45 protein-coding genes and 2 tRNA genes (1 of these 47 running past the window's edge) are annotated in these 57,671 nt (G+C 41.6%); 23 read left to right on the plus strand and 24 right to left on the minus strand.

Features of this window, described 5'->3' with window-relative positions; translation table 11 throughout:
* Positions 1 to 279: 279 nt before the first annotated feature.
* Positions 280 to 4,476: a response regulator gene (locus V5804_RS09700; RefSeq protein ID WP_369591195.1), complete on the minus strand. Its 4,197-nt coding sequence runs from the start codon at positions 4,474 to 4,476 to the stop codon at positions 280 to 282.
* Between the two features lie 983 nt (positions 4,477 to 5,459).
* Here V5804_RS09700 and V5804_RS09705 point away from each other — a divergent pair.
* From V5804_RS09705 to fucP, 8 genes are all read left to right on the plus strand, one after another.
* On the plus strand, positions 5,460 to 8,696 hold the full coding sequence (locus tag V5804_RS09705) for a SusC/RagA family TonB-linked outer membrane protein (protein WP_369591196.1): 3,237 nt from the start codon (positions 5,460 to 5,462) through the stop codon (positions 8,694 to 8,696).
* Between the two features lie 11 nt (positions 8,697 to 8,707).
* The gene (locus V5804_RS09710; protein WP_369591197.1) at positions 8,708 to 10,402 is read left to right on the plus strand and encodes a RagB/SusD family nutrient uptake outer membrane protein; all 1,695 of its coding nucleotides are present in this window, start codon (positions 8,708 to 8,710) and stop codon (positions 10,400 to 10,402) included.
* A gap of 509 nt (positions 10,403 to 10,911) precedes the next feature.
* Entirely contained in the window at positions 10,912 to 14,283 is a 3,372-nt protein-coding gene (locus V5804_RS09715; protein ID WP_369591198.1) for a VCBS repeat-containing protein, read from the plus strand.
* A 392-nt stretch (positions 14,284 to 14,675) separates the two neighbouring features.
* Positions 14,676 to 16,010: a vanadium-dependent haloperoxidase gene (locus V5804_RS09720; protein ID WP_369591199.1), complete on the plus strand. Its 1,335-nt coding sequence runs from the start codon at positions 14,676 to 14,678 to the stop codon at positions 16,008 to 16,010.
* Positions 16,011 to 16,714: 704 nt separating this feature from the next.
* Entirely contained in the window at positions 16,715 to 19,921 is a 3,207-nt protein-coding gene (locus V5804_RS09725; RefSeq protein WP_369591200.1) for a glycoside hydrolase family 2 TIM barrel-domain containing protein, read from the plus strand.
* Positions 19,922 to 20,240: 319 nt separating this feature from the next.
* Positions 20,241 to 20,930 carry an SGNH/GDSL hydrolase family protein gene (locus V5804_RS09730; RefSeq protein WP_369591201.1) on the plus strand — a complete coding sequence of 230 codons (690 nt, stop codon included), beginning with the start codon at positions 20,241 to 20,243 and terminating at the stop codon, positions 20,928 to 20,930.
* Between the two features lie 184 nt (positions 20,931 to 21,114).
* The gene (locus tag V5804_RS09735) at positions 21,115 to 22,551 is read left to right on the plus strand and encodes a sialate O-acetylesterase (RefSeq protein ID WP_369591202.1); all 1,437 of its coding nucleotides are present in this window, start codon (positions 21,115 to 21,117) and stop codon (positions 22,549 to 22,551) included.
* Positions 22,552 to 22,669: 118 nt separating this feature from the next.
* Positions 22,670 to 23,908 carry an L-fucose:H+ symporter permease gene (gene fucP / locus V5804_RS09740; protein ID WP_369591203.1) on the plus strand — a complete coding sequence of 413 codons (1,239 nt, stop codon included), beginning with the start codon at positions 22,670 to 22,672 and terminating at the stop codon, positions 23,906 to 23,908.
* Between the two features lie 339 nt (positions 23,909 to 24,247).
* Here fucP and V5804_RS09745 read toward each other — a convergent pair whose 3' ends face one another.
* The 3 genes from V5804_RS09745 to V5804_RS09755 form a co-directional block, all read right to left on the minus strand.
* Entirely contained in the window at positions 24,248 to 25,081 is an 834-nt protein-coding gene (locus V5804_RS09745; RefSeq protein WP_369591204.1) for a hypothetical protein, read from the minus strand.
* Positions 25,062 to 26,069 (minus strand): type IV toxin-antitoxin system AbiEi family antitoxin, encoded by a 1,008-nt coding sequence (locus V5804_RS09750; protein ID WP_369591205.1) that lies wholly within the window; start codon positions 26,067 to 26,069, stop codon positions 25,062 to 25,064. Before V5804_RS09750 ends, V5804_RS09745 begins: the two co-directional genes overlap by 20 nt.
* A gap of 400 nt (positions 26,070 to 26,469) precedes the next feature.
* Positions 26,470 to 26,543, minus strand: a tRNA-Ala gene (locus V5804_RS09755).
* Positions 26,544 to 26,836: 293 nt separating this feature from the next.
* Here V5804_RS09755 and V5804_RS09760 point away from each other — a divergent pair.
* From V5804_RS09760 to V5804_RS09770, 3 genes are all read left to right on the plus strand, one after another.
* A complete protein-coding gene (locus V5804_RS09760) occupies positions 26,837 to 27,010 on the plus strand; it encodes a hypothetical protein (RefSeq protein ID WP_369591206.1) in 174 nt (57 codons plus the stop codon).
* 111 nt (positions 27,011 to 27,121) lie between these two features.
* Entirely contained in the window at positions 27,122 to 28,543 is a 1,422-nt protein-coding gene (locus tag V5804_RS09765; protein WP_369591207.1) for a DNA/RNA non-specific endonuclease, read from the plus strand.
* 147 nt (positions 28,544 to 28,690) lie between these two features.
* A complete protein-coding gene (locus V5804_RS09770) occupies positions 28,691 to 30,217 on the plus strand; it encodes a L,D-transpeptidase family protein (protein WP_369591208.1) in 1,527 nt (508 codons plus the stop codon).
* Positions 30,218 to 30,229: 12 nt separating this feature from the next.
* Here V5804_RS09770 and V5804_RS09775 read toward each other — a convergent pair whose 3' ends face one another.
* Entirely contained in the window at positions 30,230 to 31,045 is an 816-nt protein-coding gene (locus V5804_RS09775; RefSeq protein WP_369591209.1) for a murein L,D-transpeptidase catalytic domain family protein, read from the minus strand.
* A gap of 631 nt (positions 31,046 to 31,676) precedes the next feature.
* On the opposite strand from V5804_RS09775, the gene V5804_RS09780 reads away from it, so the two are divergent.
* Both V5804_RS09780 and V5804_RS09785 read left to right on the plus strand, forming a co-directional pair.
* Positions 31,677 to 31,991 (plus strand): hypothetical protein, encoded by a 315-nt coding sequence (locus tag V5804_RS09780; protein ID WP_369591210.1) that lies wholly within the window; start codon positions 31,677 to 31,679, stop codon positions 31,989 to 31,991.
* A 60-nt stretch (positions 31,992 to 32,051) separates the two neighbouring features.
* The gene (locus V5804_RS09785) at positions 32,052 to 32,141 is read left to right on the plus strand and encodes a S26 family signal peptidase (protein ID WP_369591211.1); all 90 of its coding nucleotides are present in this window, start codon (positions 32,052 to 32,054) and stop codon (positions 32,139 to 32,141) included.
* Positions 32,142 to 32,297: 156 nt separating this feature from the next.
* On the opposite strand, the gene V5804_RS09790 is transcribed toward V5804_RS09785, so the two are convergent.
* The 11 genes from V5804_RS09790 to rpmB form a co-directional block, all read right to left on the minus strand.
* Complete coding sequence (locus tag V5804_RS09790) at positions 32,298 to 34,193, minus strand: ATP-binding protein (protein WP_369591212.1); 1,896 nt, start codon at positions 34,191 to 34,193, stop codon at positions 32,298 to 32,300.
* Complete coding sequence (locus tag V5804_RS09795) at positions 34,193 to 35,257, minus strand: DNA cytosine methyltransferase (RefSeq protein WP_369591213.1); 1,065 nt, start codon at positions 35,255 to 35,257, stop codon at positions 34,193 to 34,195. Before V5804_RS09795 ends, V5804_RS09790 begins: the two co-directional genes overlap by 1 nt.
* Before the next feature lie 59 nt (positions 35,258 to 35,316).
* Positions 35,317 to 35,742, minus strand: a complete 426-nt coding sequence (locus tag V5804_RS09800; RefSeq protein ID WP_369591214.1) for a very short patch repair endonuclease — start codon at positions 35,740 to 35,742, stop codon at positions 35,317 to 35,319.
* Between the two features lie 58 nt (positions 35,743 to 35,800).
* Entirely contained in the window at positions 35,801 to 36,877 is a 1,077-nt protein-coding gene (locus V5804_RS09805) for an Ldh family oxidoreductase (RefSeq protein WP_369591215.1), read from the minus strand.
* Between the two features lie 176 nt (positions 36,878 to 37,053).
* On the minus strand, positions 37,054 to 38,649 hold the full coding sequence (gene bshC, locus V5804_RS09810) for a bacillithiol biosynthesis cysteine-adding enzyme BshC (RefSeq protein ID WP_369591216.1): 1,596 nt from the start codon (positions 38,647 to 38,649) through the stop codon (positions 37,054 to 37,056).
* On the minus strand, positions 38,646 to 40,013 hold the full coding sequence (gene rimO / locus V5804_RS09815) for a 30S ribosomal protein S12 methylthiotransferase RimO (RefSeq protein WP_369591217.1): 1,368 nt from the start codon (positions 40,011 to 40,013) through the stop codon (positions 38,646 to 38,648). The genes bshC and rimO overlap by 4 nt, the downstream gene beginning before the upstream one ends.
* Positions 40,014 to 40,089: 76 nt before the next feature.
* A complete protein-coding gene (locus V5804_RS09820; RefSeq protein ID WP_369591218.1) occupies positions 40,090 to 40,455 on the minus strand; it encodes a GxxExxY protein in 366 nt (121 codons plus the stop codon).
* Between the two features lie 74 nt (positions 40,456 to 40,529).
* Positions 40,530 to 41,498, minus strand: a complete 969-nt coding sequence (gene ftsY, locus V5804_RS09825) for a signal recognition particle-docking protein FtsY (RefSeq protein ID WP_369591219.1) — start codon at positions 41,496 to 41,498, stop codon at positions 40,530 to 40,532.
* 114 nt (positions 41,499 to 41,612) lie between these two features.
* The gene (locus tag V5804_RS09830) at positions 41,613 to 41,783 is read right to left on the minus strand and encodes a DUF4295 domain-containing protein (RefSeq protein WP_157567067.1); all 171 of its coding nucleotides are present in this window, start codon (positions 41,781 to 41,783) and stop codon (positions 41,613 to 41,615) included.
* Positions 41,784 to 41,873: 90 nt separating this feature from the next.
* A complete protein-coding gene (rpmG, locus tag V5804_RS09835) occupies positions 41,874 to 42,056 on the minus strand; it encodes a 50S ribosomal protein L33 (protein WP_157567070.1) in 183 nt (60 codons plus the stop codon).
* A gap of 86 nt (positions 42,057 to 42,142) precedes the next feature.
* Positions 42,143 to 42,376 carry a 50S ribosomal protein L28 gene (gene rpmB, locus V5804_RS09840; protein WP_157567072.1) on the minus strand — a complete coding sequence of 78 codons (234 nt, stop codon included), beginning with the start codon at positions 42,374 to 42,376 and terminating at the stop codon, positions 42,143 to 42,145.
* Positions 42,377 to 42,603: 227 nt separating this feature from the next.
* Here rpmB and V5804_RS09845 point away from each other — a divergent pair, with 227 nt between their 5' ends.
* The 5 genes from V5804_RS09845 (at position 42,604) to V5804_RS09865 (ending at position 46,642) form a co-directional block, all read left to right on the plus strand.
* Complete coding sequence (locus tag V5804_RS09845; RefSeq protein WP_369591220.1) at positions 42,604 to 43,200, plus strand: acetate uptake transporter; 597 nt, start codon at positions 42,604 to 42,606, stop codon at positions 43,198 to 43,200.
* A 180-nt stretch (positions 43,201 to 43,380) separates the two neighbouring features.
* Entirely contained in the window at positions 43,381 to 45,294 is a 1,914-nt protein-coding gene (gene acs, locus V5804_RS09850) for an acetate--CoA ligase (protein WP_369591221.1), read from the plus strand.
* 227 nt (positions 45,295 to 45,521) lie between these two features.
* Entirely contained in the window at positions 45,522 to 45,788 is a 267-nt protein-coding gene (locus tag V5804_RS09855) for a hypothetical protein (protein ID WP_369591222.1), read from the plus strand.
* Between the two features lie 500 nt (positions 45,789 to 46,288).
* A tRNA-Val gene (locus tag V5804_RS09860) sits at positions 46,289 to 46,363 on the plus strand.
* 33 nt (positions 46,364 to 46,396) lie between these two features.
* Positions 46,397 to 46,642: a GIY-YIG nuclease family protein gene (locus V5804_RS09865; protein ID WP_369591223.1), complete on the plus strand. Its 246-nt coding sequence runs from the start codon at positions 46,397 to 46,399 to the stop codon at positions 46,640 to 46,642.
* Between the two features lie 340 nt (positions 46,643 to 46,982).
* Here the strand turns inward: V5804_RS09865 and V5804_RS09870 are convergent, their stop codons facing one another.
* The 3 genes from V5804_RS09870 to V5804_RS09880 all read right to left on the minus strand — a co-directional run bounded on the left by V5804_RS09870 (position 46,983) and on the right by V5804_RS09880 (position 48,678).
* Positions 46,983 to 47,603 carry an HAD family hydrolase gene (locus tag V5804_RS09870; RefSeq protein ID WP_369591224.1) on the minus strand — a complete coding sequence of 207 codons (621 nt, stop codon included), beginning with the start codon at positions 47,601 to 47,603 and terminating at the stop codon, positions 46,983 to 46,985.
* Between the two features lie 375 nt (positions 47,604 to 47,978).
* Positions 47,979 to 48,242 carry a hypothetical protein gene (locus V5804_RS09875; protein ID WP_369591225.1) on the minus strand — a complete coding sequence of 88 codons (264 nt, stop codon included), beginning with the start codon at positions 48,240 to 48,242 and terminating at the stop codon, positions 47,979 to 47,981.
* Between the two features lie 220 nt (positions 48,243 to 48,462).
* Complete coding sequence (locus V5804_RS09880; RefSeq protein ID WP_369591226.1) at positions 48,463 to 48,678, minus strand: hypothetical protein; 216 nt, start codon at positions 48,676 to 48,678, stop codon at positions 48,463 to 48,465.
* A gap of 102 nt (positions 48,679 to 48,780) precedes the next feature.
* On the opposite strand from V5804_RS09880, the gene V5804_RS09885 reads away from it, so the two are divergent.
* The gene (locus V5804_RS09885; RefSeq protein WP_369591227.1) at positions 48,781 to 48,939 is read left to right on the plus strand and encodes a hypothetical protein; all 159 of its coding nucleotides are present in this window, start codon (positions 48,781 to 48,783) and stop codon (positions 48,937 to 48,939) included.
* Between the two features lie 193 nt (positions 48,940 to 49,132).
* Here the strand turns inward: V5804_RS09885 and V5804_RS09890 are convergent, their stop codons facing one another.
* The 3 genes from V5804_RS09890 to V5804_RS09900 all read right to left on the minus strand — a co-directional run bounded on the left by V5804_RS09890 (position 49,133) and on the right by V5804_RS09900 (position 54,036).
* The gene (locus tag V5804_RS09890) at positions 49,133 to 51,745 is read right to left on the minus strand and encodes a glucosidase (protein WP_369591228.1); all 2,613 of its coding nucleotides are present in this window, start codon (positions 51,743 to 51,745) and stop codon (positions 49,133 to 49,135) included.
* Positions 51,746 to 51,954: 209 nt separating this feature from the next.
* The gene (locus tag V5804_RS09895; protein ID WP_369591229.1) at positions 51,955 to 52,368 is read right to left on the minus strand and encodes a hypothetical protein; all 414 of its coding nucleotides are present in this window, start codon (positions 52,366 to 52,368) and stop codon (positions 51,955 to 51,957) included.
* Positions 52,369 to 52,575: 207 nt separating this feature from the next.
* A complete protein-coding gene (locus V5804_RS09900; protein ID WP_369591230.1) occupies positions 52,576 to 54,036 on the minus strand; it encodes a phytoene desaturase family protein in 1,461 nt (486 codons plus the stop codon).
* A gap of 384 nt (positions 54,037 to 54,420) precedes the next feature.
* On the opposite strand from V5804_RS09900, the gene V5804_RS09905 reads away from it, so the two are divergent.
* A complete protein-coding gene (locus tag V5804_RS09905) occupies positions 54,421 to 54,771 on the plus strand; it encodes a hypothetical protein (RefSeq protein WP_369591231.1) in 351 nt (116 codons plus the stop codon).
* 26 nt (positions 54,772 to 54,797) lie between these two features.
* Here the strand turns inward: V5804_RS09905 and V5804_RS09910 are convergent, their stop codons facing one another.
* Together V5804_RS09910 and V5804_RS09915 are read right to left on the minus strand one after the other, a co-directional pair.
* The gene (locus tag V5804_RS09910) at positions 54,798 to 55,415 is read right to left on the minus strand and encodes a hypothetical protein (RefSeq protein ID WP_369591232.1); all 618 of its coding nucleotides are present in this window, start codon (positions 55,413 to 55,415) and stop codon (positions 54,798 to 54,800) included.
* Between the two features lie 101 nt (positions 55,416 to 55,516).
* The gene (locus tag V5804_RS09915) at positions 55,517 to 56,137 is read right to left on the minus strand and encodes an NUDIX hydrolase N-terminal domain-containing protein (RefSeq protein ID WP_369591233.1); all 621 of its coding nucleotides are present in this window, start codon (positions 56,135 to 56,137) and stop codon (positions 55,517 to 55,519) included.
* Between the two features lie 133 nt (positions 56,138 to 56,270).
* Between V5804_RS09915 and V5804_RS09920 the strand changes: the two genes are divergently transcribed.
* From V5804_RS09920 to V5804_RS09930, 3 genes are all read left to right on the plus strand, one after another.
* Positions 56,271 to 56,924, plus strand: a complete 654-nt coding sequence (locus tag V5804_RS09920) for a YceH family protein (RefSeq protein WP_369591234.1) — start codon at positions 56,271 to 56,273, stop codon at positions 56,922 to 56,924.
* A gap of 57 nt (positions 56,925 to 56,981) precedes the next feature.
* Positions 56,982 to 57,200: a DUF2683 family protein gene (locus V5804_RS09925; RefSeq protein ID WP_369591235.1), complete on the plus strand. Its 219-nt coding sequence runs from the start codon at positions 56,982 to 56,984 to the stop codon at positions 57,198 to 57,200.
* A 108-nt stretch (positions 57,201 to 57,308) separates the two neighbouring features.
* Positions 57,309 to 57,671: the 5' portion of a DUF3891 family protein gene (locus V5804_RS09930; RefSeq protein WP_369591236.1), read on the plus strand. It continues 372 nt past the right edge of the window; the window shows 363 of its 735 coding nt (coding positions 1-363); it begins with the start codon at positions 57,309 to 57,311; its stop codon lies off the right edge, out of view.

Raw genomic sequence — 57,671 nt, forward strand, 5'->3', positions numbered from 1 at the left:
AGGAACATGGCCATTAATATATTCAGGAGGAACAGTTACCAAAACCTGGCACAGGCACAAAGGCTGGTTGCAGGCGACATTAAAACATTAAAACAATTGATAACTTAAAACAGAATGCAACAGCCCTGCTCTCGAGAGGGGAAGTACAGTTTGCTATCTTTCTGATGTTTGGAAAGGTGTCGTTGGCAGGTTCCCCTCTCGAGAGAGGGGCAAGGGGTGTGCCCTTTGATTTTTAGGTGGTAAAAGAAGCATCGGCCAAAAAAGATGCCGGAAAAAAGTTTAAGCAGTGCTGTTTCTTTTCAAAGTTTGCATAAACTCAGATGGCGACTTGCCGAACTCTTTTTTAAACACCCGCGAAAAATAAGCATGACTTTGAAGTCCGATCCGGAACGCTACTTCATTAAAAGCTACATCTTCATGGGTCATGATCTGTATGGCTTTTTTTAGGCGGATAGTTTTGATGAAATCCCCGATAGACTGGTCTGAAATACTTTTAATCTTTTGATAAAGCTTGGTGCGGCTAATGTTCAACTGGTTGCACAAAAAGTCAACATCAAGGTCTGGGTTTTGGATGTTGTCTTCAATGTTTTTCAGAAGCTTGTTCATAAATTCCTTGTCTTTTTCAGAATGCACCAGTTCGGTTGCATCGGCAAGGTAGTCCTTTGTGTATTTAAGTTTAAGTTTCTCGCCTTGCTGTAGGATGTTGTGGATGGTCAACAGCAACAAATCAATACTCAAAGGTTTTGCAAAATAATAATCTGCCCCGGATTCCATTCCTTCAAGCTTCGTGTCCAACGCGTCTTTTGCGGATAGTATCACGAACGGGATGTGGCTTGTTTCAAATTTTTCTTTTAGCAACCGGCATAACTCAATACCGTTCATTCCCGGCATCATCACATCGCTGATAATCAGATCCGGGATTTTATTGGTCGCTATTGCCAGGGCAGATTCCCCGTTCTCGGCTTCATCAATACAATAAAACTTTTCTAAGGATTGCCTTAAAAAGATGCGCAGCTCCTGGTTATCGTCAACTAATAATATATGTTTGGAGGTTTTTTCCGGCACGGGCTGCCCGTCTTCCGCTTTGTAAATGGCCGGAGGTATGATCGCAATATCCGATAGTTCCAATTGCGAGGCATTGGGTTCGCTTTCCGGTGTCAGGGTTTCGTTGGCCGTATAATTTTCTTCTCCCCAGGGAAGCGCAACAAGCAGTTCCGTCCCTTTATTTCGGTCGCTGTAAACCGAAATGTTCCCTTTGTGCAGTTGGGTAAGGCTTTTTACCAATGCCAAGCCAACACCCGAACCCAAATGGTTTTTGCCAATTTGGTAATAACGGTTAAATATGCTGCTGATGGAATCCTTTGAAATGCCGATGCCTGTATCAGAAACCAGGATGTAAATGTATTTATCTGCACGGAATTGTTCATTTGGCAAATGAAATTCATTACTAAAAGATGGTTTAAAATAATTGGGGTCAAAGAACAGTTCCAAGGTTACCTGCCCGCCTGCATTAGTGTATTTTAAGGCATTGTTCAGCAGGTTAAACAATATCTTTTCAAGTATTTGGGCATCAAAGAAGTTTGACATTGATTGGCCGCTGTCCGTTTGGGTATGGTCAATAAACTGAAGTTTAATATCCTTGCGCAAAGCAAAGTTTTGAAATTCCAGGTAGATGTTTTTACAAAATACACTTATTGCCAATTGCTGAACTTGTAGTTTGATTGCACTGTCGGCAACTTTCTTAAAATTCATCAATTCATTTATCAGGTTGATCAGTCTTTTAACATTACGGAACATCAACTGATAAGAATTATCAAGAACGGGGTTTTTATTGCCGTTGATCAGGCTTTCAAGCGGGCCAAGGATTAGCGTAAGGGGCGTACGGAATTCATGGGAAATGTTGGTGAAAAACTGCAACTGTTGCTGATAAAGTTCTTCACGTTGCCTGTGCATTTCTTCCCGCTTTTCTTCTTCCACCCCGCGCACTTCTATTTCCCTTTTAAGGCGGTGCCACCTTGCCTGGTACAAATAGATCAGCAACAGGCCTGCAAAAAACAATAGAAGATAAACGGCCTTGGCCAGGGTAGATTTCCACCAGGGGGCGGTAATTATAATCGTTGTTTCGGCAGTGCTTTTGCCCCACATCCCGTCATTGTTGGTCGCTTCGACTACAAATTTGTAGTTATTGTAGTCCAGGTTACTGTAAGCCGCGCTTGGTTTTTTTCCGTCGGTATATTTCCAGCCTTTATCAAAACCGATCAGTTTATAGCGGTACCTGCATTTTAACGGGTTGGCAAAATGCATGGCAGAAAAAAAGACCACAAAGTTGTTTTGCAGGTAGCTCAGCTTTAATGTTTTGCTATAGTTAAGGGCCTCGTCAATAAAATTTTCCGTTGAATCCGGCTGTCCGTAATGCGGTTTTAGGTTATCAATCAAAATATCGGTCAAAACAGGGCGGGCATCAATACCATTGGCCTTTATCTGGTTGGGATAGAAATAATTTAACCCGTTTATCCCTCCAAAGTAAAGTCTGCCATCTGCGCCTTTATACGAAGCGCCAACTTTAAAACTATTGCCCTGCAGGCCGTCGTTTTTGTCGTACTTGATTAGTTTTTCTGTTCGCGGGTCAAAGTATTCCAGCCCGTTTCCGCCGATCCAGATGTTTCCGGCGTTGTCTAGCTCCATACTTTCCACATCATTAAAAACCCCATAACTACTGGTGTAAGATTTGATACGGTAGGAATTATCTTTTGAACCCAAAACAAGATGGTTTAAACCGCCGCCAATTGTACCGACCCAATAAGTACTGTCATCTTGTTTGCAGATTGGGTAAGTATAATCGGAGCTTAAAGAATTGGGCTTTGAAGATGCCCTGTAATAAAAAGTTTGGCTGATGTTTCCCTGCGCATCAATAATGGCCCGCTTTAACCCATGGGTGCTGGAAATAAACAGTTGGGGCTTGGTTTTATCGGCCAAAATAAAATAGCCTTCGCCATAATACTTTACATGGTAACCATTTAGTTTGTCCTTCCAGATCACGCCAAACTTGTTTGTATGGTTGCCAAACCAGATATTCCCAAAGCAATCTTTTACTAGTGTTTCTATGGCATAAGCAGGAAACAGGTTATAGCCCGGCGGTTTCCATAATTCCTTTCTGCCCGGCTTTAACAGCTCGATACCGGCACTGCTTCCTATCCATAAATTATGGTCATTATCAAACGTTAATGATGTGATCGCATCGTTTTTTAGTTTAACGGGAGAATTGTAAGTGTTAAAGTAAGTAAATTTTTGTGTTTTTAGATTGTATAAGTTTAAGCCGTTGGCAGTAGTGCCGATCCACAAGTTTTCACCATCTTCCAAAACCGAACGGATGTGGTTGCCGGCCAATGAATTTGAAGTTTCAGGGTTATGCTGAAGCGTATAAAACAGTTTTTGGTTCAGGTCGCAATAATTAACGCCGCCGCCAAAAGTGCAGATCCACAAACATTGCGAACGGTCAATAAATACTTTGGACAAAGAATTTGAATTTAAACTGCCCTGCGAGCTTTTATTGTTTACCGTTTGGACAAAGTTCAGGTTACTGTCCAGCTTAAGTAGGTCCGAGCCTGTATTGATCCAGTAGTCAGATTGGTTGCTGGCGGCAATATCTTTTATATAAGGATAGCCAACGCAGGTAAATCGTTTAGCAACAGTTAGATTTGGATTTTTGGTTGAAATTTTTGGCAATTGCTTTTTGTTGATCAAAAACAACGTGTTTCCGGCTGCGGTCAGCAAGTTGTTTTGGTGGTCAAAATATACAAGGGACAGGTTTTGGCCGGTTATATTGGATAGGGAAATTGGTTTAAAATTTCTGTTTTGGTCAATTGTCCAAAGACCTTTGTTGCTCGATAAGTAAAGTACGCCTTTTTGATCGGCCACCATATCCGAAAACTGAACACCCAGCGGAACTTTCAACCGTTGCTCTTCAATTGAGTTCCCCTTAATCAAATACAGCTTTACCTGGCCGCCGGTAAGCCCGTACAATAAGTTTCCGGCCGGCTTAAATAATTTGTCGAAACGAAGGTTTTCTTCTTTTTTAAGATCCTTAAAATCAATGTACTTTTCTAACCTTGAATTAAAGCACTGCAGCCCGTCTTCTGTCCCGAGCCATACCATGCCGGTTTCATCAGGATAAATACAAACGATGCGGTTTTTGAAGGCATTGTTTAGCGGGGCGTTGTTGTTGTAATACTGTTTAATGGTATAACCATCGTACCTGTCTAAGCCAAAATAAGTGGCAACCCAAATAAACCCTTGTTTGTCCTGTGCGATGTCGTTTGCATCCGTGTGCGACAAGCCCTCGTCAACCGTGAGGTAATTAAATTTGTAAGGGAACGACTGGCCATAAACAGTGCCGCTTACGATAAAAATAAACAATACACAAAAAACAAAATTTTTAAAAAAGTTTGATCCGCTCAAACCCTCGTTTTGGTACATAAAACCTGTTTGCAATTGAATTGATTGATAATTGATTTAAAGACAAAGAACACAAAAATCCGCCAAATTATCCGAAAGATAAAGCATAGGAACCTCGAGGCAGGTTTAAATGCTGTTTAAATATTGCAATGCTTCTTTTACCGTATAAAAATCAGTGTTGTTAAAGTTGCTTAAACTTAATTCTCCGGTAAATGCTTCTTTTATGGCATAAAAATAAAGGACACACCCCTGGCCCCTCTCGAGAGGGGAAGCATGGCGCCTACCTTTCTAACGTTTAGAAAGGCGTCGTTTGCAGGTTCCCCTCTCGAGAGGGGCAAGGGGTGTGTTTTTTAGAAAGCATCTATAAATGAACAATGTAATGAAAGAACAAAAGTTTAAACAAATTAATTTACCAATAAACTATTTCAAAGCAAAATTTATGGGCATAAAAGAAGCATGACAAAATTTTTTAAACAGGCCCTTACTAAACGGTTGCTGTATTGAGTTGGTATGGTAAAATTGTTCGAACTTATTTTTTGTCGAAATAAGGCTATCTATCAATGGCAACCAACTCATCCCCCTAACCCATTAAAAGGGGCAATCCTGTCGCCCACCTTTATAAAGTTTAGAAATTCGGAAATAAAACAGCCTGCCTGCACAAATATGCCCTAAAGTACAAGAAATATGTATGATTTTACAAACAGTTCTACCAGGTAATTAAGGTTATTTGTCTTAACCAATTAATTCTTTTTAAGCCTAATTACATCAATTATGCCCTCTAAAGGTACTTTTGTAGCACTTCTTTTACACAGACCGCCTTTTTGTCGGGATTTTTCTATACCTTTTGCGGCAACAAAGAAACCTGTTGACCTGAAATATAAGCACCTATAATAATTTAATCAATAAACTAACCTATTAAACTCAATGTTAAATCAGAAAAGCTAAAAAAATGACAGTTACCACGATCCAACAACAATCCCATCATGCTTAATTAACATCCAATTATGAAAAAGAATTTACCTGAAAAATTTCTTGTTGTTAAACAGCCTCCATTTTATTGGGCGGCTGTTATTTTTTTATTGATTTCCGGTTCCGGCTTTGCCAAAACCACAAACGGAGACCCGGCGAAATCAGCTTACCATTTTAAAGGATCAAGCGAGGCTGCTGCCCCCATTAAAGGAAAAATCACCGACCAAACCACCGGACAAACTATTATCGGTGCAACCGTAAAAGTAAAAGGTACTTTAATTGGTGCGGTAACAGACGTGAACGGTACGTTCACCATAAATGCCCCGGGAGACGCAACCCTGGTTATAAGTTATCTTGGTTATGAAACCCGGGAAGTTGCTGTAAATGGCCGGTCGGTAGTTAACATTACCATCAAAGGTACTTCCAGCAACCTGAATGAAGTTGTTGTACTTGGTTATAACACTCAGAAAAAAACATCGGTAACAGCAGCAGTTTCTACGATTGATGCGGGGGAAGTAGCACAAAAACCAATAGTCAATTTAACCAACGGGCTCGTTGGCCGGGCTTCTGGTATCATTGCAACGCAAGGAAGCGGCGAGCCGGGTCAGGATGGTTCAGGCATATTAATCAGGGGCATATCTACCCCGGGCCGTAGCGACCCTTTGTATATTGTTGATGGTGTGCCCCGCGATTTTAGCCGCTTAGACCCTAATACAATTGCAACTTTTACCGTGCTAAAAGATGCGGCGGCAGTTGCCCCTTATGGTGTGGCCGGTGCAAACGGGGTAATATTGATCACCACAAAATCAGGAAAAACAGGTAAGCCTACCTTAAGTTACAACGGTTATTACGGCATACAAAACCCTACCAAGCTTCCCAAATTTGTTAATTCTTACCAATATGCCCTGCTTAGAAACGAAGCAGCCACAAATGACGGATCAGCACTTTTTGCTACACCCAATGATCTTGCATTATACCAAAACCATCAGGACCCGGACGGACACCCGGATGCACAACCCTTGAGAGACATTATCAAAAAGAACCGCCCAATCCAATATCATAACGTTTCCCTTTCGGGCGGAACGGACAATATCAAGTATTTCGCTGCTATCGGGTACAACCGGCAGGACGGAATGTGGGACCCCACTTATCTCACCAAATACAATGGCTCGTTCAGCTTAACTGTTAATGCCACAAAAACCACAACGGTTAACTTAAAGGTAGATGGTTATGAAGAAGACCAGCATTATCCATCATTTGGTGCAAATAGTATCATCAACCAGGCACAAAGGCAAAACCCAACCTTTCCCGTTCAATATTCTAACGGTTTAGGAGTTGGATATATAGGTCAGTCTTTGTATGGGGAAATTTATAATAGTGGTTATTCTACAAACAACAATACATCCTTGTTGAACCAGTTATCAATTGATCAAAAATTGCCGATAAAAGGTTTGAGCGTAAAAGGGACAGTAAGTTATGACAGCGGCCCGGACCCTTTAAAGTTTAGCCCAAATCAATCATCTGTAAACCGTTTTTATCGTACACCTATCCCTTTTACCAATGCAGTTGCCCCGAACAATGTTTTTGGCCCGGGAGTGGTTTATACCTATCCGATAAGTTTTCAAGGCAGTTCAAAACCGCTTTTTTCGGAGGCATACAACCAGAACCGTATGGCGACCTTTCAAGGTCAGTTAAATTATGCGGGCACTTTTGGCAAAAGTGATATTAGCGGTTCGTTGGTAGCCGAATACCGTCAGGTAAAATGGCAAAATTTTAATGCCAACAGTATAAATTATAACGTAAATATAGATGAATTAAGTTATGGCGGCCCGCTGCCAACGGATGTTACTGTTGGCGGAAGTTCCGGCGGACAAAAGCAACTGGGTTACGTTTACGTTCTGAATTATGCTTACGCAGGGAAATACTTATTTGGCGCTTCAGGACGATATGACGGCAGCTATATATTTGCGCCAGGCCATAGGTTTGGGTTTTTCCCGTCATTTTCGGCAGGATGGCGGATTTCTGAAGAGAAATTTATAAAAGATAATTTTACCTGGGTAGACAACCTAAAATTAAGAGGTTCATACGGGCAATCAGGTAATTATCCAGATATCAGAAATGTTCAACAGCAATATCAATATCTGAGCCAATTTGGAATTTATTCAAATTCTGCCGCAATCGGTGGAAGCGCAACCCAGGGGATTAGCGAGAACCTTCAGGGAAACCCTAATATCACCTGGGAAAGGGCCAATAAAACTGACGTGGGTTTAGACGGCAGTTTCTGGAGAGGGGCATTTGGCTTTGAAGTTGACTATTTTTACGAAAAACGGTCTAATTACCTGGTTAGTATTGGTGCAGTCCTGCCACCGGAATACGGTGTCAGCACCGGCCAGGTTAACGGAGGGATTATCCAAAACCATGGCATTGATTTAACGCTTACCACGTATAAAAACTTTTCTAATGGCCTTCGGCTTGATGTAAAAGGTACTTTTACGTTTGCCAAAAACAAAATACTTCAACAATTCGAAAATGCCTCAACCTATAACAACCCCAACAGAAGGATAACCGGCAGGCCATTGGGCGAACAGTTCGGGCTGAGGGCTTTAGGTTACTATACTGCAAACGATTTTGTAAACCCGACTGTCCAAAACCCAACACTAAAGTCAGGCGTGGCTGTTCCTAATTTCGGTCAGGTTCGTATAGGTGATATCAAATATGCCGATTTAAGTGGCCCTAATGGGGTGCCTGACGGCAAAGTTGACGCAAACGATATTACAGACATAGGCCACCCTTATATACCGCAAATTATATACGGGATCGAGCCGAGATTGACCTTCAAAAACTTCGACCTGGATATTTTAGTTCAGGGGTCCGGGTTAAGCAGCCTTTTGGTTGGGGATTATTTTGTCAATCCTTTCCTGGCCTCAGGCTCGGCCACTGAACTGGTTTATCAGGACCATTGGACCCCGGCTACACCCAATGCCTTATACCCAAGGATTAGTGGTACCCCAACTGCCAACAATACCCAGGCATCAAGTTGGTATATGAGAAATGATTCTTATATCCGTTTAAAAAGTGCGGAATTAGGTTATACTTTTTCAAATAAATTATTAGGCAAGTCAATCCAATCACTACGGATTTACGTAGCTGGACAAAACTTAATCAACTGGCTTCCCAAAGTAAAAGAAGTTCTTGACCCGGAAAACAACGGGAGTAATCAGAATTACTACCAGCAACAAGTATTTACTGCTGGTGTTAACTTGACATTTTAAAATTTAATAACATGAAATATAAAAATTTAAATAACAGGCATCTTTTTTTACTTGCTTTACTAATTATTGGTATTGGCTCCTGTAAAAAAGACGATTTTCTAAGTGTGGCACCTAAAGGGGTGTTAACCAGCGTTTCCACTTTTAGCTCGCAGAGCAACGCGGACCTTTTTGTCAATAATATTTATAACCGTTTGCCTGGTTTACAAGGAAGCGAAGTGCTTGACCAGTGGACAGACAATAGTGAATGCGGTGCCACATGGATGGAAGGGGTCACAAAGATCCGTAATAATGGGCTTAGCTCTGGCAACAGTACTGGTGGCCCCAGTGGTATATATGATTGGGGGACCAATTATACAAGTATAAGGGCCTGTAATTCCTTTCTTACAGATGCTGCCGCTAACAAAAATACCTATTCCGCTACCTGGTATGCACAGCGTGTTGCCGAAGTGAGGTTTTTGCGTGCTTTCTATTATTCCCAACTGTTTGTAGCTTATGGTGGTGTGCCATTGATTACTAAACCTTTAAGCAACCTGGATGGAAGCGATATATTTACGGCCAGAAGTACTGTTGAACAAACATTGGCCTTTATCGAGGCAGATTGTGACGCCGCGGCCGCAGATCTTCCGTTAAACCAGGGAACAGGGGATTTAGGTAGGGCTACGCAGGGCGCAGCATTGGCATTGAAGGGATGGGTTGAGCTTTTTTACGCAAGCCCTTTATTAAATACAAACAATGATGCTGCAAGATGGGCAAAGGCTGCGGCCACCAACCTGTCTGTAATGAATTTGGGTGTTTACAAGTTATTCAATCCTTCCGGATCAAAAACTGCTTTTAAAGATCAGTTTCTCGGCGTAAATAATTTTAACCCGGAGCAAATTTTTGTAAAAACCTACGCGCTGCCAAGTAAGGGCAGCAACAGGGAAGGTACGTTAGGCCCTGTTTTTGTTAACGGCGGACAGCAGGCCTGGGGCAATCTCCAACCAACACAGAGTTTGGTAGATGATTATGAAATGGACAACGGTAAACCAATTTCAGACCCTGCTTCGGGTTATGACCCGCAACAACCTTATGTACACCGCGAATCAAGGTTCTACCAAAGCGTTGTTTATGATGGTTCGGTTTGGCAAAATTTTGTGTGGACATCAAGGATAGGCGGCAATAACCAAATTGATTTAGGTTCAACAAGTGATGTATCCAATACCGGCTATAATGCCCGTAAAACGCTGGACGAGTCCATCCTTGGTCAAACAAGTTTGAGTACTTCACCCAGTATTGCCAATTACCAGTATTTCCGCTATGCCGAAATTTTATTAAGTTATGCTGAAGCACAAAATGAGGCTGTTGGCCCCGACGCATCTGTTTATACTGCTGTTAATTTAGTTAGGGACAGGGTTTTTCTACCGGCACTTCCGCCCGGTTTAAGCCAGGCAGATATGCGGGCGAACATCCGCCGGGAACGACGCCTGGAACTTACTTTTGAAGACAAACGCTGGAACGATATCAGAAGGTGGGACATTACCGTTAAAGGCCCGGCCGTGTTAAACAAACCAGAGTATGGTATGGTGATCACCCCGACTAACGGTACTTTGGTATATAAGCCTACTATCGTATTTCAGAATAGTTTTTCGGAGTATAAAAACTGGCTGCCAATTCCACAGGGTGTTTTACAACAAAATCCAAAACTTACCCAAAACGCTGGCTATTAACCCGGTTGTTTTTTTGGTAAAATCACACTCCTGTATTTAACGGGAGTGTGATTTTTTTTTAAAAGCATTTCCGGGCAAGTGATAAAAACGTTGTTGCAAATAGGCACCTATTTAAATTTTTATTTAATTTAGATGCTTCTTTTATCCCATAAAATTTTGACCTCGAAGTTGTTTAAACTTAATTTTCTTGATAAATGCTGCTTTTATGGCTAAAAAAGATGGAAGGATACACCCCTAACCCCTCTCGAGAGGGGAAATATGGCGCCTACCTTTTTAACGTTAGAAAGGTAGCAAGCTTTGCTTCCCCTCTAGAGGGAGGGGTTAGGGGTGTGTCCTTTATTAATCATTAAATAAATAGAATAAGTAGCACCAAAAGGTTAAACAACTTCCTGCGCAATACTTCTTTTATCCACGTCAATTTTATCGGCATAAAAGAAGTATTGTTAACAATTTTGGGCCCGACAAAAGGTTATATGAAATGTGTTTTAACAAGCTCTGCAAATAGGTTTATGCCCCATATTTTTATTGATCCTTTGGCCAAAGCAAATAGCCGTTCCACCCGAAAATTATTGGCCCTTTTGTCTGTATTGTTGCTGTCCGTGTACGGGTGTCATCGTTCCGGCCCGAACGACAAAGGCGTGGGGCAGGACAATGAGAAAACACTGTTCAGGTTACTCTCTCCCGAGCAAACCCATATTGATTTTGCCAATACCTTAACCGAAGGGTTAAACACCAACGTATTGATTTACCAGTACTTTTACAATGGTGGCGGCGTGGCCACAGGAGATTTGAACGGTGATGGTTTGCAGGACATTTATTTTACCGGCAACATGGCCGATAATAAACTGTACTTGAACCAGGGGCATATGCAGTTTAAGGATGTTACGGCAATTTCAGGTGCAGCGGGGCGGCCGGGGCCATGGAAAACAGGCGTTACCCTGGTTGACTTGAACGGCGATGGCAAGCTGGATATTTATATCTGTTATTCTGGAAAACTGCGCCTTGAAAAAAGGGTAAACCAATTGTTTATCAACCAGGGAAACGATGCCAACGGCATACCCCAGTTTAAGGATATGACGGCCGAATATGGCCTCGATTTCCCTTCTTACAGTACCCAGGCTTATTTTTTTGATTATGACCGAGACGGCGACCTCGATTTATTATTAGTAAACCATAACATTCAACGCCTCAACATCCTGGACGATATTTCTGTAAAACAGTTGTTAAGCCAGCGCGATAACCAATCTGGGATACGGTTGTTAAGGAACGACAAAGGCCATTTTCAGGATGTTTCTACGGAGGCAGGCATTGTAAACACTTCTTTATCTTATGGCCTGGCTGCCGGTATTGCAGATGTGAACGGCGACGGCTGGCCTGATATTTACATTTCCAACGATTACAGTGTGCCGGATCGGTTGTATATCAACAATGGCAAAGGAAAGTTTACCGATAAGCTTCAGCAACAGATTGGGCATACTTCATTTTATTCGATGGGCAATGATATTGCCGACATCAATAATGACGGTGCGCCAGATATTTATACGCTGGATATGCTTCCGGAGGACAATAAGCGCCAGAAATTATTGTTCGGGGCGGATAACTATGAAGCGTTTGATTTGAATATCAAGGTGGGTTTTTATTACCAATACATGCGCAACATGCTGCACCTTAACAATGGCAACAATACTTTTAGCGAGGTTGGGCAACTGGCAGGCATTTCAAATACCGACTGGAGCTGGTCGCCTTTGTTTGCCGATTATGACAACGACGGCTGGAAAGACCTTTTTGTAAGCAACGGTTATACCCGCGATTATACCAACATGGATTTTTTAAAATTTATGGGCGATAATTTGCGCGACAGAAGCGTGATGCGGCAGGACCTGCTGAACATTGTCAACAAAATGGAATCGTCGCAGGTGAAAAGTTATTTTTTTAGAAATAACGGTAATGCCACTTTTACAAACAGTAGTGCAGATTGGGGCATCAGTTTGCCGTCGAACAGTAACGGTGCGGCTTATGCAGATTTGGATAACGACGGCGACCTGGACCTTGTGGTCAACAATACTAATAAGCCAGCCTTTGTTTATGAGAACCAGGCCAACAAACAAAACGGCAACCAAAGTTTAACAGTTAACCTGAAAGGCGCTGATGGAAACACGCAGGGAATAGGCGCGAAAGTAACCATCTATTCGGGCAATAAACAGCAATACCTGGAACAAATGCCTACCCGCGGTTTCCAATCCAGCGTATCGCCGGTTTTGCATTTTGGCCTGGGAAAAGATAAACAGGTAGATTCTTTGCGCATTACCTGGCAGCGCGGCAAATCGCAATTGCTGCAAAACATCAAGGCACAACAAATTACCTTGAATGAAAAAGATGCAACTGCCATCTACACTAAAAAACAACCGGTAAAAACAGTATTCAAAGAAATACAACCGCCAATTGCTTTCAAACAAATTGATAACACCACCAATGATTTTAAGCGGCAGCCATTGATGGTCAACCCCATTTCCTTTTCCGGTTCGTGCCTGGCAAAAGGCGATGTGAACGGCGACGGGCTGGAAGATGTTTATGTTGGCGGCCACGAGGGCAAACCTGGGGAATTGTACTTGCAGCAAAAAAACTCAAAGTTCATTAATAAAACGCTTCCCTGTTTTTATGCCGATAAAAACAGTACCGATGCGGCAACCGTTTTTTTTGATGCCAACGGCGATGGCAAGCCTGACCTTTATGTTTGCTCCGGCGGCTACGCAGATTATCTGCCCAACGACCCGCTTTTGCAGGACCGGCTGTATCTGAACGACGGCAAGGGAAATTTTACCAAATCTACCAATGCGCTGCCAAAAATGTCCGGCAGCAAAAGCTGTGTAAAAGTTGCTGATCTAAACGGAGACGGGTTTCCCGATTTGTTTGTTGGCGGCCGGGTAATTCCTGGAAGGTACCCCGAAACGCCGGAAAGTTATATTTTGATCAATGATGGCAAAGGGCATTTTGCCGATGAAACAACAAAATATAATGCTTCCTTAAAAAACATCGGCATGGTAACGGATGCTGCCTGGGTGGACATGAACGGGGACAAGAAGTTGGACCTGGTGCTTGTGGGCGAATGGATGCCAATTACCGTGTTTGAAAATGCCGGCGGAAAACTAACAGAAGCAACTTACAAATATTTTGATAAAAAGTATGCAGGCTGGTGGAACTGCCTGCAGGTGAATGATATTAACCAGGACGGTCATCCTGATCTGGTTGCCGGAAATTTGGGTCTGAACACGCAATGCAAGGCAACAGACCGGGAGCCGGCAGAAATGTACTATAAAGATTTTGATGACAACGGCTCGATAGACCCGATACTTTGTTTTTACATTCAGCACAAAAGCTACCCGTATGTAACCCGGGACGAGCTGCTCGACCAGATCAGCATGATGCGGACACGTTTCCCGGATTATAAAAGTTATGCAGACGCTACCATTGACAAAGTATTTACACCCGAAGAAATGAAAGGGGCAAAGCAGCTAACCGCAAATTACTTAGCCACCGCTTGTTTTATCAGCAATGCCCAGGGGAAACTGCATCCGGTTTCATTGCCGTTACAAGCGCAATATTCACCCGTATATACCATAACATCATTGGATTATGACCACGACGGAAATGAGGACTTGTTGCTTTGCGGCAACATCAACCACGGACGGCTGCGTTTTGGTAAATACGATGCCAATTATGGCGTATTGCTTAAAGGCGATGGCAAGGGAAATTACCAGTATATCAACCAGGAGCAATCCGGTTTTAATTTGTGGGGAGATGTCAGGAATGTGCTCACAATAAATCATACATTGCTGTTTGGTATGGATGAAGGCCGGTTAAAAGCTTATAAACAACCATAAGGGCCGTTTAATTTATAGCTAAACTTGTTTAAACTTTCATTATTCATTACATCGTTCATGTACATATATTTATTAAAGGACACACCCCTTGCCCCTCTCAAGAGGGGAAGCATCGCTTGCCATCTTTCTAACGTTTGGAAAGGCGCCGTTTGCAGGTTCCCCTCTTGAGAGGGGCAAGGGGTGTGTCCTTTATTTTTATGCCCTAAAAGAAGCATTCGGAATTAAGTTTAAACAATTTCGCCGGAAAAAAACAACATGCTTCTTTTAGCACATAAAAATTGGTGTCAGGAATTCGGTTTCCAAAAAAACACAGAAAGCCATACTGTTTTTTATATGATAAAAGAAGCATTGAAAATAAACCTCAATAAAATTTAAACAAGTCCTGAAGACAGATGAAAAGAAGTTCTTTAAGCATAGTGCTGTTGTTCGTTTTGTTCTTCGTTACAAGTAGCTGCTCCCAAAAAAAACAGCCCGAATTAACAAATCGTGATGTAAGCAAGGTCATCAGCCAAATGAGCGAGCTGATGGTCCATGATGTTACCAACCCGCCTTTGGCTGCAAGGTTTTTTGCATACAGTTGTTTGGCCGGGTATGAAGTGGTATCTGAAAACGACAAGCATATCAAAAGTATGCAGGGCGTATTGAATGAATATCCGGTTATCAAAGTCCCCAAGCAAATATCTGGCTACAATTATCAACTAAGTGCCGTACTTGCCATGATGGAAACCGCCGGGAAATTACAGCCTTCGGGCAGTTTGCTTTTGAAATATGAAGAAAATTATTTGGATTCGTGCAGAAAGATAGGTTTCAGCGACGAGGTAATTGATAGTTCAAAACATTATGCAAAATTCATCAGCAAAAAAATCCTGGCTTATGCAAAAGCGGATAAGTACAGGCAGATCAATAATTATCCCCGTTATAAACTTAAAAAAACGCCCGGTAGTTGGGAGGTTACGCCTCCGGCATACTTAGTGCCGGTTGAACCTTATTTTAATACCATCCGTACTTTAACCCTTAATTCTGCCTCACAATTTGTGCCCGATCCGCCCATCCCTTTTTCTACGGATAAAACATCTGCCTTTTATAAATTCCTACTTTTAAGTTATGCTAAAAGCGGCAATGGCTTATCTCAGGAAGAAAAGAACATTGCCAATTTTTGGGACTGCAACCCGTTTAATGTCCAAAACGAAGGGCACATGCTTTTCGGCTTAAAAAAAATATCGCCCGGTGCACATTGGATGGGCATAACCGGGATTGCCTGCAACCAGGCTAAAACCAGTTTTTCTAAAACTGTGGAGGTAAATACAGTAGTGGCAGTAGGTTTATTGGATTGTTTTATTTGCTGTTGGGAAGACAAGTACCGAACCAACCGGATTCGGCCGGAAACAGCGATCCGCAGGTATATTGATGCCAGTTGGAAACCGTTGTTGCAAACACCGCCATTCCCGGAGTATATAAGCGGGCATTCTGTTGTATCAACCACCTCGGCCGTAATTCTTACCCATTATTTTGGCAATAACTTTAAATACACAGATGATGTTGAGGTAAACTTTGGCATCCCGCCCCGGCATTTTAATTCATTTAACCAGGCTGCAAAAGAAGCTGCCATTTCAAGGTTTTGGGGAGGCATCCATTTTATGGATGCTATTGATAACGGCATTATCCAGGGTACAAAAGTTGGGAACTGGGTTATCAATAAAGTTAATAATGGAGCTAAGAAACCTTGATCAGTAAAAGCATACAGGGGCAAAGGTTATATAAAATTGTAAAAGTTTTTGCTGCTTCTGCGGATAAATTATGAAAGGATTTTTTAGATGATTGATATCGAAGTTCTTTTAACTTATTTCCGGATGCTTCTTTTATGGCATAAAAATTAAGGACACACCCCTGACCCCCTCTCGAGAGGGGAAGCATAATTTGCTACCTTTGTGGCTTTAGCAAGGTAGGCGCCATATTTCCCCTCTCGAGAGGGGGTTAGGGGTGTGTCCTTCAATATTACATTTAAATAAACAGAGTAACCAACACTAAAAGTTTAAACAACTCCGCTTAACCTTTCAATGCTTTTTTAAAAATTTTATTCTCAAATTGTACATATTGACAAGAAATAAGTACAAAAAGACATTTGATAAAGTCGGAATTTATAGTTCTTTGTTCAATATAATTATAACCTTTTTAAATCCGTTCAATTTATCAAATGCTTCTTTTAGCACCTAAAATTCATTGGCTTGGTTTTATCGCCTTGCCGCCGCATTTCTTATCAACAGGGGCGGGGCCAAACCAAATTTATAGGCATAAAAGAAGTATTATAAATTATGAGGACATGGCTTTAAGCAGGATTTAGAAATATAAAACAAGCGGTACAGGCACAAACTAACATAGCAGAAGAAAATATATAATCTCTACAAATTATTTCCTAATGAACATAACATTTATGAGCAAACCCTTTTTTAAAAAACATACTTCCAGGTTTTTACTGGTTTTCTTTTTTGTTTTCATCCACAAAATGAGCCTGGGCTTTCAACAGCAAACAGGAGACGGACTGTCAAAATCAGATACGGCATACGTACCTAAAGAAATACAGGACCCGGAAAACCTTGGCATCAACAAAGAAGCCTACCATGCCACTTTAATGCCTTATGCTTCGTTAAAAGAAGCTTTGGCCGCCAACCGTCATGCCTCTTCTTTTAGCCGCAGTTTGAACGGTATGTGGAAATTCCATTGGGTTGACTGGCCACAAAAACGCCCGGTCAATTTTTATAAAACCTCGTATGATGTTTCCGGCTGGAAAGAGATCAAAGTACCGTCAAGCTGGCAGATCCAGGGTTATGGCGTGCCCATCTACACCAACTTTACGTACCCGTTTAAAAAGGATTTCCCTTTTGTAATGAGCACCCCGCCCGAGAAATACACCGCTTTTAAGGAACGGAACCCGGTGGGCAGTTACCGCCGTGATTTTACCGTTCCTGCCGAATGGAAAGGCCGCCGTACGTTTATCACTTTTGACGGGGTTGATGCCGGTTTCTTTATCTGGGTAAACGGCCGCAAAGTAGGCTACAGTGTAAACAGTCGGAATGCCGCAGAATTTGATTTGACTAAATATATCAAACCGGGCAAAAATACTTTGGCGGTGGAAGTTTACCGCCTTACCACAGGCAGCTACCTGGAAGACCAGGACATGTGGCGGATGAGCGGTATTTTTAGGAACGTTACCTTATGGAGCGCACCGCAGGGACACATCAGGGATTATTTTATCAAAACCAACCTGGACAAACAATACCGCAATGCAGAAGTGGTGGTTGGCGCGAAAGTGAAAAATTACGGCACTACAGCGATCAAAGCCCAGGAAATAAAAGTTTCATTGTACAACGGCACAAGCGCCGTACCCGGAGCTACCGTTAAAAAGGCTGTACCGGCATTAAAGCCCGGCGAAGAGGTAACGGTAAATGCAAGTTTTAACGTAAACAACCCACAAAAGTGGACTGCCGAAACCCCAAAGCTTTACACTTCGGTAATCACCCTAAATGATGGAAACCGTACTGTTGAAACCATGTCTTCACGTACCGGTTTTAGAAATATTGAGATAAAAGGACGGCTATTCCTGGTCAATGGCGTGCCGATCAAACTAAAAGGCGTTAACCGCCATGAGAACTGGCCGGAAGATGGCCACGCAATCACCGAAGATGAAATGATCAAAGATATTGTATTGATCAAACAGGCCAACTGTAACCATGTGCGTACCTGCCACTATTCTGACGACCCGAGATGGTATGAGTTGTGTGATGAGTACGGTATTTACTTAGTTGCCGAAGCCAATTTGGAGTGCCATGGTGCCTGGGACCAGTTTAACGAGGAGCCAAGAATCAAGGCTGCCCTTATTGACCGGAATGTGGCCAACGTGGAGAATTTTAAAAACCACCCATCGGTTATCATCTGGTCGTTAGGCAATGAGTGCGGCAGCGGAGGTTCTAACTTCAGGGCTATATTGGCAGCCATTAAAGCTATTGATGACCGGCCAACACATTATCAGGGTTTTGGTATCGGTGGAAAAAACCCGGCCGATATTGACAGCGAAATGTACACTCAAGTTGGTGAACTGGAAAAAAACGCCAACGACAAAACTTTAACCAAGCCGTTTTATTTGTGTGAATATGCTCATGCCATGTTCAATTCTATGGGTTCGGTAGATATTTATAACGAGTTGTTTGACAAATATCCCCAACTATTGGGCGGTGCAATATGGGAGTGGCAAGATCAGGGCCTCTATAATAACCGTAACCCCCAGCACCCAATCATTGCTTACGGAGGTGGTTTTGGCGATTATCCGAATGACCGTTATTTTATACACAAAGGTGTTGTATTTTCTGACAGATCCCCTAAACCGCATTACCCTGAGCTGAAACATGCTTATCAATGGATCAGTATCCGCGCTAAAGATTTGAAAAATGGCGTGGTTACCATCAAAAACCGGTACCAGTTTATCAACCTAAACGGTTTAAGGGCTAAATGGGAAATCAGTGAAAACGGTGCAGCTATATCTTCCGGTAACCTTGCTTTGGGTGAAATTAAACCGGGCGGGGAACAAGACGTAAAAATACCTTACAAAGTTGCCCCAAAACCGGGTGCCGAGTATTTTTTAAGGGTTTCTTTTGATTTGGCTTCAGATCAAATGTGGGCCAAAAAAGGTTATGAAGTTGCAGCACAGCAATTAGAACTGCCAATGGCTATGCCAGCTTTAAAAACGCCTGTTGCGGCCGGCGGTGTTGCTTTGGCAGACAACAAAGACGCAGTTAAAGTAAACTGTTCAGGTTTCAATATTGAATTTGACAAAGCCAAAGGGACTTTTTCAAAAATGACAGCCAATGGCGATAACCTGTTGCGCGAAAACGGCGGCCCTATGTTGCACTTGTGGCGCGCACCGCATCAAAAAGACGATATGTGGGCATTCGAAAATTGGGACAAATATGGTTTGCAAACGTTAAGCTGGGTAGCCAGCGATGTAAAAAGCAGGCAGGTATCGGCCAATGAAGTTGAAATTTCGGCTAACCTGATAGGAACCGGCAAACAAGGTTTTGTCGTTCATAACCGGGTTACTTATACGATCAACAGCAACGGGCTGATCAACGTGTCCAACAATGTAGATTTTAGTAAACCTGATCTGGTATTGGCCAGACTTGGCGTGCGTATGTTGCTGAGCAAAGACCTCAATAAGTTCGACTACTTTGGTAGGGGCCCGATGGAAAATTATGCAGACAGAAAAAGCGGTTTTGATGTAGGCCACTATTCAAGTTCTGTAAACCAGCAGCTTACCCCATACGAAAAGCCAATGGAAGCAGGCAACCACGAGGATGTGCGCTGGGCCAAGCTTATTTCGGACAAAGGCGACGGGTTAACCGTGAAGCAGGACACCGCTTTGTTACAGGTATCTGCCCTTCCGTACAGCGACGAAGAGATGACACCGGTAGAATATCGAATTGATTTGCCAAAAAGCAGCGGAACGGTTTTATGTGTCAGCCAAAAAACACTTGGTGTTGGTTCAAATGGTTGTGGCCCGCGGCCTTTAGAGCAATACCGCGTTTATGCAAAGCCTGCAACTTTTAGTTACCAAATCCAATTGTCGGGAAAACAGTTACAACCATAATTTAATCCATTAACCGACATTGAAATAATGAAATGATAGGTGGTGCGCCATTACGCTTTGCCTTATTTAAAACGGATAGCCATTAACAGGGCAAAGTGCTTTGTTAGCTAGTCAAATTTGTTATTCAATATTGATTAAAAAGTAAATGCAGGTATTTTATCTGCATTTATTGCAATGCTTCTTTTATGCCCTAAAAATTGGTTTGCATTTGATCTGGATTTTATAGAAATAGTCCTATTTTTAGGCGATAAAAGAAGCATCAGAAACAGGTTGAACAAGATTTAAAATTGAAATTTACAACAGGTTTAAATTATTAATCATGGTTAAAAAACTATTTTCGGCACTTATCGTCCTATTTTTTGCCATTAGTGCTACCAAAGCACAAGACTGGGCCAACATCAAAAAATATCAAGAAGCCAACAGCAAAGTACCGCCGCCTGCCTCCGGGGAAAACCGGGTAGTGTATATGGGTGATTCGATCACTGATTTTTGGATCGGCAACGATTCTACTTTCTTTGCCGGCAAGCCTTATTTTGACCGCGGGATAAGCGGTCAGACAACCGGACAAATGCTGGTGCGTTTCCGCGAAGATGTGATCAACCTGAAACCTAAAGTTGTGGTGATCCTGGCCGGGATAAACGACATTGCCGAGAACAACGGGCCATCAAAACTGGAAGACGTGTTTGGCAACCTTGTATCCATGGCTGAACTGGCAAAAGCCAACAACATCAAAGTGGTGCTGTCGTCAATAACGCCCGCCTTTGCTTTTCCGTGGCGGAAATCTATAGACCCGGTGCCAAAAGTTGCCGCTTTAAACGAAATGATAAAGAATTATTCGGACAAGAACAATATTGTTTACCTGGATTATTTTACAGCCATGGCCGATGCAAGAAGAGGGCTGCCTGCAAATTTGTCGAAAGATGGCGTGCACCCAAACTTGGCAGGTTATAAAATGATGGAACCGCTTGCAGAAAAAGCAATTGAGGCGGCACTGAAAAAAAGAAAATAGTTTCTTTTTGATAAGCGTAATTATTCAGGTTCCAATGCTTCTTTTATCACCTAAAATTCATTGGTTTCTGTTTTGTTCAGGTTGATTCAGGCACCAATTTTATAGGGTAAAAGAAGCATCCTGATTTTTAATATTTATAAGTGTATTTATCAACAGCACAATTGATTTAGCCCTAAAAAAAATAATGAAAACTTTCCTTTGTTTTATGGCCATGGCTTTTAGCCTTTCCGCTTTTTCATCCCCGCCGGGCGAAAAAAAAGCGTTAAAAGTATGCAACTTGTTTTCGGACCATATGGTGCTTCAACAACGGGAAAAAGTAAATTTTTGGGGAAAAGCAGGCCCCGGTGAAAAACTGACCATTTCTGCCAGTTGGGGAAAGAATGCTTCAACCAATGCAGATGCTGCCGGCAATTGGAAAGTAAAACTGCTTGCCCCTAAAGCAGGCGGCCCATACACCATCAATATTAAAACGAAAGACAGCAATATTGCTATTAACGATGTGCTGGTTGGCGAGGTTTGGCTGGCTTCTGGCCAATCAAACATGGACATACCTTTAAAAGGCTGGCCGCCGGGCGATACGATTTTGAATTCAAAGCTGGAAATTAGTAAAGCCAGTTATCCAAACATCAGGTTGCTGAAAGTGCCTTTTGGCATCTCAACAACCCCTTTGGATTCTATCGGCGGAAAATGGAACGCGGCATCGCCGGAAACAGCAGGCGATTTTAGTGCCACCGCTTATTTTTTCGCCCGAAAACTTTACCAGGAACTGCATGTGCCAATTGGGATCATCCAATCTTCCATCGGAGGGACACCGGCAGAAGCCTGGACAAGCAGGGGCTATCTGGAAAAAATAGGGGACTTTGATGCAGCAATAGCCGAACAGGAAAAACCTCAAAACAAAACGGAAAAACCTAAAATCAACAGTAATTCTCCTACGGTACTTTTTAATGCGATGATCAACCCGCTGATCCCTTACACCATCAAAGGTGTGATTTGGTACCAGGGCGAATCAAATGTTGGCCGGGCAGAACAGTATAAAAAACTTTTTCCGAATATGATCGAAGACTGGCGGAACAAATGGGGCAATCAGCTTCCGTTTTATTTTGTACAATTGGCGCCCTATATTTACAAAGACCCAAAACAAACGGAACAGTCCCAAAAGCTGAGGAATGCACAACGTTACGGTTTAAAGCTGCCCAAAACCGGCATGGTATCAACTTTGGATATTGGGTATCTTAAAACCGCGCACCCGCCCAACAAACAAGAAGTGGGCAACCGTTTGGCAAGGTTTGCATTGGCCAATGAGTATGGACAGAATTTGGTCAAATCAGGCCCGTTATACAAAAAAGCGGTTGCATCAGGTAAGGAACTTATCGTTGATTTTGATGATGTAGGAAGCGGCTTGCTTGCATCAGACAAAGGGCTGACGAATTTTGAGATAGCGGGGGCAGATAAAGTTTACGTTCCGGCACAAGCCAAAATAGTTAACAATAAAGTAGTTGTCAGCAGTCCTTCGATTGCCGCACCTGTTTATGTCAGGTATGCCTGGAGCGACAGCAGCGCCGCAACTTTGTTTAATAAGGAAGGGTTGCCTGCTTCAACATTTACTTCTGAAAATTGACGGTTTAGTGGAGGGCTTAATTGCTTTTTTGATACATTGCCTTTAAATGTACGTGTTTCTAATCTGGCTCAGCTAATTACCTTTTATCAACAGCACATTCTCTTTCAATAACCAATAGATGTCTCAAAAAGCAGCATTTACAGAAAAAAGGTTTTTAGTTACCTTCATTTCTGTTACTTCATTATTTTTAATGTGGGGCGTTTTACTCTCCATGAGCGATGTATTGAACAAGCACTTCCAAGACGTGCTGAACTTGTCTAAAGCTAAATCGGGGCTGATACAGCTATCTGTATTTGGGGCTTATTTTGTGATGAGTATTCCCGCAGGCTACTTTCTTAAAAAATTTGGGTACAAGCCCGGCGTGCTTTTAGGCCTGGCTTTATTTGCCATGGGCGTATTTTTATTTGTTCCTGCCGCCAATGCAGCATCCTTTAATTTTTTCAGGATTGCATTGTTTGTCATGGGCTGCGGTATGGCTACGCTCGAAACTGTGGCACATCCCTTTGCTGCCGCTTTGGGCGATCAACGTACCAGTGATCAGCGAATCAATTTTGCACAATCGTTTAACGCTGTGGGTACGATCATTGGCCCGGCAATCGGATCCTATTTTTTACTGCGTGTAGCAAGCAACCACTCAACAGGCCTTGCTTCTGTTAAGACACTTTATATTGCTATTGGTTGTGTCATTGTATTTATCGGTATCGTGTTTTTGTTTTTAAAAATACCGGTACTTACAGACCCGCACAAGCCTGTATCAGATGCAGCGGCAGTAAACGTTGATTTAGCGCCCTCTAAAAAGCTTTACCAGCACAGGCATTTTGTGTGGGCGGTAATAGCGCAGTTTTTTAATGTTGCGGCACAGGCCGGCACATGGGCGTTTTTTATTAATTACGGACATGAGGTAATGGGTTTTAGCAACCAGACAGCAGGCAATTATATGATTGTTTTTATGGCCATGATGGCAATTGGGCGTTTTGTCGGCACTTTTTTGATGCGTTTTATCCAGCCCCATAAATTGTTGGCAGCCTTTGCCTGTGGCAGCATCATCATGTGCCTGTTGGTAACCCAACGCTTAGGCTGGGCATCTTATATTGCTTTGATGATGGTCAACTTCTTTTTTAGTATCATGTTTCCAACCATTTTTAGCTTAGGCTTAAAAAACCTGGGGCCGCATACGCAACAAGCCTCTTCGTTTATATCTATGGGCGTGGTGGGCGGTGCATTTTTTCCGCTTATTATGGGGCTGGTAGCCAACCAGGATGTGGCCAAAGCATATTATCTGCCTATCATTTGTTATATCGTGATATTCCTTTTTGGGTATAAATTTTACAAGGTCCGTTTATCTGTCCAGTCCTGATTTTACTTTTGGTTTGATAGGTTGAAGTTTAAGGAATTTTCAGGTTTGTCGGATCCGGAAATGAAGTTTGTATGCTGGTAATTAACGTAGCAGGTTTTAAGAACCGAGCTTTGCAGTATATCTTTCCGATACTTCTTTTACCACATAAAAATCATAGGCCAATTCTGTTTTTTAGCGAAGCATACGGAAACAAGATTTATAGGCATAAAAGAAGCATGATAAAATTTTCTAATGTTTTTGAAATTTACGATAGCTGATACCTATTATCAGGGATTGATGCGTAATTTTGGGAATTTGTTGAAATGTAACTTCAAAAAAGCATCCTCGGAATAGTGTAAATTAGCTATCAATGGTTAGTCCTATTAACATTGCCTTTAAAAGTGATAATACTTGCACAATAGTTTTATCTATCTCACTAACCATATTCCTAATAAAGGCACTGTTTTCTTGTTTTTCTATTAAGCCTGTAATGATTTTTTGAAGCCTCATTAACAGGCTTTCATTGGTGCCAATAATTTTTTTAATTTCACGGCCGATAACAATAGCTGAAATTTCTTCCAAGTCCAAATCCTCACCACCAAATAAATCGCTGTAGTGTTCATAGATCAATTCTGTTTGCAAGTCAAAAAAGTGTATTAGGATATTAGCAATATCTCTCGAATCTTTTAAACGGTGTTCCGGGCGGTCATCAAAGGCAATAAACTTTAGAAGGACTATTGCAGGCAGGGTTGCTATTTTAAACTGATGGCCTGTCTCGATCTTAACTTGTTGCGTCCCTGATTGGTAAACTTCCATAAAGCCGTTAACCTTAATGTTTGCCAGTCCTATTCCTTCCAGTTTTACCCCTTCATCTATATCTACTTCTCCAAATGGCAATATATCTACTTGTACACCTGAAGGAGTAAGCATGACAAATTGGTTTTCCTTCGTATCCTGAAATTTGTTCTGTGCAATCAAGTATGCTTTTAAGTCCTCATATTCTTTTTGGCTGCCAACCATTACTGCAAAATCCACATCTTTTGTTGTACGAAATACCTTGTTTTCCCTTGAATACCATACATCCCTTGCCAGCGCGCCTACCAGGTAAAAATCAATTCCTACTATATCAAATGCTTGTTCCAAGGCATCAAATACTTCTTTTAATTCTCCTTGCCTAATACCGCTCAAATTCATCTTTCAGGTATTTATTATAAATCAGTTCTGCGGTTTCGTGGCACCTGGGGTCATCGGTAATAATCAGGTCAGCATATACCAGTAGGATAGGAGCATAAGTAAAAGGTTTAGCATCTTCAACAGCCCAAAATTTCTTATAAAGCTGAACCTCTCCCTTTGCAACAGGTATCAATTTCCACTCGCGAATGATAGCAGTTTTGTTTTCGCCTGTATATAAAGTTAAAATTGCAGGTTTTAGGTAGTTTGTCAGTAGTGCTGCTGCCGGTTCTCCTCCCCAAACATTTTTATCCTGATTGATGGGCAAGCTTTCCCAATTGGTTAAATTCTCCTGATTCCAAAACTTATAATTGCCAATCAATAATGAAGGCTTTAATGTTTCCCGATATCCTGCGATCCATCTTTCTAACAACGCCTTTTTGTTTTGTAATTGCATCCTCTTTTCATCAATCTGCAAAACAAAACCTGTTTCTTTCAAGCCAGATATTACATTGTTAATATTGCCTAAAGCTACGTCTGTTGCTCCCGCAATCTGCCGGTAAGTCTGTTGGATTGCTTCTTTATTTTGTAACAGATGGAACACTACTTTTAATCCGGTTTTGGTAAATGCCCGGTTGGTTACTGTCTTTTTGATTTCAATAGGCTTATTGCCATCTATCCAAACAAAATGCTTGTTCACATGGAGGTAGATATTACCGGCTGCATCTAAGTAAGCTATCTTTTCCTCGCGCAATGCTTCTTTTATCGTTGGAAAAATATGGTTTGCCACAATCATCAAAGGTTTATATTTCTCAGCCAAAGCAAAGATTTGTGGAAGTTGGTGTTGCCGAAGCTCATTTCTTGTTTCCACAAATAGATGCAGCTTTTCCTTGTTGAAAAATAAATCTACTTCGCCATCAATTTCCTTGTCTAAAGCTTTCCAATGAAATTCTATTCCTGTAATCGCGGTAAACCGGTCAAATGCTGTTTGTACTGTTTGTTTTCCGTTCATAATATAGTTAAGTTCACGTTACGTGAACAAATATATTTAATGAACAAACATATAAAATAAAATGATTAAACTTTGCTGAACTCCCTTTTGGAACAAGTGATGTTGTAAATAAACTTGTTTAAACTAATTCTTTGATGCTTTGCACTATGCTTCTTTTACCATATAAAAATTGGTGAATGCCTGGTTTTGATTTGTTTAAGCTGGTAAAGACACCAATTTTTAGGTGGTAAAAGAAGCATCAACCTAAAAATGAGGGCCAGAAAAAAAGCTAAACTGCTTTACGATTTACGCCTGCAATCAGAACCGTAATTACTAAAAGTTAAGAAAACATGCTGGCTTATTATTGGACTAAAAAAAATCAGGCTTTCAAGTTTATTACTTAAAAGCCTGATTTTTAAAGTGGAGAATATCGGAGTCGAACCGATGACCTCTTGCATGCCATGCAAACGCTCTAGCCAGCTGAGCTAATCCCCCGTTTGTTGCTGCAAAACTAATAAAAAGTTTTTCGTTCGCAAATTTTATCAAACTGCAATTGCCTTGTTTTTCAATTTAAAAACTGTAGGTTGAAGTTGTGATAAATAAAAGCTTACAGGATAGAAGCAAAACTTTTGTTGCTGATCTTCTACGCAAAAATATTTCTGATGCTTCTTTTAGGGGTGTTTTTTCTACATCTTTTAACAAAAATGCACGTAATAATAGCGTTTATGCGGCCGGTTGTTTTAGGATAGGATTTTGTATGACCAGCACGCCACTCAAACCTAATTAAAATGAATACAGAAATAAACGATCAGCCTCAAAACGAAATCGCGGTATATGTTTACTCAGAAAAAATGCCCGCGGTTAAAAGGTGCACCATTTGCCAAACCGAACTAACCATCGTTCAGCATATTCATTACACCAGTTTTGGTTTGCAGTTGTGCGACGATTGTTTGTATTTGTAATATTCCGGTTCCTGTTTTTCTTATTTGATAAATTGCTATTTTTTGTAGTAATTTTATCGCGAAATGAAGGACGGGAAAATACGCCGATTGACAAAAACCTGCCGGTTGGCCATGTTGTTTTTAACGGCTGTAATTTTAACTTCCTGCGGAAATAACCCTCAACAAACCGCGCCGCCGCCAACCAATACTTCCGTAAGTTATGGCGGAAATTACCATACAGCTTTAACCCTGACCGAAGATTTTGAGCAAGGCCACAAAGCAGCCTACGCAAGCGGAAATATTGTTTTTAAAACCGGCAATTGGCTTTTGCAGGATGCCCTGACCGGCAGCAGCGAGGCTGATTACAAAACCGGAAAGCAGTCCGTCCGCATCCGTAACAATGGCAAGATCAGTATGCTTTTTGATGTGGATGGTGCTTCAACCGTAACCGTTAAACATGCAGCTTATGGCGAAGACGGCGCTTCTGCCTGGGCTTTGTTTGTGGCTTCTTCCAACGATAAAACTTTTAAACAAGTTGGCGCAACCATCATCAGCAGCAACCATAATTTGCAAACGGCAACTTTCAATATCAATAAAACGGGCCGTATCCGGTTTGAAATCCGCAAACTTTCGGGCGGTAAAAACCGCATCAATTTGGATGATTTTACGATCAGTGGGACCGGGGACATTCAAAACGAAGGCGGCACTTCGGTAAGTACGGGCGATACAATTGTGGGCACAAAACCCAGCCCTACAGATTCTGTTGCCGCTGGCGATAACGATAATCTGCTGTTGGGAAACCCGAGCGGCGCCACGCACAGCCTCAGCAATTACAACAATTACCTCATCAACCAAAAATATTATACCGAAAGTTACAGCCGCGACCGCTGCGGGCCAAACTGGGTTTGCTGGCATTTGGGCGCAACGGATTTGGGAAGCGCCAGCCGTTCAAACGATTTTCGGCCGGATACCAAATTGCCCGCCGGTTGGTACGAAGCGCAGGATTACAGCTATCAGGGTTCGGGTTTTGATAAAGGCCACAATTGCCCTTCCGGCGACCGCACCAATACTTCGGATGCCAATTCTGCTACTTTTTTGCTGGACAACATTGTTCCGCAGGCACCGTATAACAACCAGCGCACCTGGGAGCATTTGGAAAGTTTTACGCGCGGCCAGGTGCAGCAAGGCAACGAGGTTTATATTATGATGGGCAGTTACGGCACGGGCGGGACGGGTTCAAAAGGTTATGCCGAAACGATTGACGAAGGCAGGATCAACGTACCGGCCCACATCTGGAAAGTGGTGGTGATCATCCCGAACGGCGACCAGGATTTAAAACGCATCAACAAAAACACAACGGTGATTGCGGTGGATACGCCGAACGACAACAGCATCAACCCAAACTGGATGCAGTACATTTGCACCGTGCGCGATATTGAAAAAAATACAGGCTACAATTTACTTTCCAATTTGCCAAAAGCTGTGCAGGATGCAATTGAGACCAGCCGTTATGCGGGAACGCCAAAATCAAAAAGGAGTTATGCTGATGACTGATGCTTCTTTTACCGGCATAAATTTAGTGTGCTAAAAGAAGTATGGATAAAAATCTACCGTAAACAAATATGCAAAACCGGAACAACCAAACGTTAAAACATATATTTCTAAATTGTGTATCTATATCAACTATTTCAAACAAAAAAAATGAATAAAATAAGCCGCTATACTAAAATTGTATTGCTTTCGATCTTGGTGCTTTTCGTGATGAATGGATGCAAGAAAAAGCATTCGCCAATGGCACAAGTCCTCTTCAAAAAATACCAAAACAAGGTTTACAACAACTTAGACCCGGAAGCTTTTTCGACAGTTTTCCAACAAATGCTGGTCGAGAAAAAATCCTTAATGACCAATCCTAAACTCATTTCTGCTTTTTACGAACAGCACAATTACGAGCCGGTGTTTGTGCTGCAGCATTTGCCAAAAGATGAGTTGCAGGTTATGGCCTCTTACTATCAAAAGGCAGGCGAACATGGTTTAGACCCGAAGCTTTTTCAATCAGACAGGATCAGCGAACTGCTTAAAAAAATAGGCGATAAAAACAGTATCAAAACTGTGGACGAAGCTTATCAAAACATGGCCGAACTGGAAATCCTCACTGCCAATTCATTGATCAATTACAGCAATGCCCTGCAGTTTGGCGTCATTAGCCCTAAAAAAATATATGCACGTTACTTTACCGAGACCAAACGCCCGGACATTTTGAGCATGACACACGTTTTAGAAGTGAATAATTTGAAAAGCTTTTTGGACAGTATCCAGCCTAAAAACCCGCAATATTTGGCTTTACAGAAAGCGTTGCAATCGGGCGAAACTGCGCCGGGGATGTCTAAAACAGAAACCGAAAGGATTTTGAAAGTAAACCTGGAGCGTTTGCGCTGGAAAAACAAACCGACGGAAGAACGTTATGTCATCGTGAACATTCCGGATTATCGTTTAAATGTAATGGACCATGATTCATCCGTTTTAAACATGAAAGTTTGTGTGGGCGAGGGAAGGAACAAAACCAACGAAGACAATGTGGCAGAGTACAGCGAAGACGACAAGGTGCGCGACGTGCCTTTTACGCGCGAAACGCCCCAACTGAACAGTGAAATCAACAGTGTGCAGGTAAACCCGATTTGGAATATCCCGCAAAGTATTGCCTCCAACGAGATCATCAAGGAAGCGGCCGAAGACCCGTATTACCTTTCCAACAAAAACATTGATGTTTACAAAGGCGGCAAAAAAGTGGAAGACCCGGAAACCATCAACTGGGCTTCTGTTTCGAAAGACAATTTGCCTTACACTTTTAAGCAGCAATCCGGCGGAGATAACTCTTTGGGCAAGATCAAGTTTTTGTTCCCTAACAAAAGCAGCGTTTATTTGCACGATACGCCTGCCCAGGCACCTTTTAAACAAGCCATGCGTGCCGTGAGCCACGGTTGTGTGCGTTTAGAAAAACCTTTGGATTTGGCGCATACGTTGTTTGGTGATGGCAGCCAGTTTGAGCAGATCAAAGAAGATATGCAGGAAACCGACCCAAAAGCAAGGAACCTTTCTTTGCCAAAAAAGGTTCCTGTTTATATCACGTATGTAACTTGCTGGGCCGAAAACGGAAAGCTGGTTTATCGCCCGGATGTTTACGGTTTGGATATTGTGCTGTACACGCACATTCAAAAAATGTTGTCGTAAAAGAAGTATCTGCTAAAGCATGGCCTGCAACGGGCCGTGCATAGCGGCTTCGGGGAAAAGATAGTTGGCCGCCAAATCCTGGTCTAAGTATTTAGAACTGTAGCGGTTGTCAGAGCCGTTGATATATAATACTGTTTTGTCTTTAATCAGGTTAATGATGGTCTGTGTCAGTTCGGGTGCAACTGCCGGGCAGCCAAAACTCCTGCCCAAACGGCCTAAGTTTTTGATCGTTTGCTCGCTTACATAATCAGCACCGTGGATCACGATGTCGCGCTGGCGGGCATTGGTATTAAAGTTTTCGTCCAAACCATCCAAACGCAAAGAGCGGCCGTGTTTTCCGTTATAAATCTCGCCTGTCAAATAAAAACCAAGGCTGCTTTGGTGCGAACTATCAATATTAGAAAATTGGTTTGGCAGATCGTCTCCGCTGCCTTGTCCGTGCGCAACCCAGGTATTTAACAGCAGTGATCCTGATTGCAGATCAATGATCCACATCCTTTTTACACAGCTTGATTTGGTAAAATCAACAATGGTGATGATGGAATTATGGTCGTTTAGACTGGTTGTGTTTTTCAGGTTGTAAAAACCGGTTACGGCCTTGGCAAAAACATCTTCGTTTAAACCGGCCGCATATAAATTTGCCGTCTGGTAAATTTTGCTAAGGTACGTTGAATACAAAAGTTCTTGTGGCGAAAGCGTGCTTTTTTGCCTGGCCCGGGCGAGGTTTGTTTGAGAAGAACGGGTAAAAGTTTTAAGGGTTGTACTGATAATGGTTACGGAAAGTGCTAATGAAAGTAAGATAGATTTTTTAAAAAAATTCTTATTCATAAATGGCTGTTTTCGATTTATATTGATTAAAAGGGGTTACGTAAAATTTCAGTAATAGGTTTGCTTTAGGTTGAATAATTGTAGCAAAAACTTTCCACTTGTCCTGATTTTGATAAAGAAAATGTAGTTGATAATAGACGAAATCTTTATTTTTTTATTGTGCTGAAAAACAAGTTTTTTTATTGGTTTTAGATATAAAAGTAATTAAACGCTTCAAATGATTGAATAGTATGAATTTGTTAATTACGGCCTGAAATTTGATATTTTACTGACACCAAACTATTAATCAATTTATCATTCAGCTAAAAAATTATGGCAACGAAAGACAAATCAAAATCCGAAGATGCAAAGACCTTGAAAGACCCAAAAGCTTCTAAAGAAGAAAAAAGCAAAGCCGGCAAAGACATGGCCAGCGGAAAAAAGAAAAAGTAATTTTCAACAGAAAAACCTTTCGCTCGAAGGGTTTTTCTGTTTTTTAGAAGTTTACCGATACAAACTTTACTGCCCTAAAAGAAGCATCAAAAAAACAAGGGCAGACCGATCAAAAGCTTTAAGGCAATTTTTATTATGGTGATATGCGATAAAATGTGTACTTTGGGCTTTATTTATTCCGAAACTAAAAACATAACTTATGGGATTTGACCAATATCACGAACCGGCACACGAACTGCCGGAACAAACCAGGACTTTTGCACGTATGATTGCCTCTTTGGGCGAAGAAGCCGAAGCCATCAACTGGTACGAACAACGCATTTCAGTTGAGAAAGACGAAAGTGCAAAAGCCATCATGCAAAACGCGCAAAAAGAAGAGTTTAAGCATTTTGGGATGGATTTAGAATTTCTGCTCCGGCAAAAACCACTTTGGCGCGAAACCCTTCAGGCAATTTTATTTAAGGAAGGAAGCATTACGGAGCTGGGCGAAAAAGGGGAAAAGGCTGCAGAATAGTTATTTTGGTTGGAGTTTTTTTTTGGTTGGGAAGTACAAATTTCAATTAGCAGGCACTGATTGGGCGATAACTGCTATAACTCGTTAGACAGCCGTTTCTGGGGTTTAATACTTGGAGACCACATAGTCGGCAAAGCTTTATTTATGTGAATGAGCTAGGAATGTTTCTCTATTGATGGTTCTTTTATGCACAAAATTTGTTGGAGCCGGTTGTTTACGGGGGATTGAGTAGCATTAGTTTTTAAATTGAAAGTTAAAAACTGGCTTTGTTGATTTTAATAGTAATTAGAGCAATATTTGCAGATATCAAGTATTATTAAGCTTTTCGTATCTATCAATAAACTCTTTATGATAGTTTCGGGCATCTGTAAGTAATTGATTAAAGGTTTTTACATATACTTTATCAATTCTCTGCATACTATCAATTTCATCCTTAGTTTTTCTATCATCAAAATCAATTTTGCCTCCTACAACATAAGCTATTACTCTGTTAGGAGAATAAACATTACTTTCGAGATGATCCTCAATAAAACTTCTATAGTCTTTAGCCTGATCAATATCTTTTTTTGTAATTAAATGTAAAGGTCTTTTAATTTCTATTATAAATCGATGGTTTGAGACAGAAGTGCATAGAAAATCTATACGTCGGTTTTTTTCCTCCAAATTTGTTTCAGGGTAATTTTCTTGCAAAATCTTGGCATATTGTAATTCATGTCTGAACATATTTATACGCGGATCAAGAATCCATGGAAATTTTTCAAAAAATGGATGTATTTGTTGTACCTCTTTTGCATTTTCTGTTATAAGTTTTTCAAATGTTTTTATGGTTTCTATTCTGCCTAAAGATAATTTATACATCTCTCGGGCCTCAATTAATTCCCATTCTTTAAATAAAGTTAAAATTCTTTCTGTAGATAGGTTTTCTACTTCATGAATTTCGTTAGCTATATCTTTAAATGATTGGAATTGAAAAGAGTCTTGAACAAATTTTACAAGTTCACTTGCCTTTGAAGTTTCTATGCCTTCACTCCCTATAATTGAATGTACAATTTTCTTAGCTAGTTTTTTTTCATGTGCTGGTAATTTGTTTGTCCAATCTTCAATAGAAATACCTGTGTCCTCTAAAAATTTATTTACTTTGTTTTCTTCTTTTAGTTTCTTTGTCTCGTTAAAAATGCCTTGTATTGTTTTAGTTAAATAAGCTCTTAAATCACGAGTTTCTGTTGTTTCCCAGTTTAGCGAACGTCTATTTGTAGATATAACGTCTTCATTAAAAAGATCAATAAAATCAACATTTAACCAACCTGTTATATAAGAATAACCGTGGCTTGTAGCTTTTATATCATAAAACTCATATTCGTTCACAAGCTTGTTCCTTGAAAATAATGATACTCCACGCATTTTAGAAGGTACAGTTTCCTCTGTAAGAACTATTTTCCCTGTAATAAGATCTTCACAATAGTAATCTTTTGGATATCTATCTATATGTAAAGGAAAATTCCAAGTATGAATAGGGTTTAAATTTTTATATCTTAATTCATTTTTAACTTCTATTTTATTTGATTCTATATTATGATAAACTAAAACATTAAAATCAGTCTCATCAAATACTTGAAAGCTTTTTGCTAATGTGTAAGCAATGTCATCTGGACTAAAAGAAGTTTTTCTATTTATATTATAAAGTGTAATTAATGTACCTTCTTCATCTGTTGTATTTTCATTCAATGTTACAATTTCCGGTTTGTAATTCTCATCGAAATCTTCTGTGTTTTTCAAAACAGACCAATCCAAGATAAACGTGTTTTTAATACTTGCGCTTACTGTCTCAACCTGTATTTTACTTGAAATGCCGAAAAAAGATAGTTTACCAATACCTTTTTTACCTATAACTAATCTTTTTTTATTTTTACTGTATTGCGAATGTGTGTCCTTTCTTCGATTTCTGCCTATTCTTAAAAATTGACTATTAATTTCTTCAAATGACATCCCATGTCCATCGTCCTTTATTTTTATTGACTTATTTTCATCATTGTCAAAAAGCCATATTTCAACATTTTTAGCTTCTGCATCATAAGAGTTTGAAACGATCTCTGCAATTACAGGAGGTAATGTTGAATACATTTTAACTCCCAAATGTTCAATTGTATTAGGGTCAAATCTCATTACTAATTCGTCAGAACAAGATTTTTTTTCTTCCGTCATTATAAGCTTTTTTGAAATTTTATAAATACTTCTGCTATTTTTTCGGATAAACAGGGGGGAACTGCATTTCCAATCATTTTGGCAATATTAACCAGTGAAGAAGCGTGAAAATTATAATTGATCGGAAATGATTGCAACGTTGCACCTTCTCTTAAAGAAATAGCCCGATCTTGTTCCGGATGTCCGTACCTACCATTGGATAAACTATTAAACTTTGTTGTAATTGTTGGTGCAACACCATTCCAAGACATTCTACCATAAACATCAGTATGGCCGCGATGATTTTTATGACAATCTAAATGAAGTTCTTCACTCCAGTCTTTTCTTGATCCGCCATCTTTAATTGTACTCTTTATTCTTTTTAGATTAATTTCTGTTAATCTGGCCGAAGTATGAATAAATGCAGTACGATCTTTATGGCCGGCAGAGATTTCGTTAAAAACTGCATAATCACCAATAGCATCTTTTACAGTTTTTTCTACAATCTTGTTTTCTATAGGAAAAGTTATTTCTTTGTTTACCCTGCTTGCAATCATTACATATCTTCTTCTGTTTTGAGGAACTCCGTAATATTTTGCATTAACTACTTTATCCTGGTAAGTGTAATTGTTGTCTTTTAAAAAAATCTTAAAATTACTTAAAGGACTTCCTTGTTTTGTTTCTAAACCCGGTACATTCTCAATCATGATGTACCCTGGTTTATAATAATTGATAAACAACTGAAAATCTTCTAATAGAAGTCTTGTTGTTGTAGATTTGGTTTTATCCGTGTTAATATTACTGTAATATTGACACGGGCTACATCCAACAAAAATTAAGTTGTCATCATTAATGCTGATGTTAAGTTTATCAGAAAGATAATTCAAAGAAAGGTTTGAAACATCTGCACATAAAAATTGAGAACCGGGATTATTTTCTTCATAAGTTTTTTTACAAGCAACATCAATATCAACTCCTGCTAAAACTTGAATACCTGCTTGTCTAAAACCGCATGTTACGCCACCTGCACCGCAGAAAAAATCTACTGCTTTTAATGGTTCAATATGTGATTTTTTTTCGACCACGTCTTTTATTGTTATTATAAGATTATTATTGTGTAAAAATATAAAATAGTAGATAGAATTTACGGATGCTTAGGAATAATGTTTATTAATAGTTTGTTTAAAGTTTTTTCGAAAACATTGCTTTTAAGCTCACATTCCCAGATTTTAATAACTTTCCATCCTAAATTAGAAAGTATTGTTTCGGCTTTCTGATCATTCTCTCCATTTTTACCAATTTTATCAGTCCACCATTCTGTTCTGGTTTTAGGTAAAGATGCTTTCTTACAGTTTTCATGTCCATGCCAAAAACAACCATGGATAAAAATAACAGTTTTATATTTAGGTAAAACAATATCAGGTTTGCCGGGAAGGTTTTTGACGTGCAAACGATAGCGAAACCCATTTTTGTGAAGAAATTTTCTCACAAGCATTTCAGGCTTAGTATCCTTACTTTTTACGCGAGACATGTTATAACTTCTGATTTCTTTAGAATGTATATCTGCCATAACTTATTTCACACTAAATCAATCTCACATTACTGTTTTTAATTAACTAAAAATAGTATCAGTGCAATTGCGAAACACCCAACTTCTCCGCCAACTCATTCAAATCCTTAACCACAGCATCCACCAAAGGAATACCATTTACTTTTCGGTTCAGTTCGGCTTCCAGTTCCGGTTCGCCGGGGATAATGACTTTTTGATTGGGCAATACTGTTTTTGCCGACTTAAAACGTGCAATCCAATTATCCAAATGGTGTTTAAATTCCTCAACCGGCCGGAAACCATCTACACGCATCGCGCCTAAAAAATGGCCGATGCCGGTTCCGACAGGATTTGGGTCTGGTTCGAGATAAGCCACAAAAGGCGGAACCCAAGGCCCGTAATTGGCGCCCGAAAGTACGGCAGAAAGTATATCAACCGTGGCACTCAAACCAAAACCTTTGTGGCTGCCGTGCTCGCGGTCGCTGCCCAAAGGCAACAAAGAACCGCCGGATTTTAAAGCGTGCGGATCAGTTGTAAAATCGCCGTTTTCATCCTGAATCCAGCCTTCCGGAACAGGTTTTCCGGCTCGTTGCGCAATTTCTAACTTGCCGTTTGCTGCAGCAGAAGTGGCCATATCTACAACTAAAGGCGGGTATTTCCTTGCGGGAAAAGCATAGCACATGGGATTGGTTCCCAACATGCGTTCGTTGGAAAAAGTTGGCGCAACCAGCGGACTTGCATTCGTCATGGCAAAACCAATCATGTCTTTTTCAACCGCCATCAAAGCATGGTAACCGGCAATACCGAAATGGTTGGAGTTACGCACCGAAACCCAGCCCGAACCATATTTTTCGGCCTTTGCTATCGCAACCTGCATGGCAAAAGGCGCAACCACCAAACCCAATCCGGCATCGCCATCCACGGTTGCGGTAGTTGGCGTTTCGTGTACGATACGGATATTTGGTTTTGGATTGATCCGGTTTTTCTCCCACAAACGCACATAACCGCTTAGCCGCGCCACACCGTGCGAATCAATTCCGCGAAGATCAGCTTTTACCAAAACATCAGCAGCCAATTGCGCGTGTTGCTGGCTGCAACCCATTTTCAGGAAAATATTTTCGGTGAAAGTTCGTAGCGATGCTTCTTTTATCAACATAAAATTGGTGTTAAGTTTTGTGCTTTGAAGTTCTGCGTTCTGTCATCCCAACGATAGGAGGGATCTTCTTTGAAACGAATATTTCCAATGCTTCTTTTATCGCCTAAAAATTGTTTTGTTGAAAGAAGATTTCTCTTTGCGGTCAAAATAACAAAAGCGTATAAATGACTGGATTGTTATTCCGTTAAAATTGTAAACTGAAAATCCAGCGGTTTAAAATGTTCAACCAACTGCTCAATAAATTCCGAACCTTGTTTCACATAAAACAAACCAAAGTTTTCATTGCGTTCCTGCAAACTTCCACCGGGAAACAATTCGTTTTTAACCTGATCAATTTGGTTTAAACGCGTTTCGTAATTGCGTTTTTCGGCTTTGATCAACTTTTTTTCGAGGTTAAAAACAGCATGTTCCAAACGTTTTTTTATGGCTTCGGTGGAAGGGCCTAAAGTTGGGTCAATCTTGGAATTTTGTGTTTTCATGCGGTCGAAAACCTGGCCCAGTTCCTGCCATTCCTGTTTCAATTGTAACTGGTTTTGACTGTTAGCTTTGATCCAATTTGTTTTTAAACTGTTTGTATCTTGAAAGAAATCAGTCAAAGTTAAACCCATTTTTTCAGTTTTTTCGGCTGCTCTTTTGCTCACCATTAAACCGGAATTTCGCAAGATGAGAATTGGAAAATCTACACCGTAAAAATCAAAATTGGATTTCAGTTCCAACCAGTAAACAATTTCTGCACCACCGCCAATGTAAGCGATGTTTGGCAAAATCACTTCCTGGTACAACGGCCGCATCACTACATTCGGACTAAACCTTTCCGGATAATTTGCGATTTCTGCTTTCAGTTCTTCTTCGGAAAATTCAATTTCCGTATTTAAAACTTTGTATTGATTGTCTTCAAAAACGATCCGTTCGCGTACTTCTTTTACCAGGTAAAAAAAGTTAATTTCTCGCGGGTTCACCTGGACGTGAACGCCAAGTTCCTGTAGCTTTTTATTGGTTTCGGAGATGTTTTTAAAGCTGTTTTGGTTGATAATATCTTGTTCGATTATCGGCGCAAATTCTTTTTTCAAACTTGCATCGTCCGCATCAACAATTACTAAACCAAACTTGCTGAATAAAGCATTTACCAAATAACGCGTTGCATCGGCCAGGTTTTCGTAGTTGGTGTAAGCTGTTTCTACGATTTTAGCCAGTTCATCGGCGTAACCTTCAATCCCCAAAACGCCTTTGTATTGGTTCAAAGCCTGACGGATTCCTTTCGTCGAAACCCTTCCGGTTGCACCCGAAACATCTTCGTTCCAGGCAATTTTTTTACTGGCAATTTGCGTGTGGTTGATCTCCGCAAAATCGTGGTCTTCGGAAGCCATCCAATAAACCGGCACAAAATTTTTATCGGGAAATTCGGCTTTTAAATCTTTAGCGAGATTAATGGCCGTAACAATTTTGAAAATAAAGTAAAGCGGGCCGGTAAAAATATTCAATTGGTGGCCGGTGGTAACGGTAAACGTATTTTCCTGGTTCAGCAAATCCAGGTTCGTCCGCGTTAAATCGGATACTTCTTTTACCGGCAATTTTTCGTATTGTGAATTTAAAACTTCTGTTAAGATGCTTCTTTTACCGGTGTTTTTTTTGTGTTGAAGCAGTTGCCGGAAGCCCTCCAAATCTGGCCGGAAACTGTAAAAAGGCTGTAACGCAATATCGTTTTCTAAGTAGCTGACAACGGTTGGGGAGAAGCTGCCGGTTGCTTTGTACTCGATATAACTTGCCTTCATGAATGTACAGCTAACGCTTCGGCAAGGCTTGCGGTTTGTTTAGGCTGAACAATTTTTCCATACAAATCGAAATCTTCGGCCGCATCTATTTTGACGTTTACAAAACTTCCTGGAACGGCATATTGTTCGCGCGCATCAACCAAAACTTCGTTGTCCACTTCCGGCGAATCAAATTCTGTCCGTCCCACTAAAAAATCGCCTTCAATTTTATCAATTAAAACTTTAAACGTTTCTCCTATTTTCTGGTAGTTTTTTTCGTGCGAAATTAATTGCTGCACTTCCATAATCGCTTCTGATCGTTCCTGTTTTACTGCTTCCAGAACATCATCCACTAAATCATAAGCATGTGTTTTTTCTTCGTGAGAATAAGTAAAACAGCCCAAACGGTCGAATTTCGTATCCATCACCCATTGCTGCATTTCTTCAAAATCCTGCTGCGTTTCGCCGGGATAACCGGTAATTAAGGTAGTACGCAATGCAATTTCCGGAACTTTATCACGAATTTGATTGACCAGATCAATTGTTTTTTGCTTCGTGATACCGCGGCGCATTGACCGAAGCATGTTATCAGAAATATGTTGCAAGGGCATATCCAGATACTTGCAAATGTTGCTGCGCTCGTTCATCACATCCAAAACTTCCATCGGGAAACCGGAAGGATAAGCATACTGCAAACGGATCCACTCGATGCCTTCCACGTCAGAAATTCTTCTTAAAAGTTCGTCTAAATTACGCTTTCCATACAAATCCAAACCGTAATAAGTCAAGTCTTGCGCAATCATGATCAGTTCTTTCGTTCCACTGGCAGCCAGTTTTTTTGCTTGTAAAACAAGCTCGTCTATCGGCGTAGAAACGTGTTTGCCGCGCATCAACGGAATGGCACAAAAGGAGCAGGGACGGTTGCAGCCTTCGGCAATTTTGAAATACGCAAAGTGCGAAGGCGTGGTCAATAAACGTTCGCCCAACAATTCATGCTTGTAATCTGCGCCAATGTTTTGCAGCAATTCGTGCAAATTATTGGTGCCAAAAAAAGCATCCACGTTGGTAATTTCAGCTTCCAGTTCGGGTTTGTAGCGTTCAGAAAGGCAACCGGTTACAATTACTTTTCCAACTTTGCCTTGTTCTTTCAGTTTGCTGTATTGCAGAATGGTATCAATGGATTCCTGCTTGGCATTGTCAATAAAACCGCAAGTATTGATGACGACAATATCATTGCGGCCAACTTTTTCACTTTCGTGCACCACGTCAAAAGCATTTCCTTTAAGTTGACCCATCAATATTTCAGAGTCATATATATTTTTGGAACAACCTAACGTGATAACGTTTATGCGTGGTTTAGTTGATTTTATTTGTTTGGATTTCACTGATTTTAATATGATTTCACCGATTTTTATAGATGATTACACTGATTGTAATATGATTTCATCGATTTAGCTCGTTTTACACCGACAATCTTTTAATCTCACAACTCGGATTCCCAAAGTTAATTAACAAGCCGGTTTTAATTTTACTCGCTTTTAAATATGACAGTAATTGAGCATGAAAGAGTTTTGGTAGGAAGCCTGTTACTGATTTCAATTCTACGATAACCTTATTTTCTATGAATAAATCACATCTAAATTTCCCGACTAATTGTTCTTGAAAATAAACGTTGAATTCTTTTTCTGCTTCAAAGTTTAAACCTTCAATTTTTAGTTGAACTTGTAATGATTTAGCATAAATTTTCTCCAAAAAACCCGGACCTAATGCACGATGTACTTCAAAACAGCAACCAATTATTTTTCCTGTGAGTACATCATTTTCCATTTTTATTTAGCAAGTAAAAATTAATGAAATCATCAATAAAAATCTGTGTAATCTTTTAAGAATCTGTGAAATCCTTAACTATTCTTAAACAAACTATCCACAAAAGCTTTCCGATCAAACAATTGCAACTGATCTTGTGCTTCACCAACCCCAATATATTTGACCGGGATTTTAAACTGGTCTGAAATCCCGATGACCACGCCGCCTTTTGCCGTGCCGTCTAATTTGGTTAAAGCCAATGCGTTTACATCAGTTGCCTGCGTAAATTGTTTGCATTGTTCGATGGCATTTTGTCCGGTCGAAGCATCCAAAACCAACAAAATCTCATGCGGTGCATTTGGGATAACTTTTTGCATCACGTTTTTGATTTTGGTCAGCTCGTTCATCAAACCAACTTTGTTATGCAAACGGCCTGCGGTATCAATAATCACCACATCATCACCATTGGAAACGGCAGATTTTACGGTATCATAAGCCACCGAAGCCGGATCAGAACCCATCGCCTGCGCCACTACCCGCACGCCAACCCGTTCTCCCCACAACTGGATCTGGGAAACAGCCGCCGCCCGAAAAGTATCTGCCGCACCAATCACCACTTTATTTCCGGCTAATTTTAACTTATAAGCCAGCTTGCCAATCGTAGTGGTTTTGCCCACGCCATTTACGCCAACCACCATAATCACATAAGGTTTGTGGTTGCCGTATTCAAAATTTCGGAAATCGTTGCTGTTGTTTTCGGCTAATAATTGCTGGATTTCCTCTTTTAAAATTCCGTTGAGTTCTGCTGTGCCTAAGTATTTATCTCGTGCCACACGCTCTTCAATCCGCTTGATGATTTTTAACGTGGTTGCAACGCCAACATCAGAAGTAACCAAGATCTCTTCCAAGTTATCCAAAACTTCTTCGTCAACGGTTGATTTTCCGGCAACAGCTTTGGTAATTTTAGAAAGAAAATTGTCTTTGGTTTTCTCCAGGCCTTTGTCCAGGTCCTGCTGTTCTACAACGGCGTTTTCTTTCTTTTTAAAAAAATCAAATAGTCCCATAGGCTTAATCCGAAAAAGCGATGCTTCTTTTACAGCATAAAATTAGGTATTCATAACAAAAAAAGCCCCTCCGGTAAATTCGGAACGGCTTTCTTATCCTGATATAAGAACTGGTTATTGGTTTGCAGCTTTTGCTACAGCAATTGCATCTTTAACGTGGTCGTTATGTGCAATAATTTCTTTAAAAGAATAAGCACCGGTTTTCGGCGATTTCACCATTGTAATCACTTTGGAATATTCTTTGCCTTTTCCGGTTTTCAGGGTTGCAACTACTTTCTTTGCCATGAGTTTTTTTTAAGTTAATGGATCATGGTTAATAGTTCATTGATGAAGCCACGTGCAGCTACCATCAACTATCAACTATCAACTATGTGCCTATTTAATTTCTTTATGTACCGTTACTTTTCTCAAAACCGGGTTAAATTTCTTCAGTTCCAGTCTTTCTGTTGTATTTCTTTTGTTCTTGGTGGTGATGTAACGGGACATGCCCGGCATTCCGCTGGTTTTATGCTCTGTACATTCTAAAATCACCTGAACTCGATTGCCTTTTTTTGCCATTGTATTTTAAGTTGATGGTTGATTGTTAATAGTTAATGGTTGAAACTGCAATGAACAGACAACTGTAACCAGCAACAAACAATTATTTAAATGTACCCTTTTTTTACAAATTTATTGATACAGGCGGAAATGCCGTTTTTGTTAATGGTTTTGATAGCCGAAGTGGAAACTTTTAGCGTAATCCATTTATCTTCTTCCGGGATGAAGAACTTTTTCAGTTTCAGGTTTGGGTGAAACTTGCGTTTGGTTTTAGCATTTGAGTTGGAAACGCTGAAGCCATTCATAGAAGTTTTACCGGTTAAATCGCAAATTCTAGACATGATGAAATGTTTTGTTATTTCTTCTCCTTCAAAAAGAGTTTGCAAATATCAGCATTCCGCTTAAAAAAAGCAACACTATTTTTAATTTTAGTTTTCACCAATTTTTAGGTGGTAAAAGAAGCATCGGGGTTTTTTGCCGCAATCTTTCAAATTAACTTCATCTGCCCAAAAACAAAGCTAAAATTTGTATTATTGTTCAACCAAAATCAACCTAAAACATTCTGATAATGAAAGAAATTAACGAACTCGTGCTTCGGGATTCTTCTGCCAATCCCGGCCCGCTTGGTTTATTTGCCTTTGGCACCACCACCGTTTTGCTCAACCTGCACAACGCCGGTTTTTTCGAACTTAACTCGATGATTTTGGCCATGGGGATTTTCTATGGCGGAACTGCGCAGGTAATTGCCGGGATTTTAGAATCAAAAAAGAACAATACTTTCGGCATGACGGCCTTTATTTCTTACGGTTTTTTCTGGCTCACGCTGGTCGGCCTGATCGTGATGCCGAAATTTGGCTGGGTTGCCGCCACTTCAAAACCTGCAATGGCAGCCTATTTAACCGTTTGGGGGATTTTTACCGCTTTGTTGTTTATCGGCACATTGCGCCTTAACCGGGCTTTGCAATTCGTTTTTGCCACGTTAACCATCTTGTTTTTTTTGCTGGCCGCAGGCGATGCAACCGGCAACGAAACCATCACCCATATTGCCGGTTACGAAGGTTTAATTTGCGGCGCTTCAGCGATTTACACGGGCACTGCGGTTTTGTTGAACGATGTTTACGGCCGTAATTTTTGGCCGGTTGGAACGGTAACCAATAATTATTGAGCGGTTAAGGGCCGGTTTAAAATTTGTTCCGCATATTCCCGATGCTTCTTTTATCGGCATAAATTTAGTGTGCTAAAAGAAGCATTGCGGATTTTTATGGCAGAATTTAAACAGCTTCAATCCTTCTCACAACAAAATTTTTAGATTTACACGCAACAAGAGCTAAACAATTTCTACCAAATGAACCTGCAAGTAAAATCCTTTGAAGAATACCAAGACGTTTATCAATACAGCATCAACGAACCGGAAAAGTTTTGGGCCGAAATTGCCGAGAATTTTTTATGGCGCAAAAAATGGGACACTGTTTTGGATTGGAATTTTACCGAACCTAAAATCAAATGGTTTGCCGGCGCGAAGTTGAACATCACCGAAAACTGTATTGACCGACATTTGGAAACTTTGGGCGACCAACCGGCCATCATTTGGGAACCAAACGATCCGGAAGAAGACCACCGCATTTTGACGTATAAACAGTTGCACCAAAAGGTTTGTCAGTTTTCGCACGTCCTTCAAAATAATGGCGTTAAAAAAGGCGACCGCATTTGTATCTACATGCCGATGGTGCCAGAACTGGCCATTGCGGTTTTGGCTTGTGCGCGTGTTGGCGCTATTCATTCGGTTGTTTTTGGCGGATTTTCGGCACAATCCATCGCCGACAGGATTATTGATGCCGAATGCAATTTGGTGATTACGGCGGATGGCGGTTTTCGGGGCAACAAAGAAACACCGCTAAAAACAGTAATTGACGATGCGCTGGTGCAATGCCGTTCGGTAAAAAAAGTAATTGTTTTAACCCGAAGCCGTACGCCGGTTTCGATGATCAAAGGCCGCGATGTTTGGTGGGAAGATGAAATCCGGAAAGTAGAAACCAGCGGGCAAACGGATTTTCCGGCCGTAGAAATGGATGCAGAAGATATGCTTTTCATCCTGTACACTTCCGGCTCAACCGGAAAACCCAAAGGCGTGGTGCATACTTGCGGCGGCTATATGGTTTATACCGGTTATACTTTTGCCAACGTTTTTCAGTACCAGCCTGGCGAAGTTCATTTTTGTACGGCCGATATTGGCTGGATCACCGGCCATTCGTACATTGTTTACGGCCCGCTTTCGCAAGGCGCAACCGCCTTGATGTTTGAAGGAATCCCGACCTGGCCAGATGCCGGCCGCTTTTGGGATATTGTTCAAAAGTTTAAAGTCAACATTTTATACACTGCGCCAACGGCCATCCGCTCGTTGATGAGTTTTGGTGAAGAGCCGTTAAAAGGCAAAGATTTAAGTTCGCTCACTAAATTAGGTTCGGTAGGAGAGCCGATTAACGAAGAAGCCTGGCATTGGTTTAATGATAAAATCGGACAAAACCGCTGCCCGATTGCCGATACTTGGTGGCAAACCGAAACCGGCGGCCTGATGATTTCGCCGATTACCGGCGTTACGCCTACCAAACCCGGTTACGCTACGTTGCCATTGCCGGGCGTGCAGCCGGTTTTGGTGGATGAAAACGGACAGGAAATTGAAGGCAACGGTGTCAGCGGAAATTTGTGCATTAAATTTCCGTGGCCGGGAATGTTGCGTACCACTTATGGCGACCATGAGCGCTGCCGAACCACATATTTTGCCACTTACCCAAACCGTTATTTTACAGGCGATGGTTGCCTGCGCGATGAAGACGGCTACTACAAAATCACTGGCCGTGTGGACGATGTGCTGAACGTTTCCGGCCATCGTATTGGTACTGCTGAAGTGGAAAACGCCATCAACATGCACACCGATGTGGTAGAATCAGCCGTGGTTGGTTACCCGCACGATATTAAAGGACAAGGCGTTTACGCTTTTGTCGTTTGCCCAACCATGCACGGCGATGAAAACCTCACCCGAAAAGATATCACGATGACGGTTTCGCGCATCATCGGTGCCATTGCCAAGCCCGATAAAATCCAGTTTGTAAGCGGTTTGCCCAAAACGCGTTCCGGTAAAATTATGCGCCGGATTTTAAGAAAAATTGCAGAAGGCGATACGGGGAATTTGGGCGATACCAGTACTTTGCTGGATCCAGCCGCGGTGGAAGAGATTAAGGCCGGTGCGTTGAACAAATAATATTGAGCCAGGATAAATAAACAAAAAGCTGGTATAAATGCTGTTCTTCAAAAATTTACAATGCTTCTTTTATCCCTGTAAATTCTGTTTCGGTACAAAAAGAACAACGGGCCAATGATTTTGATGTGGTAAAAGAAGCATGGAAAATATTCTGAACAAATTTTAAACCTGCCCAAAACCAAATGAAGCTGCTTATCGTAAAGAGCCTGGTAAAATACTTGGTTTAAATGGAGATTGATTATATTATTTTAGACAGTAATTCTGCAAGTGAATTAGAACTGTTATTGGGCGAAAAAGCTTTGGATGGTTATAAAGCCGTTTCTTTAAATTCATGTTTTGATCCTCACAAAGGAATAACCTACACGGCTTTAATGGTAAATTACGGTTTGAACGGCCAGTTGGAAGATACAATGGCCCATATTTTAGAAAAGTTAGATACTATCAGTATGTCTTTATTATTGATCGAAACCAATACCGGTGATAACTTGGGTTGAGCATAATAGTAAGGGGTTTTATGCTGATTGTAAGATCATTAACCATAAAATGATCAAGGAAAATTTTTAAAATAGGGGAAATTTAAGAAATTATTTAGGCTTTAAATTTTCTTAAAACTGATCCTGATTTTCCTTCAAACAAAAAAACTAAAATATATTTTGCAGAAATAAATTGCACTCCTATATTTGCAGTCCCAAACGCAAGGGAGATTAGCTCAGCTGGTTCAGAGCATCCCGGTTAACAGACCGGGAGGGCCACGGCAGGGTTTACAAAAATAGGGAGATTAGCTCAGCTGGTTCAGAGCATCCCGGTTTACGGATCGGGAGGGCCACGACAGGGTTTACAAAAATAGAGAGATTAGCTCAGCTGGTTCAGAGCATCCCGGTTTATGGACCGGGAGGGCCACGGCAGGGTTTACAAAAATAGGGAGATTAGCTCAGCTGGTTCAGAGCATCCCGGTTTACGGACCGGGAGGGCCACGGCAGGGTTTACAAAAATAGGGAGATTAGCTCAGCTGGTTCAGAGCATCTGCCTTACAAGCAGAGGGTCACTGGTTCGAACCCAGTATCTCCCACAAAGGCATCCAAACGGATGCCTTTTTTAATTTATGTTTTTTACATACATCCTGTATTCCCCTACGTTGGATAAATATTATATTGGCTCGACCGCTGGCCTTGATGAACGTATTAAAAAACACAACACCAACCACAAAGGCTTTACGGGACGGGCAGGGGACTGGGGCTTGAAATGGAAAGAAGAAAATGCCTCGAAAAGCGGTGCAAACATCCGGGAACGTCAAATAAAAAGCTGGAAAAGCAGGAAAATGATAGAGAAACTTATTATTGAAGGTTAGCTTAACTGGTTCAGGGCATCCCGGTTTTGCACCGGGAGGGTCACTGGTTCGAACCCAGTATCTCCCACCAAGGCCGACGATACATTGTCGGCCTTTTGTATTTCAGGATGTTTTAGTTCTGTATCTTAATTTGTGCTGAGTTTTGACCTAACAGAAGGAATTCAACACAAAACCCGAAGCTTTAGCAGGAAAAACTTGAAACAACTCCGATACATTAGAATGCTTCTTTTACCACCTAAAAATTGGCAAGTATCAATTTTGCTCCAATCAATCCAACCACCAATTTTTATAGCCTAAAAGAAGCATAAGTTTTTCTTGTGCCGAGGAAAAGGCATACCTGTTAATTTAAAATTTCTGGCAGGTTGGCGTAGTTTGATCCGTAATGGTCTGCAAGGGCAGGAGAATATTTCCCCTGGTAATCATATAAATAAGTTTCGATCCCAAGTTCCCGGGCATCGGCTATTTCTACTTCCGGGTTATCGCCTATCACCAGCACTTCGCCGGGCGAGAAATGATACTTTTGTAAAATCTGCAAAAACACGTCCTTTTTGCTCAGATCAGACTTTGCCGGGTCGGGTATATAAATCTCCTTAAAATCATTTTTGATGCCCAGAAGCTTTATTTTGCTTTTCTGAAAATCGGTATAGCCCGCCGTTACCAAAAACTTTTCTATCGGTAAATCTTTGGCAATCTGGTAATCTTCAAATGCCTTGATCGGGATATTACAGGTCATCTTTACCGACAGCTTCATGCCTTCTTCCTTAAGCTCCTTATTGAATTTATAGCGGTCTGCAACTTTATGAAACGGCGTGGTCAATAAATCTTCCTTTACTTGCTGGTAAACCTCGCTGCTTAATTGTGGTTTAAGCAAATCGAACAAAGGGGCGAACATTTCGTCAGCATAAGGCTTAATGGGATAGATGGTGTCATCAAGATCGAAAATCAATGCTTTTTTTGTCATGGTAAAATGTTAGCAATCTACAAGGCTACTTTGTTTTTGAAAAAATATCCACAAAAATTTAAGCTTTTTTATTGGCTCTTTGTCCTGATGAAAATAAACTTGTTTAAACTTTTATTATTCATTACACCGTTCATGTACAGATATTTATTAAAGGACACACCCCTGGCCCCTCTCGAGAGGGGAACCTGCAAACGACGCCTTTCCAAACGTTGGAAAGATAGCAAGCCATGCTTCACCTCTCGAGAGGGGCCAGGGGTGTGTCCTTTATTTTTATGCCCTAAAAGAAGCATTCAGAATTAAGTTTAAACAACTTCAATAGTAAAATGGCAATATGGCTTTGAGGCTTTTTTTTGTTTCGGGGAAAACTAAATTTCCTCAATTCACAAAAACGCCGTCTTCAAATAAGTTGACAAACTTTTGGATGCACTTTTTACGGATGGCCAAAGGCAAGTCTGAATTTTTTAAAAAAGCGAAATAAGCCTTTCCGCATTCTACCTCAAACTTGTAATGGTTTTTTAGCCGGTCGCGGATGTCATCAGGTTCAATCGGTTCGCGGGAAAGAAAAAAGATGATGAACTGAAAATCAATATTGTCCAGTTCAATTAAAAACTCCCGGGTTTTTTCTGCTAAAGTTTCCATCAGGTCAAGGTTTGAAAGCATATGTTTTCAAACCTTGTTCCAAAAGAAACCCCTGTATTTAAACCGGTAAACAGGGAAGCGGTTGCCCAAATTTGGGTTTACACCAGGCAATTTTATTCCCGATGTGGGTATTTAAACTGGTGTTATTAAATTTAGGCAGGTAAAAACAGCATCTCATTTTATTGCTGATTAATAGAAATACTGTTTTTATCCCCCAAAATTATTTATCGCCTTCGCTGGGTTCTGCACCTTGATGCAAATCCGGATAAGCCGCACGGCCGCCTTCGTCCACATTCTTTTTAAAACCGTCAAGCTGGTCGGTTTCGTGCGCGCCGTCTATGATGGTTTGCCCGTCTTTGTTGGTCTGCTGCAGGCCTTCGTCTTCCGAGTACGGGTTGTTAACCTGTACTTCCGGCAAATCTTTTTTCTGTTCCATGATTGATGCTTTTTCATTGCTAACAGCAAATTGTTTCAATTGTTAGCCGGAGAAACAGATTTACCGCAGCAATTGACCAAACATAAACCGGACACCAAATTTATGCCGGTAAAAGAAGCATGGCAGTTTCAAAATAAACCTTGCTGGGAAAAGATTCTACGCTGCCACCACCAAATGGGGCTGTTTCTCCCTGTTTTGCTGTTGTTTCAAGTTGAAAATAGCAAATCCGGCTATAAATTTTTGTTGGAACGAGACTTGTAAAAAGCTTTGTACATCAAAACTTAAAACTTGAACCCATGAAAAAATTAATACTGCTTGCCGCATTTGGTTTTGCCTTAACCTGCTCTGTTTCATCCTGCTCCAGCAGCCGCAATTTTGCCAGAACATCTACCATGCGCTTTCATAATTAAGGCCGGTAAAAACAGTACCGCCCCAATTTAAGCTTTGTGGTTTTTTACAGGATGGCTATCAAACCTGTCCATCCGGTTTGATGGCTGGCGCCTAAACCTTTGCCCGTATCGCCATGAAAATATTCGTGAAAAAGGATATAATCTTTAAAGTTTGGGTCGAGGTTTAGCTTTTCATTCCCGCCAAAAACAGGCCGTTCGTCGCGATCGTTCTTTAAAAAAATACTTTTTAAACGATAACTTAAAGCCTGTGCAATTTCTGCAAGCGAACTGTATTTGCCCGAGTTGGTTGGATATTCTACCTTAAAATCATCGGTATAATACTCCTGAAAACTGTGTAGAGACTGGATAATGAGATAGTTGACCGGCATCCAGATGGGCCCGCGCCAGTTGCTGTTGCCCCCAAACATGGCTGTATCGCTTTCGCCCGGGGTGTAGGCCACTTCGTAGTCCCTTCCGTTTAAAAGGTAATGGTACGGATGCTCCTGGTATTCTTTGGAAATAGATCGGATGCCATAATCTGATAAAAATTCTTCCGGGTTAAGCATCCGGCGCAACAAAAGCTTCATCCGGTGGCCGCGCAGCAGCGAAAACAAATGCTGCTCGTTGCCTTTGGTATCTTTCCAATAGCTTACCAAACGCACCAAATCCGGCCGCTGGTTCATAAAATCGTCTAACTGTTTTTTTAAACGCGGCAGGTTGTTCCATTTGTTTTCATCAAACACAATTACGGCAAACATGGGTATCAAACCTACCACAGTACGTAGGCGTACGCGGTCGCTTTCGCCATCAGGTTTGCGGAACAAATCGTAATAAAAGCCGTCCTGGTCGTCCCATAAGCCCAAAGAATTTTCGCCCATGTAAGCAATTGAGCCGGCGATGTACAAAAAGTGTTCGGAAAATTTGATGGCCATGTTTTCATAAACCGAGTTGTACATGGCCAGTTCAATGCTGATCTGCATCATGTTCAGCGCATACATGGCCATCCAACTGGAGCCATCGGCCTGCTCCAAAAAACCACCACCGGGAATTGGCGCACTGCGGTTAAAAACACCAATATTGTCCAAACCTAAAAAACCGCCTTCAAAAATATTATTGCCTTCGCTGTCTTTCTGGTTTACCCACCAGGTAAAATTGAGCAGCAGCTTTTGAAACACACCTTCTAAAAATGCGACGTCTTCTTTTTTATTCAGTTCTTTGTCTAATTGATAGATCTGCCAGGCCGCCATGGCATGTACTGGCGGGTTAACATCGCTAAAATCCCATTCGTATGCAGGCAATTGGCCATTGGGATGAATGTAGTGCGCGCTGACCAGCAGGATAAGCTGGCGTTTTGCAAAATCAGGGTCAATTTTTGCAAAAGTAAGGCAATGGAAAGCCATGTCCCAGGCGGCAAACCATGGGTATTCCCATTTATCTGGCATGGATAAAATCTGCTCTGCCAAAAAATGTTTCCAGTTGTGGTTGCGGCCGCTCAAACGGCTTTTCGGCGGGGGCGGCTGTCCGGGGTCTCCTTTCAGCCATAAATCAACGTCGTAAAAGTAGTATTGCTTGTTCCACAGCATGCCGGCAAAAGCCTGGCGCTGCACCAAGTTTTCATCTGCGCTGGCACCGGTTTTTTGTTTTTCGGCATAAAAATCATTTGCTTCTTTGATGCGGTTATTTACAATCGTATCGAAATCATCAAAAGGGTCAGGCTGATGATTTGCAGACAGCCTTAGCCTCACCTGCACATTTCCTTCCGCCGGAACCGTTAACCGGAACCACGCTGCTGCTTTTGTGCCTTCTTTTTGCGGGTTTACTGCTGCCGGGTTGTTTTTTACCACACGTTCGTGGATGCCGTCTTTTACAAAAGCCGTTAGGTTTGCCGATTGATAAAGCCGCTCGTTGTTGGTTTCGTTTTCGGTAAACAAAAATTCTGCATCGCCATCCACATGGCAATAATAACTGCCTAAAGCTTCGTCTTGCAGCAGCAAAGTGTTTTTATCCTGATGCGTAATATTAGGTTTGGCGGATGCCGGGTCCCAGCTCCAAGTATTTCGAAACCAAAGCTGCGGCAGCAAATGCAGTTGGGCCTGCTGGTTGCCGCGGTTGTGGACGGTATATTGGATCAAAATATCATCTTCCGCATTTTTGATGTATTCAATAAAAACATCAAAATAACGGTTTTGGTCAAACAGGCCGGTATCAAGCAGTTCAAACTCCGGGTCCAGCTTTCCACGTTTGCCATTTTCCCCGATCAGCCATTCGTATGGATAAGTTTCCTGTACGTATTTGTACAGCATTTTTTGGTAACTGTGCGTGGGCGTGCTGTCCAAATAGTAATACAGCTCTTTTACATCCTCGCCATGGTTGCCTTCGCTGTTGGTCAGCCCGAAAAGCCGTTCCTTTAAGATTGCGTCTTTCCCGTTCCACAAACCCAGGCCTAAACAAAGCAGTTGTTTGTCGTCGCTAAAACCGCCGATGCCTTCTTCGCCCCAGCGATAAGCTTTGCTGCGGGCCATATCGTGGGTGATGTAGTTCCAGGCATCGCCGTTGGCGCTATAATCTTCGCGCACGGTTCCCCATTGCCTTTCTGATAAATACGGGCCCCATTTAAGCCAGTTGTTTTTTCCGGAGTAATGGTCGTTCAGGCGGGATTGTTCGGCAGTAATATCCATTTGGGTTTAAGTAAGGCCGTGAAGATAATGTTTTGCCAGCCAATACCGGTTTTTGAAAAGGTTGAAAAACGGATGCTTCTTTTATCGGGTAAAAATTGGTGTTGATATTTTTGTCATGCCGAAATTTTTTCGGCATCCCATCAGAAAGGTTACAACCGTGGAAGAAGAATTCTGAAATAAATTCAGGATGACTAAAGCCAATGCTTCTTTTACCACCTAAAAATTGGTGTGTTTTTGTCATGCCGAAATCTTTTCGGCATCCCATCAGAAAGGTTAAAACCATAGAAGAGGGATCCTGAAAAAAATTTCAGGATGACTAACGGCAATGCTTCTTTTATCGGGTAAAAATTGGTGTTGATGTTTTTTGTCATACCGAAATCTTTTCGGCATCCCATCAGAAAGGCTACAATCCTGGAAGAGGGATCCTGAAATAAATTCAGGATGACTAACGCCAATGCTTCTTTTATCGGGTAAAAATTGGTGTTGATATTTTTGTCATGCCGAAATTTTTTCGGCATCCCATCAGAAAGGTTACAACCGTGGAAGAAGAATTCTGAAATAAATTCAGGATGACTAAAGCCAATGCTTCTTTTATCGCCTAAAAATTGGTGTGTTTTTGTCATGCCGAAATCTTTTCGGCATCCCACAAGCAAGGTTACAATCCTGGAAGAGGGATCCTGAAACAAGTTCAGGATGACTAACGGCAATGCTTCTTTTACCACCTAAAAATTGGTGTTGATGAAAAAATAAAAATGCGAGATTTGATTTTCAGTCGATAAAAGAAGTATGGAAACCGAGAGATTCCGAAAAAAACACCGATAAAAACAGCATCACCCATAGCTCAAGCGCGGAGCCTTTAGCCCAAAAACTTCATGTAACGCCCTTTTGGCCGCATAATAGCCGCACATGCCATGCACGCCGCCACCCGGCGGCGTGGAAGAAGAGCAGATGTAAAGCCCTTTGTCCGAGGTTTGATACGGCGACCAGCGCAAAGCCGGGCGCGTGAACAATTGCCTGATATCCAGGGTGCCGCCGTTGATATCGCCGCCGATATAATTTGCGTTGTACGCTTCCATCTGCTCGGTGTTCATAGTGAATTTTGCCAAAATCCGTTCCCGGAAACCTGGCGCAAAGCGTTCTACCTGTTTTTCGATGATTTCCGTCATGTCGGTTTTGCTGCCGTTGGGCACGTGGCAATACGCCCAGGCCGTGTGTTTTCCCTCGGGCGCGCGGCTGGCATCAAAAAGGCTTTGTTGGGCAAGCAGCACAAAAGGTTTTTCGGCTTGTTTCCCTTCCGAGGTTTGTTTTTCGCCGACGGCAATTTCCTCCAGCGTGTTTCCCAAATGGATGGTCCCGGCCTGTAAACATTCATTAGCGGTGAACGGAATCGGACTATCTAAAGCCCAGTCAATTTTAAAAACGCCCATGCCGTAGCGGTATTTTTCGAGCTGCCATTTGTAGATAGACGAAAACCGGTGGCCGGCAATCTGCAGCAGTTGCCGCGGAGTAACATCAAACAAAACCGCTTTGGAAGAAGGCAATTGTGCCAATGATTTTACCTCAAAACCGGTCTCAATTTTCCCGCCCAGCGAAACAAAATAAGCGGCCAGCGCATCCGCAATTTTGTAGGACCCACCTTTGGGCAGCGGCCATCCGCCCAAATGCCCGTTAGCCAGCAAAACCAGCGCGATGGCCGAAGTTGCCAGGTTGGACAGGGGCTGGATTCCATGCGCCGCCATCCCTGCCCAAAGCCCGCGTGCTTCTTTTGTCCGTAGTTTTTTGGCGGTTTGCAAAGCAGAAGGCAGGGCATCCAAACCAAAACGGGCAAATTTAAAAGGGTTTTTGGGGAAGTGGAGCGGGCCCAACAGGTCGGGCGCCAAACCAGGCCAGTTTTTTGCCAAAGGTTTGACGAGTTTGAGGTATGCTTTGCAGTCAGTGCCCAGCTTAATGCCCGTTTGCTCCGGCGTGCCAAACAAAGCGGCGGCCGTTCCATCGTCAAAAGGGTGCGCTGCCGCAATTGGCGGGTTGATGTATTCCAAACCAAAATCGGCCAAAGGCAAAGTTTTAAAAAAAGGCGAGGCCAAAGCAAGCGGATGGATGGCCGAACAAATATCGTGTGTAAAACCTGGCAAAGTAACCTCGGCCGAACGCAAACCGCCGCCAATTTGGCCTTTTGCTTCTGCCAAAAGTACCGAAAGCCCTTGCTGCTGCATCGTAATTGCGGCCGCCAAACCGTTCGGCCCCGAGCCAACTACAATGGCATCAAAATCAGTTTTGTTGCTTAAACCCATTTGCTTTTTTTAACACTGTTTTTTCTGGTTCCTGTTTGTATGCAAAACAAAGTCCGGTTATTTTTTATAAAGAAATTGTTACAATTGGCAAAAAAAGATCAACAGGAATAGCAAACAAGGGTTTTGAATAAAATTTTTACCGGCACAAATTTTTTAACTTTTACAACCACAGCAACTTACGGATTTATATTTTTAACCGGTTTTATTTATACGATAAAATTGAAATCCGTAAAAAAACACTTTCGGTTTACTGCCGTAATTACGAAGTTTGGAGCAGCAGAAACAGGCAAGGCATACTTCTTTTACCCTATAAAAATTGGGGTGGTTGAAGCGGTAAAACGGATTGAAAATGCCAATTTTTGCTTCCCAAAAAAATAAAAAACAATGAAACCAGGAGATAAAGTAATTTGCATCAATGCCACGATTGACCCGGACAAATCCGAAGAGATCCGCAAAGATTTTGAGATTTGGGTTACGAAAGATAAGGAATATACCATCCGCGAGATTTTGGACAACAACGGGATTGTGCCCGGCGTTTTGCTGGACGAAGTGCACAATTTGCCCAAATATTTTAAACTGTTGAACCGTTTCCAGGAGCCAGCTTTTGCACTTTGGCGTTTTAGAAAATTGAGTTATGCCACCCAAACAGAAGCGGTGGAAGAGGAACACGAACTGGTAGAAGTGGGCACAGGCACAAAAAAACAAACTGAAAAAGAGAAAGGCACAGGCCGTTAAGGTTTAGGTTGATGCTTCTTTTAGCACTACTTTTTTGGTTTGATCAAGCCTTCCGTTAGGTTTTTCCATTGGTGGTTGGACAAGCCCAAGATAGAACCTACGGCAACAACGGCATGGCGAAGCTTGTCCCACAAACCCGAAGTTTGCGTGTTTGGCACCTCGTTTCGGCCATGCACTTCGGCACTTACCGTGTTGCCTTTTCGCTTCACCACAAACGTACTGGTGGCTTCATCGGTATAAAAATGAGCGGTTTCCGGTTTTGGGTTTTGAGGATCGGAAGTTGGACGGACACGGATGGAAATGATCTCGATATCTGCGTTTTCATCCTGTTCGTCCTGGATGTTTTCTACCTCAACCCAATCGTCGCCGTTGCCGCTGTCTGGCCCGGGCGCAGGCAAACTGATGCGGAAACGGTCGCCTTTTTGCACCGGCCGGTCAACTTCCTGTCCGCTGCTGTCCGTCAATTGAAAGGAAGACGAAAAACCGTTTGCAATTTCTCCCCAATGTGAAACATTCAACAACCTTTTTTTGGCCGAAGCAAAAAGCTGTTGCGCTTCTTCGCGGTTGTTCAGCGTGGCTTCGTGCTGCGTATCTACCTGGTTGCCGGTTTGCTGTTGCGGAATGTTTTTATCTTCGATAGACATAAAATAGGTTTTAGTTTCAACACCAAATGATGCAGCCGGTTTTAGGTTTGTGGCAGAGGCGATGCTTCTTTTATCCACCTAAAATTGTTGTCCGGTTTACCTCAATCAATCATTGCTTCTTTCTGCGGATCGGCAAGATAGGCAAACATGAGCTCGATTTGACTTGGAAGCACGCGGTCTTCCGACAATTCCGGAATGGCATTTTGATCAAAAAAGCTGACATCTAAAATATCAAAAGCTTTTGTTTTTTCGCCGTTGATAATTTCGCATTGGATAAAAATTTTATAAACGTAATCCGGTTGCGGCGGGTGCGGATGGCAGCGTTTATCCAAAACAGCCAGCAATTTTACAGGTTTTACGTTGAAGCCTGTTTCCTCCAATGCTTCTTTTACCGCTATTTCTTTCGGCGAAAAGCCAATATCCGCCCAGCCGCCGGGCAACGACCATTTGCCATCGGCCTTTTCGCGCACCAGCAAAAGCTGTTTTTGATCGTTAAAAATTACGGCCCGAATATCAACTTTCGGCGTAATGTATTCTTTTTTTGTGCTGAAATAGGCCGAAATTTCTGCCAACGGCTGCCCGGAAAGTTGTTGCATCAGTTCTAAACTCATCTGTTCCAGTTCCTGATAACGCTCCAAATCGTACGCATTATTCGCATACGTTAAACCCAAATGCGCCATGGCTTTTAACCGTTTGGCATAATCTAAAATGGATGGAGTCATGGCTTGATTTTTTGCGGATAAATATACAGTGTTGCGGTTTAAGTGATGCTTCTTTTATCGGCATAAAATTGGTAATAAATTAAAATTCTGAAAATGCGTTTTGTAGCAGCAAACAGATCAGTACTTTTAAAAAATGGATCCAGCAATTACAATTCCCGTATTATCAGCCGAAGAACTACGCGTTTTGGGCGCTTTGATGGAGAAAAGCAAAACCACGCCCGATTATTATCCGATGACTTTGAACAGTTTGACCATCGCCTGCAACCAAAAATCTTCGAGAAAACCGGTGGTGGATTATGATGAAGGAACGGTGGTGGAAGCTTTAAATTCGCTCAAGAAAAAAGGACTGATTTCTACCGCAACCGGCGGTTCGATACGAGCCATAAAGTACAAACACAATTTTGCCATTGTTTTTCCGGTTGTCCCGGCCGAGCTTGCTGTGATTTGTTTGTTGATTTTACGCGGAGCGTTAACGCCGGGCGAAATCAACAGCAATTCGGGCCGTTTGTATGAGTTTGAATCGTTGGAGGAAGTGCAAACCGTTTTAGAAAAACTCGCCCGACCCGAAATGCAGTTTGTGCAGCAATTGCCGCGCCGAATGGGGCAAAAAGAAGTGCGTTACGCCCATTTATTAGGCGGCGAAGTGGTGTTGGAGGAAGAAGAACTGCCCCAAGAATTTGCACGTCGCTCGGTTAGCGACCTGGAAGCGCGCGTTTCCCAGTTGGAGCAGGATTATTTGGTGCTAAAAGAAGCATTTGATAAACTGATGAAGGAGTTGATGGGGTGAAAGGGTTAAGTTATTTTTTACTTTGATAAACTTCCTGTAAAACGTATATTTGATACCATGGCAACCATAACTATACATCCGGCAACTTCTGATCAGGAGACCGCTATCCGTATTTTTTTAGATGCTTTGCATGTAGAATACAAAAGCGAGGAGATAGATGATACCGAGTATTTGTTGTTTTCATCTGCAAATGCAGACCATTTAAAAAAGTCTATCGCGCAAAGTAAAAACGGCGAAGTAACAAAGCTGAACTTGGATGATATATGCAAACCGTAAATTTTACGGCAGCAGCTTTAACTGATTTAGCTTATTGGCGATGGTAACTGAATTCTTCCTCTTCAAAACCAAAACTTCATTTCATTAATTTTAGGTTGAAGAAAACCCATGATTGTAAACTACACCGAAACTGGCTGGGAAATTATCCTGCAACGTGCGCACGGCAATGTAGCCGCACAAATTGCCGCGAATTGGAAAAAACAGGAACGGCCGGAACGCTGGACAGAAACACTTTTGGCCATTGGCGAACACGATGATGCGCAAACCGAAATGGAACAGGATGATTTGGTAACCGAAAACGGCGGGCCGGTGAACTTTAAAATGAAAACTTTCGAGTTGGCGCATTGTCGGCAAATGATAGATTTTAGTTTGAGCAAAAGCCGTTATATCGCGCTGCTAACATCCATGCACATCAATTTTTTGCATGTAAAAGAAGCACAGCAAAATCCTGAAGCCAAAGCGTTTTTGGCG

The organism is Mucilaginibacter sp. (genome assembly GCF_041088075.1).
GTDB lineage: Bacteria > Bacteroidota > Bacteroidia > Sphingobacteriales > Sphingobacteriaceae > Mucilaginibacter_A.

What these genes read in the sequence shown, in the direction of transcription:
- rpmG (WP_157567070.1), bottom strand. Translation starts at nt 42,056, where the DNA reads ATGGCAAAAAAAGGCAATCGAGTTCAGGTGATTTTAGAATGTACAGAG.
- ftsY (WP_369591219.1), bottom strand. Translation starts at nt 41,498, where the DNA reads ATGGGACTATTTGATTTTTTTAAAAAGAAAGAAAACGCCGTTGTAGAA.
- V5804_RS09820 (WP_369591218.1), bottom strand. Translation starts at nt 40,455, where the DNA reads ATGGAAAATGATGTACTCACAGGAAAAATAATTGGTTGCTGTTTTGAA.
- V5804_RS09875 (WP_369591225.1), bottom strand. Translation starts at nt 48,242, where the DNA reads ATGGAAACTTTAGCAGAAAAAACCCGGGAGTTTTTAATTGAACTGGAC.
- V5804_RS09905 (WP_369591231.1), top strand. Translation starts at nt 54,421, where the DNA reads ATGAAACCAGGAGATAAAGTAATTTGCATCAATGCCACGATTGACCCG.
- V5804_RS09720 (WP_369591199.1), top strand. Translation starts at nt 14,676, where the DNA reads ATGAAAAGAAGTTCTTTAAGCATAGTGCTGTTGTTCGTTTTGTTCTTC.
- V5804_RS09770 (WP_369591208.1), top strand. Translation starts at nt 28,691, where the DNA reads ATGAATAAAATAAGCCGCTATACTAAAATTGTATTGCTTTCGATCTTG.
- V5804_RS09780 (WP_369591210.1), top strand. Translation starts at nt 31,677, where the DNA reads ATGGGATTTGACCAATATCACGAACCGGCACACGAACTGCCGGAACAA.
- V5804_RS09725 (WP_369591200.1), top strand. Translation starts at nt 16,715, where the DNA reads ATGAGCAAACCCTTTTTTAAAAAACATACTTCCAGGTTTTTACTGGTT.
- V5804_RS09805 (WP_369591215.1), bottom strand. Translation starts at nt 36,877, where the DNA reads ATGTTGATAAAAGAAGCATCGCTACGAACTTTCACCGAAAATATTTTC.
- V5804_RS09920 (WP_369591234.1), top strand. Translation starts at nt 56,271, where the DNA reads ATGGATCCAGCAATTACAATTCCCGTATTATCAGCCGAAGAACTACGC.
- V5804_RS09890 (WP_369591228.1), bottom strand. Translation starts at nt 51,745, where the DNA reads ATGGATATTACTGCCGAACAATCCCGCCTGAACGACCATTACTCCGGA.
- V5804_RS09750 (WP_369591205.1), bottom strand. Translation starts at nt 26,069, where the DNA reads ATGAACGGAAAACAAACAGTACAAACAGCATTTGACCGGTTTACCGCG.
- acs (WP_369591221.1), top strand. Translation starts at nt 43,381, where the DNA reads ATGAACCTGCAAGTAAAATCCTTTGAAGAATACCAAGACGTTTATCAA.
- V5804_RS09915 (WP_369591233.1), bottom strand. Translation starts at nt 56,137, where the DNA reads ATGACTCCATCCATTTTAGATTATGCCAAACGGTTAAAAGCCATGGCG.
- V5804_RS09790 (WP_369591212.1), bottom strand. Translation starts at nt 34,193, where the DNA reads ATGACGGAAGAAAAAAAATCTTGTTCTGACGAATTAGTAATGAGATTT.
- V5804_RS09855 (WP_369591222.1), top strand. Translation starts at nt 45,522, where the DNA reads ATGGAGATTGATTATATTATTTTAGACAGTAATTCTGCAAGTGAATTA.
- V5804_RS09870 (WP_369591224.1), bottom strand. Translation starts at nt 47,603, where the DNA reads ATGACAAAAAAAGCATTGATTTTCGATCTTGATGACACCATCTATCCC.
- V5804_RS09735 (WP_369591202.1), top strand. Translation starts at nt 21,115, where the DNA reads ATGAAAACTTTCCTTTGTTTTATGGCCATGGCTTTTAGCCTTTCCGCT.
- V5804_RS09800 (WP_369591214.1), bottom strand. Translation starts at nt 35,742, where the DNA reads ATGGCAGATATACATTCTAAAGAAATCAGAAGTTATAACATGTCTCGC.
- V5804_RS09700 (WP_369591195.1), bottom strand. Translation starts at nt 4,476, where the DNA reads ATGTACCAAAACGAGGGTTTGAGCGGATCAAACTTTTTTAAAAATTTT.
- bshC (WP_369591216.1), bottom strand. Translation starts at nt 38,649, where the DNA reads ATGAAGGCAAGTTATATCGAGTACAAAGCAACCGGCAGCTTCTCCCCA.
- V5804_RS09845 (WP_369591220.1), top strand. Translation starts at nt 42,604, where the DNA reads ATGAAAGAAATTAACGAACTCGTGCTTCGGGATTCTTCTGCCAATCCC.
- V5804_RS09710 (WP_369591197.1), top strand. Translation starts at nt 8,708, where the DNA reads ATGAAATATAAAAATTTAAATAACAGGCATCTTTTTTTACTTGCTTTA.
- V5804_RS09885 (WP_369591227.1), top strand. Translation starts at nt 48,781, where the DNA reads ATGCCGGTAAAAGAAGCATGGCAGTTTCAAAATAAACCTTGCTGGGAA.
- rpmB (WP_157567072.1), bottom strand. Translation starts at nt 42,376, where the DNA reads ATGTCTAGAATTTGCGATTTAACCGGTAAAACTTCTATGAATGGCTTC.
- V5804_RS09895 (WP_369591229.1), bottom strand. Translation starts at nt 52,368, where the DNA reads ATGACAAAAACACACCAATTTTTAGGCGATAAAAGAAGCATTGGCTTT.
- V5804_RS09865 (WP_369591223.1), top strand. Translation starts at nt 46,397, where the DNA reads ATGTTTTTTACATACATCCTGTATTCCCCTACGTTGGATAAATATTAT.
- V5804_RS09715 (WP_369591198.1), top strand. Translation starts at nt 10,912, where the DNA reads ATGCCCCATATTTTTATTGATCCTTTGGCCAAAGCAAATAGCCGTTCC.
- V5804_RS09760 (WP_369591206.1), top strand. Translation starts at nt 26,837, where the DNA reads ATGAATACAGAAATAAACGATCAGCCTCAAAACGAAATCGCGGTATAT.
- V5804_RS09910 (WP_369591232.1), bottom strand. Translation starts at nt 55,415, where the DNA reads ATGTCTATCGAAGATAAAAACATTCCGCAACAGCAAACCGGCAACCAG.
- V5804_RS09730 (WP_369591201.1), top strand. Translation starts at nt 20,241, where the DNA reads ATGGTTAAAAAACTATTTTCGGCACTTATCGTCCTATTTTTTGCCATT.
- V5804_RS09705 (WP_369591196.1), top strand. Translation starts at nt 5,460, where the DNA reads ATGAAAAAGAATTTACCTGAAAAATTTCTTGTTGTTAAACAGCCTCCA.
- V5804_RS09765 (WP_369591207.1), top strand. Translation starts at nt 27,122, where the DNA reads ATGTTGTTTTTAACGGCTGTAATTTTAACTTCCTGCGGAAATAACCCT.
- V5804_RS09925 (WP_369591235.1), top strand. Translation starts at nt 56,982, where the DNA reads ATGGCAACCATAACTATACATCCGGCAACTTCTGATCAGGAGACCGCT.
- V5804_RS09745 (WP_369591204.1), bottom strand. Translation starts at nt 25,081, where the DNA reads ATGAATTTGAGCGGTATTAGGCAAGGAGAATTAAAAGAAGTATTTGAT.
- V5804_RS09775 (WP_369591209.1), bottom strand. Translation starts at nt 31,045, where the DNA reads ATGAATAAGAATTTTTTTAAAAAATCTATCTTACTTTCATTAGCACTT.
- fucP (WP_369591203.1), top strand. Translation starts at nt 22,670, where the DNA reads ATGTCTCAAAAAGCAGCATTTACAGAAAAAAGGTTTTTAGTTACCTTC.
- V5804_RS09830 (WP_157567067.1), bottom strand. Translation starts at nt 41,783, where the DNA reads ATGGCAAAGAAAGTAGTTGCAACCCTGAAAACCGGAAAAGGCAAAGAA.
- V5804_RS09880 (WP_369591226.1), bottom strand. Translation starts at nt 48,678, where the DNA reads ATGGAACAGAAAAAAGATTTGCCGGAAGTACAGGTTAACAACCCGTAC.
- V5804_RS09900 (WP_369591230.1), bottom strand. Translation starts at nt 54,036, where the DNA reads ATGGGTTTAAGCAACAAAACTGATTTTGATGCCATTGTAGTTGGCTCG.